Below are 55,870 nucleotides of genomic sequence, written 5' to 3'. Positions count from 1 at the left end.
AGGTGGCGAACTACCCGGGTGTGACCGTCGAACGCAAGACCGGCCTGTTCACCACGCCAAGCGGTCGCGGCGTCAGTCTGGTCGATCTGCCCGGAACCTATTCGTTGCGTGGCCGCAGCCCCGACGAGGAGATCACCCGCGACGTCGTGCTCGGCCGCAAGTCGGGCGAGCCGGTGCCGGATCTGGTGCTGTGCGTCGCCGACTCCACCAATCTGCGGCTGACCTTCCGGCTGATGCTGGAATTGAAGGCCACCGGCCGGCCGCTGATGCTCGTGCTCAATATGTACGACATTGCGATGCGCCGCGGCGTCACCGTCGATGTCGAGAAACTGTCGGCGCAGCTCGGGATTCCGGTGGTCACGTCGATCGCGGTCCGCAAGGGCGGCACCGCGGAGCTGTTGAGGCGGACCGATGAATTCGCTGCCCAGGCGCCAGCGCCCTCCACCGGAGACAATTGGCGTCCGCTGAGCACCAGCGAGCTGCGCGCGCTACAGCGCGAGGCCGACCGCATTATCGCCGATTGCGTCAGCCTGCCGGCGCGGCCCCACACCCTGACCGCACAGGTCGACCGGGTGGTGCTGCATCCCGTGGCCGGCCTGCTGATCCTGGTCCTGATCCTGTTCGTGATGTTCCAGGCGGTGTTCTCCTGGGCGCAGCCGATCATGGAGCTGATCGCCGGCGGCTTCGAAGCGCTCGGCGAGTTCGTGCGCGCCAGCCTGCCGGACGGTCTGCTGCAGAGCTTCCTTCAGAACGGCGTGATCTCCGGCGTCGGCAGCGTCATCGTGTTCCTGCCGCAGATCATGATCATCTTCCTTTTCATCCTGCTGCTGGAAGATTTCGGCTACATGGCCCGTGCCGCGTTCCTGATGGACCGCATCATGGGCGGCGCCGGGCTGCATGGCCGCGCCTTTATTCCCCTGCTGTCGAGTTTCGCCTGCGCCATCCCCGGCATCATGGCGACACGGGTGATCGACAACCGCCGAGACCGCCTCACCACGATCCTGATCGCGCCGCTGATGACCTGCTCGGCGCGAATCCCGGTCTATACGCTGATCATCTCGGCCTTCGTGCCGGCCAAGGAGGTGTTCGGCTGGATCAATCTGCAGGGGCTGGTGATGTTCGGCCTCTACACCGCGGGAATCGTCAGCGCGCTGACGGTTTCGGCGCTGGTCAAGTTCTTCATGTGGCGCGACTACGAGCCGGCGCCGTTCATGCTCGAGCTGCCCGACTACAAGCTGCCGCGGCTGAAGAGCGTCGCCATTGGCGTCTACATCCGCGCCAAGATGTTCCTGCAGCGCGCCGGCACCACGATCTTTTCGATGATGGTGCTGATCTGGTTCCTGGCCTCGTTCCCGCGACCGCCGGCCGGGGCGACCGAACCGGCGATCGATTTCAGTCTGGCGTCGATCATCGGTCACGCGATCGAGCCGGTGCTGGCGCCGCTCGGCTTCAACTGGCAGATCGCGGTAGCGCTGATCCCCGGCATGGCGGCGCGCGAAGTCGCGGTCGCGGCGCTCGGCACCGTCTATGCGATCGAAGGCGGCAAGGAAGCGGCAGAGCAGATCGGCCAGGTGCTGGCCTCGAAATGGAGCCTGGCGACCGCGCTGTCGCTGCTGGCCTGGTTCGTGTTCGCGCCGCAATGCGCCTCGACGCTCGCGGTGATCAAGCGCGAGACCGGAGGCTGGCGCTGGATGGGCGTCACCTTCATCTACATGTTCGTGCTCGCCTATATCGCCAGCCTGCTCACCTACAACGTCGCCGTGGCGTTCGGCGCCGGCTAAGGCCGGCAGAGATCAACGAAGTTCAGTCATTCGTTCTGGATCGCTCACCACAGGCAGAGCCTATGGCGACGAGGCGCGTAGCGCCGTCTCGAGCCATGCGTGTCAATGCATGGCTCGCGAGACTTGCATCTCTCATTCTTCGAGACGCCCGGCTTCGTCGGGCTCTTCAAGGAGGATTCTTCAATCCATGTGCGAAAAGGCCACCTTTGCGATGGCCAGCGCCCGGTCGTCGCCGGTTCAGAACGCAGCGAGCGGCTGGATCGCGTAGCTGGGGCGGATCTCCGCCTGCGGCTGCACCGCCCGCAGCACTGCCTTGGCAATGCCGCGGCCGCGATCGTCGATCCCGGTCCATTGCGCATGCCGACCGCGGGAGTCGACTTCCATCAGCTTGACGCCTTGCGGAACGTCCTGGCCGTCTCGGACCACACCGCGCAGGATGCCGTCGCACGGCGCGCGCACCGGAACGCCGCCGAGGTGGCCGACCGGAAAGCCGCTGAACACCCGGCTGCCGATCTCGACCGCGGTCCGCCATCGTCCGCTAGCCTGCGAATACTTAAAGCGTTCGGCGCCGACGCCTCCAAGCGGGCTGGCAACTCCGTCGGCCGCGTCGGTCCAGCCGTCGCCGACGATCAGACCGCTGCGGCCGGGACGGGTTTCGATCGCGACATCGCAATTCGCCGACGTTGAAAAGCCCGGGCCGAGCCCGACGCTGACGCGCGCCAGCCGCCGCAGGTCCGGGGTGACGCGATGCTTCTGCATCCGGGCGTCGACTAGAATGTCGATCGTGCCGATCGGCAGCAGGTCGGGCAGCGCGAGCCATGTCACCAGCACGCTGCCGGACCGCCTCAACGCCTTGAAAATCTCGGTGCCTTCGTCGACGCGGGTGCCGCGCACACCCTCGACCATCACTTCGTCGCCGTACAGCGCATCGTGAAATGACATCTTACGGCGGATCACCGGCGGGAACGGATCGTGGGACATCACCACACAGCAGCCGGCGCCATGCAGATGAACGGCAACGGCCGAAGCGATCTCATTGGTCCCGAGCACGACCGCGAAGCCGCCGGGGCTGAGTTGGTGAGGCTGAGTCATTATCACCACGCTGTGTTCAGTGTCTGACTCAGCCTTAAGCAAGAGCCGGACCAGACCCGCAGGTGATTGTTGGTGGTATTTTGATATCGATTTTGATGTCGGAAAGCGGACGTTGTGTCGTCTGCGACGCCGGGCTGGTGTCGCTCTGATGACATCCTTTGGCAACAACGGCCGGTTTGGCGGCCTGAATCCGACGAAAGTCGCTTGGCCCGGTTCGTGCAAGTTCGCAGGCAATGAAAACCGATGGAGACCGTGCCGTGCATTCTGAACCCCTGCACGCCGAGCGGCTCGACCCCGCACCGACATCGACACCGCAGCAAACCCGTCCGGCCGAAATGCCACCCGGCATACCGGCAGGGATGCCGTCGGCCGCTGGGGGCGCCTGTCCGTTTCACAATGACCAGCGCGAGGCGCGCACCGGCAAGCAGAAGACGTTGGTGCTGACCGGCGCGTCGCGTGGCATCGGGCATGCTACAGGCAAGCTGTTCTCGGATGCCGGTTGGCGGATCATTACCTGCTCCCGGCAGCCGTTCGCCGACGACCGCTGCCCGTGGGCGACCGGCCTCGAGAACCATGTCGCTGTCGAGCTCGCCGATCATCGCGCGGTGCCGCGGGCGATCGACGAGCTCAAGGAAAAGCTCGGCGGCGGGCCGCTGCATGCGCTGATCAACAACGCGGCGATTTCGCCCAAGAGCGCAGAAGGCGAGCGGTTGACGTCGCTGAACACGCCGGTCGCGACTTGGATGAGCGTGTTCCACGTCAATCTGCTCGCGCCGGTGATGATGGCACAGGGATTGTTCGACGAACTGCGTGCGGGGCAAGGCTCGATCGTCAACGTCACCTCGATCGTCGGTTCGCGGGTCCATCCGTTCGCGGGCAGTGCCTACGCCACCTCGAAGGCGGCGCTGACCTGTCTGACCCGGGAGATGGCACACGACTATGCGCCCTACGGTATCCGGGTGAACGCAATCGCGCCCGGCGAGATCAAGACTGATATCCTGTCGCCGGAGACTGAGGCGATGCTGGCGCCGACGATTCCGATGCGACGTATCGGGACACCGGACGAAGTCGCCAAAGTGATGTTCTTCTTGTGCTCCGAGGCGGCCAGTTATGTCACTGGCGAAGAAATACACATCAATGGCGGTCAGCACGTCTGACCGGAGGTTCGGTAAATAATTCGAACTTAGTTCGCGACTGATTGGCAGTCACACCGGTCGCCTGCTTGTTGCTGATCTTTTGGTCGATCAGTTTTGCGCTGCATCAATGCGATTCTGGTGTCAGGCTGGTGGTAGAGTAGTAATCGGTTGATTATCAGCAGTTTTGCTCGTGGTAACGAACTAAGCAGGGCTAGCCATAACTTCCGCAGCGATGCAGCCAAGATGAGCACGACATCTGGTTGGAATTCATCCACAATCTCGCAACGCTCCGGATCTGACGGGGGAAGGCTCGGGGGCGATGGAGACCAGCTATGGCTCAGCGCGAAATCCGCCTTGTCGAAAACGAGTACCCGTCGCCGTCGATGACCCATCCCCCGATACCGCTGAGTGACATCGCGCTCACCGGCATTTTTGAGATCTCGAAAATCCTCACCTCACCGGCGAGGCTGGAGATCACCCTCGCCAATGTGGTCAACCTGTTGCAATCGTTCCTGCAGATGCGGAACGGTGTGGTGTCGCTGCTGGCCGATGACAGTGTGCCGGACATTACCGTCGGCGTCGGCTGGAACGAGGGCAGCGATAACCGCTATCGCGCCCGCCTGCCGCAGAAGGCGATCGACCAGATCGTCGCCACCGCGGTTCCGCTGGTCGCCGACAACGTCTCCAGCCATCCGATGTTCACCGCCGCCGACGCGGTGGCGCTCGGCGCCACGGACGAAGTCCGGGTGTCGTTCATCGGCGTGCCGATCCGAATCGACTCGCGGGTCGTGGGCACGCTGAGCATCGACCGCGTTCGCGACGGTCGCTCGCATTTCCGGATGGACGCCGATGTGCGCTTCCTCACCATGGTGGCCAACCTGATCGGCCAGACCGTGAAGCTGCACCGCGTGGTCGCCCGTGACCGCGAACGGCTGATGGCGGAGAGCCATCGGCTGCAGAAGGAACTGTCCGAGCTGAAGCCGGAACGCGAGCGCAAGCGGGTCAAGGTCGACGGCATCGTCGGCGAGAGCCCGGCGATCCGTAAGCTGCTGGCCAAGGTCAGCATCATCGCCAAATCCCAGTCGCCAGTGCTGCTGCGCGGCGAATCCGGCACCGGCAAGGAGCTGATCGCCAAGGCGATCCACGAATTGTCGTCCCGCGCCAACGGCCCGTTCATCAAGATCAACTGTGCGGCGTTGCCGGAATCGGTGCTGGAATCCGAACTGTTCGGCCACGAGAAAGGTGCGTTCACCGGCGCGATCGCGTCGCGCAAGGGCCGCTTCGAGCTGGCCGACAAGGGAACGCTGTTCCTCGACGAGATCGGCGAGATTTCCGCCTCGTTCCAGGCCAAGCTGCTGCGCGTGTTGCAGGAGCAGGAGTTCGAGCGGGTCGGCGGCAACCAGACGATCAAGGTCAACGTCCGGATCGTCGCCGCGACCAACCGCAACCTGGAAGAGGCCGTGGCGCGCAAGGAGTTCCGTGCCGACCTGTATTATCGCATCAACGTGGTGCCGATGATCCTGCCGCCGCTACGCGACCGGCCGTCCGACATTCCGCTGCTGGCGACCGAGTTCTTGAAGAACTTCAACAAGGAGAACGGTCGCGAGCTGGCGTTCGAGCCGCACGCGCTAGATCTGCTGAAGGCCTGCTCGTTCCCCGGCAACGTCCGCGAGCTGGAGAACTGCGTGCGCCGGACCGCCACCTTGGCGATGGGGCCGGAAATTCGCGACAGCGATTTCGCCTGTCACCAGGACGAGTGCCTGTCGGCGATTCTATGGAAGGGCCACGCCGAGCCGGCGCCGGAGCGCCCCCGACCGGAGATCCCGCTGCAGGTGCTGCCGCGCAAGGCGCCGGTCGAGATCGTGCATCCGCGCGAGCCCGCTTCGTCGGCGCTCGATGTCGCACCGACTCCGATCCGTCCCGATCTGCCGACGGACGAGTCGCAGATGTCGGAACGCGAGCGGCTGATCAACGCGATGGAGCGTTCCGGCTGGGTGCAGGCGAAGGCCGCTCGGATCCTCGGCCTGACGCCGCGCCAGATCGGCTATGCGCTGAAGAAGCACAACATCGAACTCAAGCACTTCTGATCTGCCGACGAGCTATCGGCGCGGCGCGCGACGCAATTGAGCGGTCGCGCGCCGCGCCGTTTTTGCTTGCGCCATCGCCAAGATGCGAGCCGTCGGCCACGACCTACGCGCCCTCACCGGCCTGTCAGACTTGCGACAAGTGTCGGGCCCCTTACACCTGCGACGTCCTGTGCGGCGTCAAATAACCGTTGAAAATCAAGCATCAGGCAACTGGCACGCGGCTTGAAAGACAAGTGGTCAGCAGCACTCTGCGAACCAGGAGCCGACCATGGCCTACAAGATTGTTACCTCCCAGTGCACCGTCTGCGGTGCGTGTGAATTCGAATGCCCGAACGCCGCGATCAGCATGAAGCGCGGCACCTATGTGATCGACGCGACCAAGTGCACCGAGTGCGAAGGTCAGTTCGACAAACCGCAGTGCGTCTCGGTCTGCCCGGTCGACAACACCTGCGTGCCGGCCTGACGTGTGATCTTGCAAGACGGCCGACGCCTTGACCGTCGGACGCCGTCTTCAACGGATCGCCGCGCCCGCGGATCGCCTTCGATCGTCGCCGGCTCGGTTGCAGCACCATCACCCACCGACAAGCCGCCTGTCGTGCGGCGATCGAACGAGGCCCGGATATGAGCAAGCTGCTGCAACTGCATGATTTCAGCGCCCTGGGAACGACGTCGTTCGAACAGATGCGCAACAGCGCGGCGCAATCGGGATGCAGCAGCAAGGGCGGCGCCGGCAAGACCGGTTGCGGCTCGGCCGCAGGCCCCAGCGATCTGCCGCCGGAAATCTGGGAGAAGGTGAAGAACCATCCCTGCTACAGCGAGCAGGCACATCATCACTTCGCTCGCATGCACGTCGCGGTCGCGCCCGCGTGCAACATCCAGTGCAATTACTGCAATCGCAAATACGATTGCGCCAACGAGTCCCGTCCGGGTGTGGTCAGCGAGAAGCTGACCCCGGAGCAGGCCGCGCGAAAAGTCGTCGCGGTCGCCTCGACCATCCCGCAGATGACGGTGCTCGGCATCGCCGGCCCTGGCGACGCGCTCGCCAATCCGGCCAAGACCTTCAAGACCTTCGAACTGGTCACCGAGACGGCGCCAGACATCAAGCTGTGCCTGTCAACCAACGGCCTGATGCTGCCCGACTACGTCGATCAGATCGCCGCCATGAAAGTCGATCACGTCACCATCACCATCAACATGGTCGATCCCGAGGTCGGTGCGAAGATCTATCCTTGGATTTTCTACAATCACCGCCGCTACACCGGTGTCGAAGCTTCGAAGATCCTCGGTGGGCGGCAGTTGCTCGGCCTGGAAATGCTGGTCGCGCGCGGCATCCTGGTGAAGGTCAACTCGGTGATGATCCCGGGCATCAACGATCAGCACCTGATCGAGGTCAACAAGGCGGTGAAGTCGCGCGGCGCCTTCCTGCACAACATCATGCCGCTGATCTCCGAGGCCGAGCACGGCACCGCGTTCGGTCTGTCGGGCCAGCGCGGCCCGACCGCGCAGGAGCTGAAGGCGCTGCAGGATGCCTGCGAAGGCGAAATGAACATGATGCGGCACTGCCGGCAGTGCCGCGCCGACGCGGTCGGGCTGCTCGGCGAGGACCGCAGCGCCGAGTTCACCACCGAAAAGGTGATGGCGATGGATGTCGAATACGACCTCGCCGCGCGGCAGGCCTATCAGGCGAAGGTCGAGGCCGAGCGTGACGCGATCGCGGTCGCCAAGCAGCGCGAACTGGACAAGCTCGAAGGCGAGACGGCGACCATCAAGATCCAGGTCGCGATCGCCACCAAGGGGGGCGGCGTCATCAACGAGCATTTCGGCCACGCCCATGAGTTCCAGATCTACGAGGTCTCGACTGCCGGGGCGAAATTCGTCGGCCACCGTCGCGTCGATCTGTACTGCGAGGGCGGCTACGCCAGCGAGACCGGCATCGAGCCGATCCTGAAAGCGCTGAACGACTGCACCGCGGTCCTGGTCGCCAAGATCGGGATGTGTCCGAAGGACTCGCTCTCCGGCGCCGGAATCGAAGCGGTCGAAACCTATGCGTTCGAATACATCGAGCAGTCGGTGATTGCGTACTTCAAGGAGTACCTGGAGCGCGTCGGCAAGTCGGAGATCCGTCACGTCGCCCGTGGCGATGCCACGATCCGGCAGGGTGCGTTCACCGAGGCTTAGGGTTCAGCGGAAAGGCGACTCGCCATGGCCTACAAGATCGTCGCATCGCAATGCACCGGATGTTCGGCCTGCGAGCCGCAGTGTCCGAACGTCGCGATCTTCGAGAAGGCCGGCACTTTCGCGATCGACCCGTCGAAATGCTCCGAGTGCATTGGTCATTACGACGAACCGCAATGCGTCGCAGTGTGCCCGGTCGACGGCACCTGCGTGATCGATCCGACCGTCCCGCGCTACCAGGCAGCTTGAGGCGACTCCGATGGACATGAGCTTCACCCCTTCGGCCGAAAAATTCATCCGCCGCATGCTGCGGTTCAGCGGCGGCACAGGCGGCTTCCGCCTGGTGGTCAGCGCCGGCGGCTGCTCCGGCCTGTCGGCCCAGTTCGACATCGCCGGCGCGCCGCACACCGGCGACGCGGTGATCGATCGCGGTGACTACAAGCTGTTCGTGCCGGAGCCGAGCATGAAGCTGCTCGAAGGCGTGGTGATCGATTTCATGGAGACGCCGACCTCGAGCGGATTTCTGTTCCACGATCCGAAAGCGTCGAATTGCCAGTGCGCGAGCGACGGCGCTCCCAAGGCGGCCGGCGGTCTGCACCAGTTGCGGGAGCTGTGAGCCATGCCCAAGCTGATGCACAGCGAATTGACGATGTCGGGCCCCGAACAATCGCTGTTGGCCGGAGCGCTGCTCGGCGCCGGCCTGCCGACGGAGGCGCATCGGCATCTCGAACTGGCGGGCCGCGACTATCAGAGCGAGGCGATCGCCGAACAGCATTTGCGGGAGGCTCATCTCCTGGCGCCCGACCATGCGGCTGTCCTGATCGGGTTGTATCGCTTCTATTTCTACAAGGGCCGGCTCGGTGAGGCACTGGAGGTGGCGCAGGCCTGCCTGCACAAGGCCGCGCGCGACAACGGCCTCGCTTCCGACTGGCGCAAGGTGCGGCGCGGCGACGCCGAGTTCTCCAGCTATTCGGCGGTGCTGCCGCGGTTCTATCTGTTCACGCTGAAGGCCTACGCCTATTTGCGGATGCGGCTCGGCGATCTCGACGAGGGCCATGCCGCGACCCAGAAGCTGCTGCAGCTCGATCCCACCGACAAGGTTGGTGCTGCCGTGCTGCTCGATGTGTGGCGGCGGATAGGGCAGGACGATGACGACTGACATTGACGAAGCCCGCGATTGGCAGGGCAACGAGGTCGATTGCGCGTCGTGCCCGCATCACGAGCTGCTGTCGGCCGGGCTGTGCGAATTGAAGAAGGCGTGTGTCCAGGATCGCTATGCGCGCCGGCTGGAGCGATTTTTCCAGCAGAACCGTGCACTCGCCGATTCTTATCTCGACCATCCGTATTTCGAGACACGCGCGGTGGCCGCCGGCTACGCCACGGTGTTCCTGCTGCCGAGGCTGCTGCAGGATCCCGACGAGACGGTGCGCTGGAGCGCGGCGCGGCGGCTGCCGAAGCGTTATCTGCTCGGCTTGCGCAGTGACCCGCATCGCGAGGTGCGGATCCGCGTCGCCTCGGTGCTCAGCGACGACGAGCTGCGCCCGATGGCGAGCGACGAAGACTATTACGTTCGTCAGATCGTGGCGCGGCGGGCTTCGCCCGGCTTGCTGCCGCTCTTGGTGCTCGATCCCGATCCCGGCGTGCGCCGCGAAGTGGCGCGGCGGATCGGCCCCGAATGGCTGGCGCAGATCGCGATGGATAAGGACGGCGAGGTGAGGCTCGAAGCGGCCAGGCGGATGACGCCGGGGCGGCTGCTGGCGATGCTCGGCGATGCCGATTGGCGGGTTCGCTACGAAGTCGCCAGCCGGGTCGACGCCTACGAGCTGGCGCCGCTGCTCGACGATCCCGATCCACTGGTGCGCGAACTTACGCGCAGCCGCAGCGGCTTCACCGAACCTGCCCAGCTCAAACCCGCAACGGAGCCCTCGCCATGAACATTGCGCGTGACAGCGACATCGTCGAGCTCGACGGCCCGCCGGAATTCGAATACGGCCAGAAAGTCCGGTCGCGGCTCAACATTCGCAACGACGGTACCTTTCCCGGCAGGGAAATCGGCGAGGTGCTGGTGAAGAAGGGCGACGAGGGTTACGTCGTCTCGATCGGCACCTTCCTGCAGCAGTTCTACATCTACGGCGTCGACTTCGTGGCGCAGGGCCGCATCGTCGGCATGAAGCGCCGTGAGTTGGTCGCGGTCGAAGCCTTTCAGACAGAAGCGCAGGAGGCGATGTGATGACGCCGGAACCGCGATACCAATGGGGCCAGCGCGTCCGCGCCGAGATCGACCTGTTCAACGACGGCAGCTTTCCGGATCAGCCGGAGGAGGCGTTGCTGGTCAAGAGCGGCGATGCCGGCGAGATCGTCCGCGTCGGCCTGCACACCGAAACCAACCGGCCGGTCTATCTGGTCGAATTCGCCGAACACCGGGTGATCGGCTGCCTCGAAGACGAAATCTCCGCACTCTGACCCGTCGCCGCGGCGGCCAAGCAAAGGACCACCCTCGATGAAAGTGATGATCCGCAAGACGGCCGCCGGACACTCGGCCTACGTCGCCAAGAAAGATCTCGAAGAGCCGATCGTCGAGATGGAGAACCCGGAGCTGTGGGGCGGCAAAGTCACCCTCGCCAATGGCTGGCAGCTCGAATTGCCGGTGATGGCTGCGGACACGCCGCTGCCGATCACTGTCGAAGCCCGCAAGCTCTGATCGTGGCGCTGTCGCCCGACGATATCGCCCGGCTCGACGCGCTGCTCGGAGGCGACGCAGCCGAGACCGGTGCGCTGAAGACGGTGCGGCAGGAGCTTCCCGGTCTGTCGCTGACGCAATGTGATGCGTCCGACATTTATGCGGAGCAGCCGTTCCGCGACTATCCGCGATTCAGCGTCTATCTGGTCGACGGATCGAATCACTGCTGGACCATCACCACCGATGCGGCGCGCGCCACCGGTCTGGTGGTCGTGCATCACAAGGTTGCAAGAGCGATCTGACAGGGGAACATCGATTATGCCGGCACGAGCACTCGACGACATCGCCGCAGGCTTGGTGCGCGGACGGATCATTCCTTATCTGGGAGAGGCTTCGGTCGCGCTCGGCGAAACCAGCAGCGTACCGACCACGCCAGCCGAATTGGTGGCGCGGCTGACCGCGAAGACCACGGTGCCGCACAAGGCCCGCAACAACCTCACCGCTGCCGCGCAGTACATCGAGAACTTCAAACATCGCAAGACGCTGACCACGATGATGGCCGAGGCGTTCCGGTCATCGCCGCAGCCGAACGAGCTGCATCGGATGCTCGCCGCGTTGCCCGAGCTGCCGCTGCTGGTCCATGCCTGGTACGACGACCTGCCGCAGAAGGCGTTCGCCGGTCGCCAGAACTGGGGGATGGCGCAGGGCGTCAGCCAGAGCGAGCATCACGGCCATTGGGTGAATTACTATCGCCCCGACGGCAGCGAAATCGCCGGGCCGGCGCCCGGCATCGTCGCCGAGGGTGACATGCCGCTGTATGCACCGGTTCCCGATGAAGCGCTGGATTGGGCGACCCTGCTGTATCAGCCGATCGGCTCGGTCTCGCCCGCCGCGAACTTCCTGGTGTCGGACAGTGACTTTGTCGAAGTCTTCACCGAGATCGACATCCAGACGCCGATCCCGCTCACGGTGCAGGAGCTGCGCAAGGATCGCAACTTCCTGTTCCTCGGCTGCCGGTTCGACACTCAGCTCGACCGCGTGTTCGCACGTCAGATCATGAAGCGGTCGTCGGACCGGCATTGGGCAGTGCTGCCGGACACGCCAACTCGCAACGAGCAGCGTTTCCTCGACGAACAGGCCATTACTCGGATCGATTGGCCGCTGGACAAGTTCGTCGCCGAACTGGCCGTTGCGCTACAGGGCCAGCCGCTGACGGCGTAGTCGTTTCCTCGTCTCTCCCACACTCAAAGATCATCATGGCCGGGCTCGTCCCGCCTGCGCGGCCGAAGCCGCCTCGGGGCGGCGAAGGCCCGGCCATCCACGTTCTTGCTCCAGGCCCTGCCGCAGTCGTGGGTGCCCGGCACAGGGCCGGGCATGACGATGCGTGCGCTTGCTATTCTTGTCATGGCATGAAGCCCAACGCAGCAGTCCCATGCACCGGGCTTGGATTGCTTCGCGTCGTTCGCAATGCCGCGCTGAAGGTTATCGCGAGTTGCGACAGAGTCTCGCTTAGCTCGTTGGCCGGTATCAGTTTGTTTTGTTTCTAACAGCGGTCCCGCTCGATGTCGTCCGCTGACCGGCGATGTCGGATTCTAAACATCTACGTACATTCTCCCCGGACATTCTACATCTCCGCGAAATCACACGACTTTTCGTCTCCGTCGAGTCTTGGCACGGTCGTTGCAAAACAGGGATCAGCAAGGCGAGGGATGGTTGGCCGAGCAGTCATTGCGAAGGGCAACGTCCGCATCTGAGCCGTGCGACGGTTCTGAACGAAATGAGGCTGCGCTTCGGCGCAAATCGATCAAGCGGCATTAGGTCAACGGAGAGAAAACATGGCACTTCGGCAAATCGCATTCTACGGCAAGGGCGGCATCGGCAAGTCCACCACCTCGCAGAACACCCTCGCGGCGCTGGTCGAGATGGGTCAGAAGATCCTGATCGTCGGCTGCGACCCCAAGGCGGACTCCACCCGTCTGATCCTCAACACCAAGATGCAGGACACGGTGCTGAGCCTCGCCGCGGAAGCGGGTTCAGTGGAAGACCTCGAACTCGAAGACGTGATGAAGGTCGGCTACAAGGGCATCAAGTGCACCGAAGCCGGTGGTCCCGAGCCGGGCGTCGGTTGCGCCGGCCGCGGCGTCATCACCGCGATCAACTTCCTCGAAGAGAACGGTGCCTATGAGGACGTCGACTACGTCTCCTATGACGTGCTCGGCGACGTGGTGTGCGGCGGCTTCGCGATGCCGATCCGCGAGAACAAGGCCCAGGAAATCTACATCGTCATGTCCGGCGAGATGATGGCGCTGTATGCCGCCAACAACATCGCCAAGGGTATTCTGAAGTACGCCTCGTCGGGCGGCGTCCGCCTCGGCGGCCTGGTCTGCAACGAGCGCCAGACCGACCGCGAGCTCGATCTCGCCGAAGCGCTGGCCAAGCGGTTGAACTCGCAGCTGATCCACTTCGTGCCGCGCGACAATATCGTGCAACACGCCGAGCTGCGCCGCCAGACCGTGATCCAGTACGCGCCCGACAGCCAGCAGGCCAAGGAGTATCGGACGCTCGCCGAGAAGGTCCACGCCAACGGTGGCAAGGGCACCATCCCGACCCCGATCACCATGGAAGAGCTCGAACAGATGCTGCTCGACTTCGGCATCATGAAGACCGACGAGCAGGCACTCGCCGAACTGCAGGCCAAGGAAGCCGCTAAGGCGGCCGCCGCGTCCGCCTGATCCCATCAGCCAGGCCGGTCGCCTAGCGCGACCGGCCGCCATCCCGGCGGCCCCAGATACGAGGAACAACGATGAGCACCGCAGTCGCAGAATCCCCCGCGGACATCAAGGAACGTAACAAGAAGCTGATCGGCGAAGTCCTGGAGGCCTATCCGGACAAGTCGGCCAAGCGTCGCGCCAAGCACCTCAATACGTACGACGCCGAAAAGGCGGAGTGCTCGGTCAAGTCCAACATCAAGTCGATCCCGGGCGTGATGACGATCCGCGGTTGCGCCTACGCCGGCTCGAAGGGCGTGGTGTGGGGCCCGATCAAGGACATGGTCCACATCAGCCACGGCCCGGTCGGCTGCGGCCAGTATTCGTGGGGCTCGCGCCGTAACTATTACAAGGGCACCACCGGCGTCGATACGTTCGGCACGATGCAGTTCACCTCCGACTTCCAGGAGAAGGACATCGTTTTCGGCGGTGACAAGAAGCTCGGCAAGATCATCGACGAGATCCAGGAGCTGTTCCCGCTCAGCAAGGGCATCTCGGTTCAGTCGGAGTGCCCAATCGGTCTGATCGGCGACGACATCGAGGCGGTCTCCAAGGCCAAGTCGAAGCAGTACGACGGCAAGCCGATCATCCCGGTGCGCTGCGAAGGCTTCCGCGGCGTGTCGCAGTCACTCGGCCACCACATCGCCAACGACGTGATCCGCGACTGGGTGTTCGACAAGGCCGGCGAGAAGAACGCGGCGTTCGAATCGACGCCCTACGACGTCGCGATCATTGGCGACTACAATATCGGCGGCGACGCCTGGGCCTCGCGCATCCTGCTCGAAGAGATGGGCCTCCGAGTCATCGCGCAGTGGTCTGGTGACGGCACCATCGCCGAGCTGGAGAACACCCCGAAGGCGAAGCTGAACATCCTGCATTGCTACCGCTCGATGAACTACATCACGCGGCACATGGAAGAGAAGTTCGGGATTCCGTGGGTGGAATACAACTTCTTCGGCCCGACCAAGATCGAGGCGTCCTTGCGCGAGATCGCGTCGAAGTTCGACGACAAGATCAAGGAGGGTGCCGAGCGCGCCATCGCCAAGTACAAGCCGCAGATGGAAGCGGTGATCGCCAAGTATCGTCCGCGCCTCGAAGGCAAGAAGGTGATGCTGTATGTCGGCGGTCTGCGTCCGCGTCACGTTATCGGCGCTTACGAAGATCTCGGTATGGAAGTGGTCGGAACCGGCTACGAATTCGCCCACAACGACGACTATCAGCGCACCACCCATTACGTGAAGGACGGCACGCTGATCTACGACGACGTCACCGGTTACGAATTCGAGAAGTTCGTCGAGAAGGTGCGGCCCGACCTGGTCGGCTCCGGCGTCAAGGAAAAGTACATCTTCCAGAAGATGGGCGTTCCGTTCCGCCAGATGCACTCGTGGGACTATTCCGGCCCGTATCACGGCTATGACGGGTTCGGCATCTTCGCCCGCGACATGGACATCGCGATTAATGCCCCGGTCTGGAAGCTGACCAAGGCACCCTGGAGCTGAAACTTCACATCCGGGCTTCCGGCGCATGCCGCCGGAAGCGCCGCGTCAACAAATTCTTGGGAAAGACACCATCATGACCGAGACCGCAGAGAAGATCCGCGATCACTTCGAACTCTTCCGTGAGCCCCAATACGAAGAGTTGATGGAGAACAAGCGGAAGAATTTCGAGAACTACGTTGGCGATGCCGAGGTCGCGCGTGTCGCGGATTGGACCAAGACCAAGGAATATCAGGACAAGAACTTCGCCCGCGAAGCGCTCGTCATCAACCCGGCCAAGGCGTGCCAGCCGCTCGGCGCGGTGTTCGCTGCGGTCGGGTTCGAGAAGACGCTGCCGTTCGTGCACGGTTCGCAGGGCTGCGTCGCCTATTATCGCAGCCACTTCACGCGCCACTTCAAGGAGCCGACCTCGTGCGTCTCCTCGTCGATGACCGAAGATGCGGCGGTGTTCGGCGGTCTCAACAACATGATCGACGGCCTGGCCAACGCTTATGCGCTGTACAAGCCGAAGATGATCGCGGTCTCGACCACCTGCATGGCCGAGGTCATCGGTGACGACCTCAATGCGTTCATCAAGAATGCCAAGGAAAAGGGCTCGGTCCCGCAGGAATTCGACGTCACCTACGCCCACACCCCGGCGTTCGTCGGCAGCCACATCACCGGCTACGACAACACCATGAAGGGCATCGTCGAGCACTTCTGGGACGGCAAGTCCGGCACCGCGGAGAAGCTCGAGCGCAAGCCGAACGAATCGATCAACTTCTTCGGTGGGTTCGACGGTTACACCGTCGGCAACCTGCGCGAAATCAAGCGGATCTTCGAGCTGATGGGTGTCGACTACACCATCTTCGGCGACAACAGCGACGTCTGGGACACCCCGGCCGACGGCGAATTCCGGATGTACGACGGCGGCACCACGCTGGAGCAGGCCGCCAACGCCATCCACGCCAAGGCGACGATCTCGATGCAGGAATTCTGCACCGAAAAGACCCTTGCGACGATCGCCGATCACGGCCAGGAAGTCGTTGCGCTCAATCACCCGGTCGGCATCGCGGGCACCGACCGCTTCCTGCAGGCGGTGTCGCGAATCACCGGCAAGGCGATCCCGGAAGCGCTGACCAAGGAGCGTGGCCGACTGGTCGACGCCATCGGCGACTCCTCGGCGCACATCCATGGCAAGAAGTTCGCGATCTACGGCGATCCGGACATGTGCTATGGGCTCGCGGAGTTCATCCTCGAACTCGGCGGCGAACCGGTCCACATCCTGGCGACCAACGGCAACAAGACCTGGGAAGCCAAGGTTCAGGCGCTGCTCGACTCGTCGCCGTTCGGCGCCGGCTGCAAGGTCTACGCCGGCAAGGATTTGTGGCACCTGCGCTCGCTGCTGTTCACCCAGCCGGTCGACTTCATGATCGGCAACACCTACGGCAAGTATCTCGAGCGCGATACCGGCACTCCGCTGATCCGCCTCGGCTTCCCGGTGTTCGATCGCCACCACCACCATCGTTCGCCGGTGTGGGGCTATCAGGGGTCGATGAACGTCCTGGTCAAGATCCTCGACAAGATCTTCGACGAAATGGACAAGTCGACCAACGTCTCCGGCAAGACCGACATCAGTTTCGACATCATCCGCTGATGCCGAGACTTCGGACCACCTGACTGTCAGGAGAGCCGCATGACCAGACTCGCAGACAAGATCCAAGACGTCTTCAACGAGCCTGGTTGTGCGGCCAATCAGGCCAAGTCCGACAAACAACGCAAGAAGGGCTGCAGCAAGCCGCTGCAGCCGGGAGGCGCAGCAGGCGGCTGCGCCTTCGACGGCGCCAAGATCGCGCTGCAGCCGATCGTCGACGTCGCCCACCTGGTGCACGGTCCGATCGCCTGCGAAGGCTCGTCCTGGGACAATCGCGGTACCAAGTCGTCCGGCTCGAAGCTGTACCGCACCGGCTTCACCACCGACATGGGCGAGAACGATGTGATCTTCGGCGGCGAGAAGCGGCTGTTCCGATCGATCAAGGAAATTATCGAGAAGTACGATCCGCCGGCGGTGTTCGTCTATCAGACCTGCGTGCCGGCGATGATGGGCGACGACATCGTCGCCGTGTGCAAGGTCGCGGCCGAGAAATTCGGTAAGCCGTGCATCCCGATCATTTCGCCCGGTTTTGTGGGCCCGAAGAACCTCGGCAACAAGCTCGCCGGCGAGGCGATGCTCGATTACGTGATCGGCACGCAGGAGCCGGAATTCACGACCCCCTACGACATCAACATCATTGGTGAGTACAACGTCGCGGGCGAGCTGTGGCAGGTCAAGCCACTGCTCGACGAGCTCGGCATCCGCATCCTGTCGTGCCTGTCGGGCGACGCGCGCTACCACGAAGTCGCGCAGTCGCATCGCGCCCGCGCCGCCATGATGGTGTGCTCGACCGCGATGATCAATGTGGCGCGCAAGATGGAAGAGCGCTACGGCATCCCGTATTTCGAAGGCTCGTTCTACGGCATCAGTGACACCTCCGAATCGTTGCGCCAGATCGCCCGGCTGCTGATCGCCCGCGGCGCGCCCGACGAGCTGATGGCCCGTACCGAGGCTCTGATCGCACGCGAAGAGGCCAAAGCCTGGGCGGCGATCAAGGCTTACACCCCGCGGCTTGAAGGAAAGAAGGTGCTGCTGATCACCGGCGGCGTGAAGTCGTGGTCGGTGGTGGCGGCGCTGCAGGAGGCCGGGCTGACCATCGTCGGCACCAGCGTCAAGAAGTCGACCAAGGAAGACAAGGCGCGGCTCAAAGAGATGAGCCCTGACGTCCACCAAATCGACGATCTGCGCCCGCGCGAAATGTACAAGATGCTGAAAGAGGCGCAGGCCGACATCATGCTGTCGGGCGGTCGTTCGCAATTCGTCGCGCTGAAGGCGCGGATGCCCTGGATGGATATCAACCAGGAGCGCACCTACGCATATTGCGGCTATGTCGGCATCGTCGAGATGGTCCGACAGATCGACAAGTCGCTGTCCAATCCGATCTGGGCCCAGGTGCGCAGCGCGCCGCCGTGGGACGAAGTGACCTGGGAACAGCGCGCCGACGCCGCGAATGCCGCCGACGATCGCCAGCGCGCGATCTTCGGGCGCTCGGCGCGGGTGGCGTAAGGAGGCTGCGATGGCACAGATCGTCACCTCGACCAAATCCTGCACCGTCAATCCGCTGCGGATGAGTCAACCGCTCGGCTCGGCGCTCGCCTTCATGGGGCTGCGTAACTGCATGCCGTTGCTGCACGGCTCGCAAGGGTGCACCTCATTCGGCTTGGTGCTGTTCGTGCGGCACTTCCGCGAACAGATTCCGCTTCAGACCACCGCGATGAGCGAGGTCGCCACCGTGCTCGGCGGTCTCGAAAACGTCGAACAGGCAATCGTCAACATCGTCGGCCGCACCAAGCCCGATGTGATCGGGATCTGCACCACCGGCGTCACCGAGATCAAAGGCGACGACCTCGACGGCTACATCAAGATGGTGCGGGCCAATCATCCGGAACTGGCGAACGTCGCGCTGGTGCCGGTATCGACGCCGGATTTCAAAGGCGCGTTCGAAGACGGTTTCGCCGCCACGGTGACGCGGATCGTCGAGACCTTGGTCGAGCCGCCGGCGGAAGGCAGCGCGCCGGATGTCGCGAAGCTCAATGTGCTGGCCGGCAGCCATCTGACGCCGGGTGACATCGACGAGCTGCGCGACATCATCGAGGCGTTCGGTCTGGTGCCGACATTCCTGCCGGATATCTCCGGCTCGCTCGATGGCCATATGCCGGACGACTTCACCCCGACGACGCATGGTGGTGTTTCGGTGGCGGAAGTCGCGGCGATGGGCAGCGCCGCGCATACCCTCGCAATCGGCGCTCAGATGCGCAAAGCCGCTCTGGCGCTCGAAGCCAAGGCCGGCGTGCCGTTCACGTTGCTGTCGCGGGTCACTGGGCTCGCCGCCGCCGATGAGCTGATGGCGACGCTGGCCAAGATCAGCGGTCGTCCGGTCCCGCCGAAATATCGTCGCCAGCGCAGCCAGCTCGTCGATGCCATGCTCGATGGCCACTTCTACTTCGGCGGCAAGAGCGTCGCGATCGGTGCCGAGCCCGACATGCTGCTGAATATCGGCGGCTGGCTCGCCGACCTGGGCTGCACCGTCAGCGCCGCAGTCACCACCACCACCTCGCCGATCCTGGCGCAGGTGCCGAGCGACGAGGTGCTGATCGGCGACCTCGAAGATCTCGAACGCCGCGCCGAAGATTGCGATCTCTTGGTGACGCATTCGCACGGCCGCCAAGCCGCGGAGCGCTTGGGTGTGCCGTTGTTCCGAATGGGCCTGCCGATGTTCGACCGGCTCGGCGCCGCGCATCAGGTTGCCGTCGGCTACCGTGGCACCCGCGATCTGATCTTCGCAATCGGCAACCTGTTCATTGCCAACATCAAGGAGCCGGACGTGAACAGCTGGCGGAGTGCCTCTGTTCGTCCGGACGAGACCCATGCGCCGGCTACGGCTCATTAGCAACGACGGCAGTCGAGCGGAGCACAGCGCCGATGCACAACTCAGGAGAACCGGCATGAAAGTCGCTTTCGCCACCCAGGATCTTGCGCGCGTCGATGCGCATTTCGGCTGGGCCCGGAACATCGCGATCTACGAAGTCACCGCCGACGATTATCGCTTCGTCGAAGCGGTGCAGTTCGCCGAGGAAAAGGAAGACGGCAACGAGGACAAGCTGGTCGCCAAGATCGACGCGATCCGCGACTGCGCCATCATGTACTGCACGGCGATCGGTGGCTCCGGCGCGGCGCGCGTCGTCGCCGCCCAGGTCCATCCGCTGAAGCTGGCGCAGCCGGAGCTGATCACCGACCTGATCACCAAGCTGCAGGGCGTGCTGCGCGGCGTGCCGCCGCCGTGGCTGCGCAAGGCGCTGATGAAGGGTGAAGAGCGCACGTTCGATTTTGCCGACGAGGCCTGACATGACCGACGCAACCACTGCTCCCGACGCCGCGCTCGACTCGCTGTTCGTCAAGGAACTGGTCAAGCAGCTCCGTGCTCAGGACACCCATGGTGTCTGGGAGGGCAAGTCCGATCTGAAGTTGCTGGAGCCGTTCATCGTCGACAAGGCCAAGCGCCGCGAGATCCCGATCATGGGCGATCCGGATCCGGAGACGCTGTGGCGGCTGGAGCTGTTCTACAATGCGGTCGCCCTGTCGATCGAACGCGAGACCAGGATCATGGTCTCGCCGATGATGAAGATGCACCACGAAGGCTTCGGCCGTCTGATCCTCAGCGCCGGGCGGCTGATCGTCATCAACAAGCACATGCGCGACGTTCATCGCTTCGGCTTCGACAGCCTCGGCAAGCTGGCCGAGGAGGGCGACAAGCTGGTCGCAGCCGGCGTGCAGATGATCCTGAAATATCCCGACGTCGCCAACCTCTGACGTGAGAGCGAGACCCGCATGTCCGACATCGACACGCTGAAGGCCGAGATCAAGAAGCTGTCCGCTCGCGCGACGACGATGAAGATGAACCTGCACGACCTGTCGGAAGAGCTGCCGATCAACTGGCAGACCATCATGACGGTGGCGCAGGAAACCCAGGATGCCTACGCGGCCCTTGAAGCCGCGCGGAAGGCTTTGAAGGAGCTGGAAGCTAAGGCCGCCTGATCGCGGCCGGACGCCTCAGCCCGAACTGCGCGACCTCATGGCCGCGCGAGGAGCGACGACATGGCGATCTTTTCCACCCGCGACGGCCAGCCGTGGGAACCGACTTATCTCACCGCGATCGACGACAAGAAGTGCATCGGCTGCGGTCGTTGTCACAAGGTCTGCTCGCGCGATGTGATGCATCTGATGGGCGTCAACGAGGACGGCGAGCTGGTGTCCTGTTCGCTCGACGACGATGACGACGATGAGGAATTCGTCCGCAAGGTGATGGTGCTCGACGCGGCCGGCAATTGCATCGGCTGCTCGGCCTGCGTTCGGGTCTGCCCGAAGGCGTGTCAGACCCACGTCAAGGCCAGCGAACTCGGACTCTGACCAGGGAGCTAAGGTCATGCTCGGCGCTGCGGGAATTCAGGCGGGAAGCGCGACAGCGGCGACGCTGCCGCTGCGCGTGACGGCGTCGAGCTTTGCTTCCTCGCCGGCAGTCGTGTATCGGGCGCTGACCGGATCCACGCCAGCCGATGCGCAGATCGACGACGACCGCGCGTTCGATCGTCATGTTCTGGCCTCGATCCTGTCGGTCGCACTCACAGAGTCCGGCTCGATCACCGAGTCCAGCGGTTTGACGGCTGACGATTTTGCGGCGCTGATCGTCGGCTGGTTTCCACACGTCTCGGTCCTGCTGTCGGTGCTGGCGGTCGGCGAGCACGAGGAGGACGAAGAAGCCGCGATGGTCCGCGACCTGCTGCTCAAGCATCGTTCTACCGGCGGCGACGTCGGGCGCTGGCTTGCCGCGATGGTGGCGCGCCGGGCGATGCAGCCGGCGCATTTGTGGGAGGATCTCGGCCTGCGCAATCGCGCCGAGCTGAGCCGGCTCTTGATGCGGCATTTCGAGCCGCTGGCCCGCGACAACACCCGCAACATGCGCTGGAAGCGATTCTTCTACCGCAAGCTCTGCGAAGACGACGGTATGGTGATGTGCAGCACCCCGGTCTGCTCGCAATGCGGAGACTTCGCCGAGTGCTTCGGTGAGGAAAGCGGCGAAAGCCGGATGGCGATCCGCCGCCGCGACGTCGATCTGCGGGCGGCGGGCGTAGCTTAAGTCAGATTCAGGAAGCATCGCCATATGCACAGCGGGCTCCTTCTCCCCGCGCGCGGGAAGAAGGAGGATGAAGGGGCATCACCACACGGCCGAATGCTAATAGTGACGTTGGTAGTCCGGCGAGCACAGCTCGCATGCTCAGGCTCGTGGAAGCGCCCCTCACCCGGGCCGGCTTTGCCGGGCCGACATCTCCCCGCACGCGGCGAGAGGTTAGTGCTGCGCAGCGGGGAATCTCGATTCTAACCTGCGAGTGATTGTCGGAAACCGTCGGCTTCGCGACGATGTCGGACCTCCGACATTGTCGCCTGCTCATAATTTCGCACGAAATCAGTAGTTTGCCGCTGCGCCCGCGCTGGCACAGTGGTTGCACTTGTTCATGTCGGACCCAACACACGGAGGCCGATCATGATCATTCTCACCGAACAAGCCGGGAGCGCTGTGAAGGCAGCCATGTCGCGCGCGGGCAAGCTCGACGCCGGGCTTCGCGTCATGGTCGAGGCCGGTGGCTGCGCCGGCTACAAGTACCTGATCGGGCTCGACGCCGAACCGCGGGTCGACGACGCCGTGGTCGAAGCCAGCGGCGTGAAGGTGTTCATCGATCCGGATTCGCAGCCGCTTCTGTCCGGCATGACGATCGACTTCGTCGAGAGCCTCGAGGGCTCGGGCTTCACCTTCGACAACCCCAATGCCGGCACCAAATGCGGCTGCGGCAAGTCGTTCGGTTAGGGCGCAATTCGACCCACGGAGGCGCGTCATGCTCGGTTTCGGCAAATTCGACCACCACTTCTCCACCTCCGCCAATGCCGGCCCGCTGCCGCAGGCCAATGCGGTTGGGCGGTTCGGCAGCATCGGCTGGGGCGATGCCGTCAAGCTGATGCTGAAGGTCGAGCCCGAAGACGGGCGGATCGCCGAGGCCCGGTTTCAGGCGTTCGGCTGTAGCTCGGCAATTGCCGCCTCGGCGGCGGTCACCGATATGATCACCGGCAAGACGATCGACGAAGCCAGCGGCATCGGTGCCGCGGCGATCGCCGATTACCTCGGCGGTCTGCCGCGCGAACGGATGTACTGCGCGGTGATGAACTTCGAAGCCTTGCAGCAGGCGATCGGATCGTATCGCGGCAAGGCAGCGGTGGCCGAGGCGGATGCGCCGCCGGCCTGCAAGTGCCTCGGCGTCGGCCAGATGATGATCGAGCGCACCATCCGCTTCAACCGGCTGACCAGCCTCGACGACGTCACCGCCTATACCAAGGCCGCCGGCAGTTGCAGCACCTGCTTCAAGCAGATCGAATCCTTGCTGGCCCGGGTCAACGCCGAGATGGTCGAGGACGGACTGATCCCGGCTGACGACGCCTACCGGATCGGCTCGGCGACGTCGCGCGCCACAGAGCTGAAGCCGCACGGCGCGCCGCCGCCGGCCGCCAATATCTTCGCCGCCAAGGCTACGCCTGCGCATCTCCGCCCCGTCGCGAAGGCCGCGCCGCCGCGTCCGGCGACGCCGCCGACCGGTGGCGTGGTCGATGCGCCGCCGCAGGAGGCGCTGATCGCGGAAGCGATCGAGGAGTTGCGCCCGCATCTGCAGCGCGACGGCGGCGATTGTGAATTCGTCAGCCTCGACGGCAACATCGTCTATGTCCGGCTGAACGGCAATTGCGTCGGATGCCAGCTCTCGTCGGTGACGTTGTCCGGCGTCCAGGCCAGGCTCGCCGAGAAGTTCGGCCGGCCGCTCCGCGTGGTGCCAGTGTCATGAACGAGCCGGCAGACATCGTCTATCTCGACGCCAACGCAACGACGCGGACCGATCCGCGGGTCGTCGAGGCGATGCTGCCGTATTTCTCGCTGTATTACGGCAACCCGTCTTCGAAATACGCGCTCGGCGGTCACGCCGCGCTCGCCGTCAAGCGCGCCCGGGAGCGGGTGCAGGCGCTGGTCGGTGCCGCGCAGCCGCACGAACTGATCTTCACCTCGGGCGGCACCGAGAGCAACAACGCCGCGATCCTGTCTGCGCTCGAAGCGGCGCCGCGCCGGCGCGAAGTGATCATCTCGGCGGTGGAACATCCGGCGGTGCTGTCGCTGTGCGCCTGGCTGGAAAAGAACAAGGGCATTCGCGTCCACCTGATCCCGGTCGACCGTCAGGGCCGGCTCGATATTCTGGCCTATCGCGAAGCGATGTCCGACCGTGTCGCAATCGCGTCGATCATGTGGGCCAACAATGAGACCGGCGTGATCCAGCCGGTGGCCGATCTCGCCGAGCTTGCCAAGGAAGTCGGCGCGCTGTTTCACACCGACGCGGTGCAGGCCGTCGGCAAGTGCCCGATCGATCTGCAGTCGACTATGATCGACATGCTGTCGCTGTCGGGCCACAAGCTGCATGGTCCCAAGGGCATCGGCGCGCTGTACGTTCGAAACGGCATCCGCTTCAAGCCGCAGATCAAGGGCGGTCAGCAGGAGCGCGGCCGTCGGGCCGGCACCGAGAACGTGCCAGGCATCGTCGGCCTCGGCATCGCGGCCGAACTCGCCGCCGCCGCAATGGCTGACGAGGACATTCGGGTGCGCGGTCTTCGCGACCGGCTGGAGCGCGAGATTCTGGCGCGGGTCGATCACTGCGTCGCCGTCGGCGCTCGCGCCGAGCGGCTACCGAATACGTCGAACATCGCGTTCTCCTTCATCGACAGCGAGGCGATCATCACGCTGCTCGACCGCGCCGGCGTTGCGGCGTCGATGGGCTCGGCTTGCGCGACCGGGTCGTTCGAACCGTCACACGTCCTGATGGCGATGAAGGTCGCCGAAGACGCGATCCGCGGCGGCGTCCGGTTCTCGCTGTCGCGCGACAACAGCGAGGCCGACATCGATCGTGCGCTCGAAGTGATTCCCCCCGTGATCGCCAAGTTGCGGGCGATCTCTCCGTTCGGAACCGACGAGGGGGCGCCGCAAGTTGTCGCGCGTTCGTCAGGCGGTGCGCAAGGAACAAGTCATGTCTGAGATCAAGTCTGAGACCGTTCGACCGGATCAATCTCGCGGCAGCTTTCAGATCGCGCCGATCGTGCTCAACGACACCACTTTGCGCGATGGCGAGCAGGCACCGGGGGTGGCTTTCTCCACCGCCGAGAAAGTGGCGATTGCTCGCGCGCTGGCCTGGGCCGGAGTGCCGGAGATCGAAGCCGGGACCCCGGCGATGGGCGCCGACGAGATTGCCGCGATCCGTGCCATTGTCGAGGCCGGGCTGCCGCTGACCACCATCGCCTGGTGCCGGATGCGCACCGAGGACGTCGATGCCGCACTCGAAGCCGGGGTTTCGATGGTCAACGTTTCGGTGCCGGTGTCCGACGTGCAAATCGCCGCCAAGCTCGGCGGGCAGCGCTCGAACGCGATCGAAACCGTCAAGCGGGTGGTCGGTTATGCCCGCGACCGCGGCCTTGATGTCGCCGTAGGTGGCGAGGATTCGTCGCGCGCCGATCCGGAATTTCTCGCCGAAGTGATCGCGATCGCAAAGGCGTCCGGCGCACGCCGGTTTCGGATCGCGGATACCTTGAGCGTGCTCGACCCGTTCTCCAGCCACGCGCTGCTGTCCGGCTTGCGCGCCTCGACCGACCTCGAGCTCGAATTCCACGGCCACGACGACCTCGGCCTCGCCACCGCCAATACGCTGGCGGCGCTCCGGGCCGGCGCTACTCATGCCTCGGTCACGGTGATCGGCCTCGGCGAGCGCGCCGGCAACGCGCCGCTCGAAGAAGTCGCGGTGGCGCTGAAGCAACTCTATGGCCGCGACACCGGGATCGTGCTGTCGGAGCTCGGCAACGTCGCCGATCTGGTCGCCACTGCGGCGGCCCGCACCATTCCGCTCAACAAGGCGATCGTCGGCGAACACGTCTTCACCCATGAATCGGGCATTCACGTCGACGGCCTGCTGAAGGACCAGCGCACCTACCAGTCGCTCGATCCGAACCTGTTCGGCCGCTCCAACCGCATCGTCATCGGCAAGCATTCCGGACTGTCGGCGATCACCTCGTCGCTCGCCAAGCTGGATCTGCCGGCAACGGCCGACGAAGCGCAGGGAATCCTCGCCAAGGTTCGCCGCTATGCGGTCACCCACAAGGGCCCGGTCGGCAACGAGACGCTGATCGCGATCTGGCGCGAAGTCCGCGAGCGGACGCTCGCCACCTGCGCCTGAGCGGCGTCAACAGACCAAGGAGATCGAGATGAGCGCATCCCCCGCCGTGACCGAACCCGCCGAGATCATCGTCCGGCTGCAGCGCGCCGGCTCGGCCGAGGAGTTCTTCGAGCTGCTCGGTGTGGCCTACGATCCCAAGCTGCTCAACGTCGCGCGGCTCCACATCCTCCGGCGCATGGGCCAGTATCTCGCCGGCGAAGATCTCGAGCACCTGCCGGGCGACGAAGCCGCGGCGCGCTGCAAGGCGGTGCTGGAACGTGCCTATGCCGACTTCGTCGCGTCCACGCCGCTCGATCAGCGGGTGTTCAAGGTGCTCAAGGATGCGGTGGAGCCGAAGACGCCGAGGCGTCCGGCGTTCGTCCCGCTCGATGCGCTGAAGTAACCACGCGGCCGTTCCAGCCGGCCTTTCAATCGACAGCTCGGCCCGTCGCATGCGCGGCGGGCCGCTTTGTTTGGGGCCGCATTACTGCAGGCCTGCGGCGCTTTCTCACATCCATGTTGTGTTTGTCGCGTGATTTCACGCCGCCGTGAAATGTCTGGTCGGTCACGCCGCTGTCGCCTTCCCGACAAGTGTCGCAGTTGTCGGATTGCAACCTTCGGAAGTGCCGGTAACAATCCCGGCTCGACGCCGCAAGTGATTGGTTTGCCGCGATATTCTCTGTGCCTGCAAAGTTGGTACGAGGCTTGCTCATAGGTCTTCGTCGTCAAGCTTCTGTCAGCAAGCGCGGAGCCACTCCATGCATATCGTCGTCTGTATCAAGCAGGTTCCGGACTCGGCCCAGATCCGTGTGCATCCGGTCACCAATACGATCATGCGCCAGGGCGTGCCGACGATCATCAATCCCTATGATCTGTTCGCGCTCGAAGAGGCGCTGCAGCTCCGCGACAAGATCGGCGGCGAAGTCACCGTGCTGACGATGGGGCCGCCGACCGCGGAAGATTCCCTGCGCAAGGCGCTGACCATCGGCGCCAACCGCGCGGTGCTGCTGACCGACCGCTTCTTTGCCGGCTCCGACACGCTGGCGACCAGCTACGCGCTCGCTGCGGCGATCCGCAAGATCGACTCAACCTTCGGTGCTGTCGACGTGGTGTTCACCGGCAAGCAGACCATCGACGGCGACACCGCCCAGGTCGGCCCCGGCATCTGCAAGCGGCTCGACTTCCTGCAGCTCACCTACGTCTCGAAAGTCTCTTCGCTCGACCTCGAGGCTCGCACCATCGAAGTCGAGCGCCGTTCCGAAGGCGGCGTGCAGGTGCTGCGCAGCAATCTGCCCTGCCTGATCACGATGCTGGAAGGCACCAACCAGGTGCGTCGCGGCTCGATGATCAACGCGCTGAACGCAGCCCGCGCCGAGGTGGTGAAGTGGAGCGCGCAGGATGCCGGCGTCGAGGATATCCAGAAGTGCGGCCTGCGCGGTTCGCCGACGGTGGTGAAACGCGTGTTCGCGCCGACCCCGCGGGCCGAGAAGGCCAAAGTCGTCGAGTCCGCCGGCCAGCCGCCGGCGGAGGCGCTGATCGACGAGATCTTCAAGCTCCGGCCCAAGCTCGAGAACGAGATGTTCGAGCTGGCGCGCGGATTCTAACAACCCGAACAGAGAGCCGCTTCGATGAGCCAGCCCGCCAAGCCTGCCCCGCAGCCCGCCGGTCGTGCCGCCGCCAAGAAGGAGCTGCCCGAGCATTTCAAAGCCTACAAACACGTCTGGGTGTTCATCGAGCAGGAGCGCGGTCACGTCCACCCCGTCTCCTGGGAACTGATGGGCTCCGGCCGCCGGCTTGCCGACAAGCTCGGCGTCGAGCTCGCCGCGGTGGTGATCGGCCCGACCGGCGATGCCACCAAGGCCGCGGTGGCGGAATCGTTCTGCTACGGCGCTGATCTTGCCTACGTCGTCGCCGACGACGTGCTGACGGACTACCGCAACGAGTCCTACACCAAGGCGCTGACCGATCTGGTCAACACCCACAAGCCGGAGATCCTGTTGCTCGGCGCCACGACGCTCGGCCGCGACCTCGCCGGCGCAGTGGCAACCACGCTGCTCACCGGCCTGACCGCGGACTGCACCGAGCTCGAGGTCGACTCCGACAATTCTCTCGCCGCGACCCGTCCGACCTTCGGCGGTTCGCTGCTGTGCACGATCTACACGCTCAACTTCCGGCCGCAGATGGCGACCGTGCGGCCGCGCGTGATGTCGATGCCCGAGCGGGTCGAGAAGCCGGTCGGCCGGGTGATCGAATTCCCGCTCGGCCTGGTCGAAGCCGATATCGTCACCAAGATCCTGGCTTTCGTGCCGGATCGCGACAAGGCGACCTCGAACCTCGCTTATGCCGACATCGTGGTGGCCGGGGGCCTCGGGCTCGCTTCGCCGGAGAACTTCCAGCTGGTGCGCCAGCTCGCCGGCGTGCTCGGCGCCGAATATGGCTGTTCGCGGCCGCTGGTGCAGAAGGGCTGGGTGTCGGCCGACCGCCAGATCGGCCAGACCGGCAAGACCATTCGGCCGAAGCTGTACATCGCCGCCGGCATCTCGGGTGCGATTCAGCACCGCGTCGGCGTCGACGGCTCCGACCTGATCGTCGCGATCAACACCGACAAGAACGCGCCGATCTTCGATTTCGCCCATCTCGCCCTCGTCACCGATGCGATCCGCCTGCTGCCGGCGCTCACTGAAGCGTTCCGCAAGCGGCTGTCGCCGCACACCCGCGACCGGATCGCGAGCTAAAGGAGGCTGCCATGATCGAAGAACGTTTCGACGCCATCGTCGTCGGGGCCGGCATGGCCGGCAATGCCGCAGCGCTGACCATGGCCAAGCGAGGCCTGAAGGTGCTGCAGATCGAGCGCGGCGAATATCCGGGCTCGAAGAACGTGCAGGGCGCGATTCTCTACGCCGACATGCTCGAAAAGCTGGTTCCCGATTTCCGCGAGGATGCGCCGCTGGAGCGGCACCTAGTCGAGCAGCGGTTCTGGATGATGGACGCCAAGTCGCACACCGGCCTGCATCATCGTTCGGACGACTTCAACGAGGAAAAGCCGAACCGCTACACCATCATCCGTGCGCAGTTCGACAAATGGCTGTCGAGCAAGGCGCAGGAAGCCGGCGCGATCGTGCTGTGCGAGACCACCGTCAAGGAACTGGTGCAGGACGCCTACGGCAAGGTGATCGGTGTGATCACGGATCGCGACGGCGGCCAGGTTCACGCCGACGTCGTGGTGCTGGCCGAAGGCGTCAACGGCCTGCTCGGCACCAAGGCCGAGCTGCGCGAACGGCCGACGCCGGACAACGTCGCGCTGGCGGTGAAGGAAATGCACTTCCTGCCGCGCGAGACCATCGAGGCGCGTTTCAACCTCAAGGGTGACGAGGGCGTGGTGATCGAGGCCGCCGGCACGATCTCGGCCGGCATGACCGGGATGGGCTTCATCTACACCAACAAGGAGTCGATCTCGCTCGGTATCGGCTGCCTGGTGGCCGATTTCCAGAAGACCGGCGAGACGCCCTACGGCCTGCTCGAGCGCTTCAAGAAGCATCCTTCGGTCGCGCCGTTGATCGAAGGCTCCGAGGTCAAGGAATACGCCGGCCATCTGATCCCGGAAGGCGGCTACAACGCGATCCCGCAGCTCTACGGCGACGGTTGGGTCGTGGTTGGCGATGCCGCGCAGCTCAACAACGCAATGCATCGCGAAGGCTCGAACCTGGCGATGACCTCGGGCCGGATCGCTGGCGAAGCGATCTTCCAGGTGAAGTCGCGCCGGGATCCGATGACCAAGGAGAACCTCGCGCTCTACAAGAAGATGCTCGATGACTCCTTCGTCATCAAGGACCTCAAGAAATACAAGGATATGCCGGGTCTGTTGCACATCCAGTCGCAGAACTTCTTCCTGACCTATCCGCAGCTCGTCAACAAGGCACTGCAGAACTTCGTGCGGGTCGACGGTACGCCGAAGCTCGAGAAGGAAAAGACCACGATCAAGTCGTTCGTGTCGGCGCGGTCGTGGGGCGGGTTGTTCGGCGATGCGTTCCGCTTCGCGCGGGCGTGGCGCTAATCAGTAGGATTCGAGAAAGCGGAGAACGGACGATGACAACGGAAGCACCGGTTCGCGTCGAAGACAAGCTGTATCAGAACCGCTATTTGGTCGATGTCGGTAACGCCCACATCAAGGTCAAGCCGCACACCAAGCCGTCGCCACAATTGCTCGCGCTGCTGAACATCTGTCCGGCGCATTGCTACGAGCTCAACAGCAACGGTCAGGTAGAGGTGACGCCGGACGGCTGCGTCGAATGCGGCACCTGCCGGGTTCTCGCCGAAGGCGGCGGCGACATCGAGTGGAGCTACCCGCGCGGCGGCTACGGCGTGCTGTTCAAGTTCGGCTGAGCTTCATCTGTCGGAACAGGACAGCGCGCGCGGCCCATCGCAGCCGGTGCCGCGAAGCTGATCACTTCGGACATTGCTGCCTCATGGCAGACTGCGTAATGCCCGGGCCGGTCCCGGGCATTGGCGTGCCAAGAGCAGAGGCGCCAGAAAGACGTGGACGGATCAGACGTGCGCCGATCACATCGGCGGCGGACCTCGCAGCCGCTGGCGGCTTAACCCGTTCTCGTCTCAAGCTGCGGAGTTGAGAATGTGCTGCGAGCCGACCGGGCTGCGGCGGCTGCCGAAACCCCGTCGCGCCAGCCATTGTTGGACGCGAGGTGAGTCCAGCGATGCCTCCTCGGCAAGGCCGCTGGTGAAGCAGCGCCAGCTCGGCAGATGCCGCTCCGGAACGCCGACGATCACTGGAATTCCCTGATCCACGGCGTCGCTGATGACGTCGCTGAGACCGCCGCCGTCGGCTTCCAGTCTGCCGAATTTGTTGACGATCAGCAGCTCCGGCGCGTTGCGGAACGAGGCCGCGATCAACGCCGCAGCTTCCTGGATCGCTTCCGGATCGACGCGGCAGCCTTGGGGCTGCTTGCTGCGGTCTTCGGCGAGCTGCAGGATGAAACGGGACGAAAGTTCCTCGACTTCCATGTCGCAGCGCGGCGTGCTGCCGTCGGTTGCGGCCTGATACGGCACCAGACCCGCCACCATCACGCCGCCGTCGCGTAGACGACGGCCGAGATCCGACATCAGTCGGCAAGCAGCGGCGCTATCGGTGTACACGATCGCGAGAATCGAAGGTCGTCCCGACCTGCCGTGAGAACAATCCATCGCGTCTGCTTTGCCCCAAATGCGACTTTCGCCTTAGGACATGCCAGAACCTGCAGATTGCTTCTTTGCGTCAAATCAATCCGACTTCAGTAGGGCTGGCCGAACGAAAACGGCGGACCGCCGCGCGATCCGCCGAGCCACTTGCGCGGCCGTTCGCCGCGGCGAGGGTGATCGGCTCAGTTGGCGCCGAGCAGCGACTGGGCCGGGCGGTTCGCCGAAGGCAGCAGTAGCGAGCGCAGTTTCGCGAATGCGCGCACGGCCAGCCCGACCAACCGCGGCTGGGTGCGGCGGCAGAACGCGATCTTGCGGATGTGGCCTTCGACGTGCCAGCGCGCGCTGGCGCCGTCCTTGAAGAAGATCACGTCGCCCGGACCATAACGCTTGGCCGGCATGCCGGCGCTTTCGATCACGACCGAGCCTTCCAGAATGCAGATCGTCTCGTCGATGTCGTAGTGCCACTCGAACTTGCCTTCGGTGCACTGCCAGATGATCGTCGAGGCCATGCCGTCGGCGCTGCGCGACAGCGTGCAGTTGGTGGCGACCGGATTGCCCTCGATGATCCACGACGGCTCGATCGGTGCCGGCTTGAGTTCGACATCGGTGCGGGAGGTGAGGATGAGGTCGTTGTGCATCGGGTGTCTCCTGCGGATCGTTTGTTCGATTTTCTGGTGCTGATCTTCGCTGTTCGAAATACTCGATGTCGCCGGACTAAGCGGCGTGCGCGTGCTGGTGACGCAGAACCAGGCGCGCGACGGTCTCCACCGAGGTGAAGTTCTCCGGAGTGATTTCGGACTGCGGCAGCGTCATGTCGAATTCCGCTTCGACCGCCAGCATCAGGTTGACCATCTCCATCGACGTCAGTCCCGCATCGCCGAACGTCGTGTCGCGCTGGATGCCGCCTGCGAGACCATTCTGCGCCAGGATCGACTCCACCAGCGTGAGGATCTTGCTTTCCACCGCGGTTGACGAGGTTGCCTGCATGACGCGATCTCCATGGCTTCGAAGTCTTCGGTGCGCTCGCGGACGTGCGAAGTCCACGAGCGCAACTTGCTATCGTTGCGGCGATGTAATCGCAATGAGCGGTTGGAAACAATGCGCAACCGATCGCAGACAGTTTCGTTCGAATTTTAACACTAACGAGGATTCCGAAAATTGTCGGGATCGGCGCAAAGTCCGATTAACCGTCAATTCGAATACAAATTGATTCACTTTGAATTCGCCTCGACCTGTTCCACACCAATCCCATAGCTTGCGATCAGCAGCGATCGACCTTATCGGCGCAGCCGTGCCGATCGCGATACAGCGCAACGTCCGCAGCAGGGAGCTCTCGACGCCATGGCGATCATCACCGATAACGCGGTTCGTGACTTCACTGCTCATCCGGCAAACGACAAGTTCGGCACGGAAGCGATGCCCTTGATGCAGCGCGTGGCGCAGGTCGCCGCCATTGCCGCCGCTCACGCCGAAGCGGTTGATCGCGAGGTCCGGTTTCCAACGGCCGCGATCGATGCGGCGCGTGCCCATGGTCTGCTCGGCGCGCAGATCCCGATCGAGTTCGGCGGCGAAAGCGCCTCGATCCACGACATCGCCGAGATGTGCTACGCGCTCGGACGAGCATGCGCGTCGACCGCAATGATCGTTGCGATGCACCAGACCAAAGTGGCCTGCCTGGTACGGCACGGCCGGGGCAGCGTCTGGCACGAACAGTTGATGCGCCGGATCGCCAACGAGCAGATGCTACTGGCCTCCTCGACCACCGAAGGCAACAACGGCGGCAACATTCGCTCCAGCGCCGCGGCGATCGAGCGGACCGCGACCGGGATTTCGCTGCTGCGCGACGCCACCGTGATCTCCTACGGTGCCGAGGCCGACGGGGTGATGACTATCGCCCGCCGTGCGGACGACGCGGCCGCGTCCGATCAGGTGCTGGTTGTGTTCACCAAGGACGACTACACGCTGAAGCGGACGCTCGGCTGGGAGACCCTCGGCATGCGCGGTACCTGCAGCACCGGGTTCGAGCTGCGGGCCAGCGGATGCGCCGATCAGGTGTTCGCTGAGCCCTACGATCGCATTCATGCGCAGACCATGACGCCGGTGGCACATTTGAGCTGGTCGTCGGCCTGGGCCGGCATCGCCGCCGCAGCGGTGGAGCGGGCGCAGGCGTTCGTGCGCAAGGCGGCGCGTGGTGCCGGCGGGCAGATGCCGCCGGGCGCGGCGCATTTCACCAGCGCGAAGCGATCGCTGACCAAGCTGCGGGCGATGATCGCGGCGCATCTCGACGCCTACACGGCCCGCGAGTTCGACGAGCGCGCGCTGACCTCGCTGGACTTCCAGTCCTCGATCAACCTACTGAAGGTCGAAGCCTCCGAGCTCGCGGTCGAAACCGTGATGAGCGCGATGCGCGCCTGCGGTTTGTCGGGCTATCGCAACGACGGCGACTTCACGCTCGGCCGGCACTTGCGCGATGTGCTGTCGGCACCCCTGATGATCAACAACGACCGGATCCTCGCCAATATCGGCACGGCCAATCTGATGAGCCCGGTGCCGGCGAGTTTGCGTGACTAGATCGATCGTCAACCGTCAACGAGGAGGCCGTCTATGAACATGGCGATCCGTGATGCCGCATCGACCGCAGGCGTGCAGCCGGTCGATCCGCTCGATCATCTGGCCGAACACCTGTTCCATAAGCTCGGAGCCGACGGCGTCTATGCCCGCACCGCGCTGTATGAAGGTGTGGTCGAAAAGCTGGCGGCGCTGATCTCGCGGCATCGCGAGGACGGCACCGAGGTGATGCGGTTCCCGCCGGTGATGAGCCGCAGCCAGCTCGAAAAGTCCGGCTATCTGAAGAGCTTCCCTAATCTGCTCGGCTGTGTCTGTGGTCTGCACGGCACCGAGCAGGAGATCAATGCGGCGGTCGGCCGGTTCGATGCCGGCGGCGACTGGACCTCGTCGCTGTCCCCCGCGGATCTCGTGCTGTCGCCGGCCGCCTGCTACCCAGTTTATCCCATCGCGGCCAGCCGCGGCCGGCTGCCTGCTGGCGGCGTACGCTTCGACGTCGCCGCCGATTGCTTCCGCCGCGAACCGTCCAAGCATCTCGACCGGCTACAGTCGTTCCGGATGCGCGAGTATGTCTGCATCGGCGCGCCGCAAGACGTCGCGGATTTCCGCGAGCGCTGGATGGTGAAGGCGCAAGCGATCGCGCGTGATCTTGGCCTGAAGTTTCGCGTCGAGACTGCGTCGGATCCGTTCTTCGGCCGCGTCGGCCAGATGAAGGCGATCAGCCAGCAGCAGCAGGCGCTGAAGTTCGAACTTCTGGTGCCGTTACGCTCGGAGGAAGCTCCGACCGCCTGCATGAGCTTCAACTATCACCGCGAACATTTCGGCGTCACCTGGGGTATCCAGGATGCGGACGCCAACCCGGCTCATACGGGCTGCGTCGCCTTCGGCATGGACCGCCTGGCGGTGGCGCTGTTCGCGACCCACGGCATCGACACCAGCGCGTGGCCGGCAAGCGTGCGTCAGGTGCTGTCGCTCGACTGAAGGGCTCTCTATTCCCTTGAGCGCGTGTAGCGCGCGCCCCGGAATGATGAGAGGTTGGCAATTCCGGCGACCTACGCCGTGTTGCCGGCGTCGATGGTCTGCACAGTGCCGGTGATGTTGCGGCCGCCGTCGCCGAGCAGGAACTCGACCATCCGGGCGACGTCGTCGGCTTCGGCCAGGCGCCGAAGTGCGCTGCGGCCGGCGATCTTCTGCCGACCTTCGCCGGCCAAACCGGCGGTGAGCTCAGTATCGATGAATCCCGGGGCGATCGCGTTGACGGTGATGCCGAGCCGGCCGACCTCGCGCGCCAGCGAGCGCGTGAAGCCGATCGCCGCCGCCTTGGTGGCGCCGTACACCGACAGTCCGTTGTAGCCGGTCGAGCCGATGATCGACGACATGTTGATCACGCGCCCGGCGCCGTCGGCCATCATTTGCCGCACGATGTACTTGGTCAGCACGATCGGCGAATTGACGTTTATGCGCAGCAGCGTCTCGATCTGGCTGTTGTGCATGGTGGCAAGCACCCCCTCGGTGCCGATGCCGGCGTTGTTGATCAGGCCGTAGATCTTGCCGAATTCCTGGCGCAGCGACTTGGCGAACGCGGCCAGTCCGTCGATGTCGCCAAGGTCATAGGCCCTGAAGCTGATCGATCCGGGCCCTTGCGAAGCCTCGTCGATTGCCGCGGTCAGTTCCTCGCTCTCGCGCCGCGCGACCGCGATCACGCCGTAGCCGCCCGCTGCGAGGCGGCGCGCGACCGCCAGGCCGATGCCGCGGCTGCCGCCGGTCACCACCACTTTATGCATGACGGGCCAGCTTTCCCGAGGCGGTGACCTCGAGTTGTTGCACGAAACGGATCGCCGCCGGAACCTTGTGCGGTGGCAGCGCCGCGCGGCAGTTGGCGAGGATTGCCTCGCGGATCGCGCCGGTGCGCCCGGCATCGGCGACGCTGGCCAGCACCGCTTCGGCAACCACCAGAGCGCCGGTGATCGGGCTGCGGCGTGCCCGCACCCGCGACATCCGCACCGAGGGATGCTGATTGATCACCGCTTCGACCTCTTCGGGGTGCACCTTCAGGCCACCGACATTGATCACGCCATCGCGCCGGCCAACGAAATAATAGCGATCGCCGCGCAGCTCGACCATGTCGCCGGTGTCGACGAAGCCGTCGGCATCGGTCAGCGCCGGTGCGCTGCGGCCGACATAGGTGTGCGCCGCGCGGGTCGATTTGATCCGCAGCGAGCCGTCGACCACCTTCATGGTGACGCCCGAGGCGTTGCCGATCAGCGATTCTGGAAAGCCTTCACGGCCGTCATTGACCGCAAAGCCGACGCCGGCCTCCGTCGAGGCATAGGCGTGCCCGATCGAGGCGTGCGGGAAGGCGTTACGCAAGCCGTCGAGCACCGCCTGATCGGCGATCTCGCCGGACAGCCGAACATAGTTGGGGTGAAAGCTGCCGATCGCGGGATTCATCAGCGCCTTGCGCCAGTGCGACGGCGTGCCGGAAATATGCGTTACGCCCCGCGCAGCGAGCCGGGCCAGATGATCGCCGATCGGCTCGCCCGGAGCCGACAACACCATGGCTCCACCGCCGAGCACGGCGCGGAGGAAAATCTGTAGGCCGCCGTAGCGGCGAATATCGTAGAACGTCGCCCAGGTCGGCAGCGCATCTTTTGCGACGGTGTCGCCGACGATCGCGCCGGTCAGCGCGGCCAGTGTGTGCGCGACGATCTTCGGCCGGCCGGTGGTGCCGGACGTCAGCATCAGCCACGACGTTGCGTGCGTGGTCGCAGCCGCAGCCGCAGGATGCAGCGGCAGACTTGCGGTGACGATGGTGTCGATGCCGAAGCCACGCCAGTGCTCGGGCGCATCGGTCACGATCGCGTCGATCTCCGCGTCTGCGATCAGATCGGCCGCGTAGTTCATGTCGACGTCGGGCGGGCACAGCAGCATCCGCCGCGCCACGCCGTCGAGTTCGATCATCGCGATGCCTGTGACGAGCTGCGTCGATAGCGACATCAGCACCGAGCGGCCGACGAGTTCGGACGGCTCGACACCGAGGCAGCTTGCATGCGCGATGTCGGCGAACGCAACCTCGCAAGTTGCGTCCGACAGCGTGCGAGAGTCTGGTCCGTTGGTGAGATAGTGGCTTAGCGCGACGATCTCACGCGGGGACATTCTCATAGGCTCCAATGAAGTCGCCTAGCGTCTCCGGGAAGAAGGCGTCGTCGGCTGTGCTGAACGGGTCGAACCCGAGTTCATCCTCGAGGCGGGCCACCAGAACGGCAAAGCCGAGCGAGTCGAAGCCGGACTGATGCAACAGCAGATCGTCAGTGAGGTCGGGGGTCTTGAAGCCCTGTTCCTCAGCGACTTGTTGCATGGCCGAGACGATTGTTAACCGTACAGACATCGATACTTCGCCTTTCTGTTCGTTCCGTGAGACAAAGAGCATATGGCGCAAATTCGAAACAAATCCATGCGCCTCACTTGCAATTCGGGCCGATTGGTAAATGGCTTTGGAAGCCCGCAAGGTGCGTTGCCGCGAGATCGGCGCCGCCGACATTGATGCCGTCTCCGATCTGTTGGCGCGCGGCTTTCCCGGCCGACGTCGCGACTATTGGTTGCGCGGTTTGCATCGTCACGGTGCGCGCGACATTCCCGATGGTTGTCCGCGCTACGGCTACCTGCTGGAGTCGTCCGGACGCATGGTCGGCGTTCTGCTGCTGTTGTATGCGGCCCGCCGGCCAGGGCACGAACAGATCCTGCGTTGCAACGTATCGAGCTGGTACGTCGAGCCCGATTTCCGCAATTACGCGACGCTGCTGACGTCGATGGCGCAGAAGAACAAGCAGGTCACCTACGTCAACATTTCGCCGGCGGTGAACACCTGGCCGATCATCGAAGCGCTCGGCTTCAAGCGCTATTGCAACGGCATGTTCTTCACTGTGCCGCTGTTGTCGCGCGCCGAGAAGGGCGCGCGTGTCGAGGTGGTTACGGAAACGACCAGCTCGGTCGCAGGATTGAGCGAAGACGAGTGCGAATTGTTGCGTAGCCATGCAGCGTATGGATGCCTGGCGCTTGCTGTTCATCTGGCCGATTGCACGATGCCGTTCTTGTTCGTGCCGAAGCGAGTGAAGCACGGCCGCTTCCCGTTTCCGGCGATGCAATTGGTGTATTGCCGCGACGTCGCCGAATTCGTGCGCTGCGTCGGCGCGCTCGGCCGGAAACTGATCTGGCGCGGCCGGCCGCTGGTGATTGTCGATGCGCTCGGGCCGATCGAAGGGTTGTCTGGCTTCTATCTCGATTCGCGTGGCCGCAAATACTACAGGGGGCCGAATCCACCGCGGCTCGCCGATCTCACCGAAACCGAGCTGGTGCTGTTCGGTCCGTGATCCGTCGACGGCAGCGATAGGCACGCCTCTCAACGGTGCGCGAACTCCCAGTACAATTTTCGCGCGCGAGCGAAGAGCGGCCCCGGCTGCAGCGCGCGGTCGTCAATGCGGATAATGGGCTGGACCTTGGCGAAGTTGCCGCTGGCGAAAATCTCGTCGGCGGCGACGAAGTCCTCGTAGCGCAGCGTCGTCTCGACCACCTCGATGCCGGCGCCACGCAGCAGCGCGATCACGCGCTGGCGGGTGACGCCGTTGAGGAAGGTGCCGTTCGGTGACGGCGTGTAGACCACGCCGTCCTTCGCCATGAAGATGTTGGAATTGCCGAGCTCGGCGATGTTGCCCAGCATGTCCCGCATCAGGCAGTTGGCGAAGCCGCGGCTCTGGGCTTCGATCATCGCGCGCGAGTTGTTCGGGTAGAGGCAGCCGGCTTTGGCGTCGACCACCGCGCAGTCGCCGCTCGGCTTGCGGAACGGCGACAGCGTGATCGACAGGCCGGTCGGCTTCGGCATCGGCGCTTCGTAGATGCACAGGCACCAATTGGTGGTGTCGGGATCGAACAGCACGCCGCCGCCTGCGCCGTTCTGCGCCCAGTACATCGGCCGGATGTAGAGTTCTGCCGCGGCGTCGAAGCGCTTCAGCCCGTCCTGCACCAAGTCGTGCCAGGTCGCCTCGTCGACCATCGGCTTGAGCTTGAAATTCGTCGCGGACCAGTTCACGCGCGCGATGTGCCTGTCGAGGTCGGGGGTGACGCCTTCGAACGCGCGAGCGCCGTCGAACACCATCGAGCCGAGCCACGCCGCATGGGTGCGCGGCCCCATGATCGGCACGTTGCCGTCGTGCCAGTCACCTTCGAAGAAAGTCCAGGTTCGAGAATAGCTGATTGGTGCCGGTGCGATCGTCATTGTTACACTCATCACAGTCTGATTGCGCCGCGGGCGATGCGGCCAAAGAGGTCGTCGTCGAGCGTTACGTAGCGGCCCCCAGCGGCATCGGCGACATAGAGTGGATCGATCACCATGCTCGGGTCGAAGCCGTCGTCGATCAGCGTCCGTTTGGCCTGCTTGAAGGTGCCGGTGAGATCGAGCGCCGGTCGCAGCCGCAGGAACAGCGGCCGGGCATAGACCGGCAGCCGCTCGGCAAGATGCCGATGCAGCGTGGTGAGATCGAATCCGCCATTCGTCACCAGCGCCGCCATCCCGGCGCGGCCGTCGCAATGCGGGACGCTGACGCCGTAGACGCAGGCGTCGATCACGCCCGGGCAGGCGGCCAGCGTGTCGGCGACCTCGCTCGCCGCGACATTCTCGCCCTTCCAGCGGAAGGTGTCGCCGATCCGGTCGACGAAGCGGAAGAAACCCTTGGCGTCCTGCAGTATCAGGTCGCCGGTGCGGAACCAGGCATCGCCCGGTGTGAACACGTCGCGCAGGATCTTTCGCTCGCTGTCGCCGTCGTTGGTGTAGCCCTCGAACCGTCCGCCTCCGCGCTCGGCTTCGCCGATCCGGCCGATCGCTTCGCCGGCCTCGCCCCGTGCGCAGCGGATGCAGCGCCCTTGTTCGTCGCGCAGTGGCAGACCGGTATCGAAATCGAACTTCACCAGCGCGGCAGGAAAGCGATGTGCCAGAAACGACGGCAGCCGCCCGATTGCGCCCGGCTCGCCCTCGACATTGTAGAGCGAGAAGTTGCCTTCAGTAGAGGCGTAGAATTCGAGGATATGCGGGATTGCGAACCGCGCCTGGAACGCCTCCCAGACGTCGCCGCGCAGTCCGTTGCCGCAGGCGAGGCGCAAACGATGTCGCGCTTCGTTCGGCGAATGCGGCGTTTGAATGAGGTAACGGCACAGCTCGCCGATGTACTGAAACAGCGTGCAATCGTAGCGGACGATATCGTCCCAGAACCGCTGCGCGGAAAATTTCTCGGCGATCACCACCGAACCGCCGGCCATCAGCAGGCTGCCCGTCGCGACCACGCCGCCGACGCTGTGATAGATCGGCAGGCAATCGTAGATGCGATCATCGGGCGTTACACCGGTGAGGCCGGCGAACCACCCGGCCCAGCTCATCACCCGGCGATGGCTGACCCGTGCTGCCTTCGGCAGTCCGGTGGTGCCGGAGGTGTAGATCAGCAGCGCAGGATCGTCGATGGTGACGGTGGGACGTTCCTCCGCAGTCAGCGGACCGTGTTTCATCATCCCGAGCGCGGTGGAGAAGTCGTGTTCTGCGTCGCCGCCGTCGTGCAGCCATGGCCGCGGCATTGGTGCCAGATATGACTGTGCGCTTTCGTAAGCAGCGCTCAGCTCGTTCGCGACGATGATGTGATGGGGCTTGGCGACATCGATGCAATGCGCCAGCGAGTTGCCGGTGAGCTGGGTGTTGAGCAATGCCACGACGCCGCCGACCTTGGTGATGCCGAGCCAGATCGCCAGATAATCGGCGCGGTTAGGCATCAGCAGCGCAACGGTGACGCCTTTGCCGACGCCGTTGGCGAGCGCCCAGCGGGCGATGCGATCGATTCGGGTAGCTAGTTCTGCGTAGCTGAACTGCTCGTGGTCCGACAGCAGCGCAGGGGCATCCGGCGTGCGCGCCGCCCAATCAGTAACGGCGTCGCACAGCAGGCGCCGAGGCTCGCGCTCGATCCGTGCGGTGATCTCGATCGCGTTCAGCCAGCTCTTGGCGACCGATGGTCGCGCGCGCGTCTTATCGGGAGGCGGGATCGCTGCGGCAGCATCCACGGTCATCGACATCAATTCCGAAAGTTCGTGGCGAGTTTGAGCGCAATTGTAGGCGAATGCGGTTGGCGATTTGTTGCGAGGGACTTGGAGAAGCGCGTTTAGGGTAAACAGATTCAATTCGCCTAAAATTGTAGTCAAATGCGCAAGTGAAATTAGGGTTAGTTTGTCATCGTCTTTGAAATGTGTTGTCCGCTAATGCGGTGCGTTCTAGCAAAGAGGAGACGCGGAGTTCTGTGTAGGACGCGCAGCCGCGGCGAAGGGAGGACAGCTCATGCGCAACGAGACGCTTGCCATCCACGCCGGCTACGAGCCCGATCCGACCACCAAGGCGGTCTCCGTACCGATCTATCAGACCGCGTCTTACGCGTTCGACAGCGCCGACCACGGCGCGGCTCTGTTCAATCTCGAGACCGAAGGCTATCGCTACTCGCGGATCTCCAATCCGACCACCAGTGTGCTGGAAAAGCGTGTGGCCGAGCTGGAAGGCGGTGTCGGTGCGCTGGCGGTGGCGAGCGGGCAGGCGGCGCTGCATTTCGCCTTCGTCAATCTCGCCGATCACGGCGGCAACATCGTCTCAGTTCCTCAATTGTACGGCACCACGCACACGCTGTTGTCGCACATCCTGCCGCGCCAGGGCATCACCGGGCGGTTCGCTGCCAGTGACAAGCCCGATGACATCGCCAAGCTGATCGACCGCGATACGCGAGCTGTGTTCTGCGAAACCATCGGCAACCCCGCCGGCAACGTCTGCGATATCGAAGCGATCGCTCGAGTGGCGCATCGCAATGGCGTGCCGCTGATCGTCGACAACACCGTGGCAACGCCGATCCTGCTCAAGCCGATCGACTACGGCGCCGACGTCGTGGTGCATTCGCTCACCAAGTTTCTCGGCGGCCACGGCACCACGCTCGGCGGCGCCATCGTCGACAGCGGCCGGTTCGATTGGGCCAAGCAGCCGGAGCGGTTTCCCGCATTCAATCAGCCCGATCACTCCTATCACGGTATGATTTACGCCGAGCGGTTCGGGCCGACCGCCTATGTCGAGCGCGCGCGTTCGATCTATCAGCGCACCATGGGGTCGGTGCTGTCGCCGTTCAACGCCTTCCTGCTGCTGCAGGGGATCGAGACGGTGGCGCTGCGGATGGAGCGCCATGTCGAGAACGCCCGCAAGGTCGCCGAATTCCTGCGGGACGACCCGCGCGTGGCCTGGGTCAATTACACCGGCTTTCCGGACAGCCCGTATTATCCGCTGGTGCAGAGATATCTCGATGGTCGCGCCTCGTCGCTGTTCACGTTCGGGATCAAGGGCGGGATGGAGGCCGGCAAGGCATTCTACGATGCGTTGAAGCTGATCACCCGGCTGGTGAACATCGGTGACGCTAAGTCGCTCGCCTGCCATCCGGCTTCGACCACGCACCGCCAGATGTCGGCCGAGCAGCAGCGTCAGGCCGGTGTGCTGCCGGAGACGATCCGGTTGTCGGTCGGGATCGAGCACATCGCCGATATCATCGAGGATCTCGATCAGGCGTTGGCGCAGGCCAGCAGTTCACTGCCGCGTCAGGCGGCGGCGGAATAGGCGGCACTGCGCGCATGACCTTGCTGTTCGACAGCGCCGATCCAATCGCCAGCCCGGCGCTGGCGCCGGTCGACGGGGAGCGGCTCGAAAGGCCGGACCGCCGTAGACCGATCGAGATCGGACTGGTCAATAACATGGGCGATGCGGCGCTACGTGCGACCGAACGGCAGTTCGCCCGGCTGCTGCGCGATGGTGCCGGTGCGCAGCGGGTAAGGTTGCATTGCTTCGCGCTGCGCTCGGTGCCGCGGTCGGCGGCTGCCCGCCATCGTATCGATAGTCTGTATTCCGACATCGGCGATCTCGGTCGCGTGCAGCTCGACGGTCTGATCGTCACTGGCGCCGAGCCGCGCACGCTGGCACTGCATGACGAGCCGTATTGGGACGAGTTTCGCCATCTGGTCGATTGGGCCGAGGCGCATACGCGCTCGACGATCTGGTCGTGCCTTGGGGCTCATGCCGCCGTCCTGCACCTCGACGGCATCGAACGACGCCGGTTGCCGCTGAAGTGCTCCGGTGTCTACGCGACCGAAGCCGTGCGCGCCGATCCGTTGCTGGCCGAGCTGCCAGTGACGGCACGGGTATCGCATTCGCGGCTGAACGATCTCGATGCGGACGAATTATCGCGCGCCGGCTACGACGTGCTGACGCGTGTGGACGAGGCCGGTGTCGACGTGTTCGGTCGCAACGCCCGCAGTCGGATGGTGTTCTTTCAGGGACACCCGGAATACGACGCGGTCATGCTGCAGCGCGAATTCCTACGCGATGTCGGGCGCTACCTCGCTGGCGAGCGCGACGACTATCCGGCCGTTCCGGAGAACTATTTTTGTCCCGAGACCGAAGCGCGGCTTGCATCGTTTCGGCTTCGCGCGCGCGCGGATCGCCGGCCGGACGTGATTGCCGAACTGCCGCAGTTGGCGCTGCGACCTGGCCTGACCGAAGCGCTCGAGGCCACGGCGGCATCCTTGTTCCGCAACTGGCTGTCGTTGCTGGCAACCGAAGTCTGATTTCTGCGTTCACCGATCTGCGAATGATCGAGCCAGAGGCGCAATCGCCCGGCGCTGCGAGCCCGGCCTCGGTGCCCGTTATTCCGCCGGCTGAGACAGCCGGCGCCGCCGCCATCCCGTCAGCAGCCGCAGCACTGAGCCGTCGATTCCCGCGAGCTGGATCGACGCGCTGCGCATCAGCAGCGCCAGCGTGATGAACGATATCGCGGTCGCCGCGACCGCGCCGTCGATCCCGAACAGCGGGATCAGGACGAAGAAGCCGACCGCGCGCATCAACACGGTGCCGCCGATGATCGCCAGATAACGCCCCTCGTGGCCGGTCAGCATCAGGATCGAGCCGCACGGTCCTGATGCCGCGACAGCGGCGGTGCCCGCGGTCAGGATCGCAAGCGCGCCATAGTACGGCACATAATCGGCGTTGAAGAAATACAGGATCCAATGGCCGCCGCCGAGTACCACCATCAGTCCACCGGCGACGACTGCCAAGGTCACGAGCGCAACCGAGTCGAGCAGGCCATCGAGTTCGCGATGCTGGCGGCTGTAATACAGATGCGGGAAATGCCGGGTCGAGGAGATGTATACCGCGGCTGTCGCCATTGCGAAAGCGTTGGCGATCCGGGTGGTGACGAAATACGCGCCGGCCACGGTTGGGCTCATCAGATAGCCGATAATGACGACGTCAGCGTATTGATTGGCGGCCTCAAGGCTGCTGGAGACCCACAGCTTGGCGGAGCGTGCGCTCCAGGTGCGCAGCTCGAACGCCGAGCTCGATCGTGCGAAATGCGGGAACTGGGCGTGTACCCGGCGGCGCAGCAGCGTCATCTGCACGATCATGGTGACGCAGGAGGCTGCAGCGATGGTCAGGAAGATGATGTGGATTTCGATCGTGGCCCCGGTTACGACGCAACCGAGGAGGTAGATCGCCGGACAGGCCGCGACCATCAGGTAAGTCAGGCCGTCGCTGACACCGACGCCGACAGCACTGCGCGTAACGTGTGCGGAGATCAGCAACAGCGAGAAACACACCAGGTACAGGGTCGTCGATGTCGCCAAGAGGGTGTCGTGCTCCAAAGACACCCAGAAGAAGAAGGGGAGGCTAACCAAAATGGCGCCGGCAAGACTCGCCAGCGTGGTGAAGATCATCGCGCCCTTCAGCTTCGGTTCGTCTCCGGCGCTAGTGTATTCACTCCACGACCGCATGACGAAGATCTGCTGGCCGAAGGTCGCCACCACGCTGAGCAGCCCGGCGGCACTGAACAGCATCGAATAGGTGCCGAAATCGTGACCGCTGAGAGTCCGAGCGGCCAGCGTCACCAGCCCGAGATTGACGATGGTGATCACCACGCGCAGCGCGAACGCGCCAGTCATGGCGCGAATTCCGACGTTGTTGCGCAGGTCGAGCAGTCTTGCGAGCGAAGGGCCGAATTTCAAAGTCATCAACCTCGCCCGACCGACGGGCTTGCGGATTTCAAGAAGGAGCGCGAAGGCGGGAACCATCGACCGCCGATCAGGTTCGCCACGTCGACATTCCTGCCGCTACCATCCTGGCGCACTGTGGCAACTTATCGTATTTGAACGGCCTGCGAGACAATACCGGGCGACAATCGTCGAGGACGGTAAAGATGCTCGCGGACTCGACCGAAGCGGGGGCGCTTTGGGATTAACCATCGGCTCACCAGCGCGGATATCGAATCTATGAACCATCGTGTCGTCAACCTCGAAACGCTTCTTCGAATGGCAGCCTGGTTGTGTCTGGCGGGAATCGCCTTCGCGACCCTCAGCCCAATCGGCCTCAGGCCGACCACCGGGCTGTCGCCGTCGATCGAGCGGTTCGTGGCTTTCGCCCTGGTCGGAGCGTTGTTCGCGGCAGCCTACCCCCGCTATATTCTGTTCGCTGTGCTGATCGTGCTCGGTGCCGCGGTGTTGTTCGAGTTGTTGCAGGTGCTCGAGCCGTCGCGCCACGGACGGCTGTTCGACGCCAGCGTCAAATTGGCTGGCGGAACCTTTGGTCTTGCCGCAGGATCGATCGTCGGTCGGTGGCTGCGCGACCGCTGAGGGAGCCGGGCCCAAAGCGTCAGCGGGCCGCGACAGCGATCGGATCGTTGGCCCGCGCCATCGAGCGAAGCGGCTGCAGCTTGGGCTGAATCACGCTGCCGTCGATCAGCTCGAGCCGGCCGCATCGATTCAGTGTGTGCAGTTTGCGGCCCGGCCAACGCGGTCCCGGCTCGACGATGTGGCGCACGGTCTGGGCGAAGGTCTCGGGCGACAATGCGGTGATCTCGGCAAGGCCCAGCGCGCTGCCATAGCCACGGGTGCAATCCTGCACCGGCCGCCATAGCCGCCCGTTGCGCCGGACGAAGTGCCCAGCGGGACGGGCGCTGGCGCGATCGACCAGCGCTGGCCGGTTCGCATGCGGCCGCCACGGTCCGAACAGATCGTCCGCGACGTAGATCGACAGCGTGTCGGAATAGCCGCCGTCGCCGTCGTCGTCGCGGGTGGCGCCGAACAGATAGTGCAGGCCGTCGTGCTTCAGGATAGTGGCATCGGCGAGTTCGATGCCGGACAGAAGCGTGGTGTGCCGCTCCCAACGACCGGGAAACTCGACACAGCGATAGATCGAGACTTCCTTTCGCGCACTACTCTCCGGAATCATCCAGAGTTCGCCGCCATGCTTGATCAGGAAGGGGTAGGATAGGTGCCACGGCTCCTCGAGCACCGGCACGACTTCGCCGATCGGACCGTTTTCGCCGAATTCGACCGCCGAGATCGTGCCGACGCCGACGCGATGGTCGAGGTCCTCGAAGAACACGAAGGTGCGGCCCTTCCAGGTCATCGCGAACGGATCAGCGTAAAACCGGTTCGAAGGACTCGGAAGTGCCTGCCAGCCGGGCCCGGATAAGTCGTGAGAACTCCAGATCCCGGCATCATCGGTATAGCGCCAGCCGATCCGCCAATGCGGCGCGTAGCAGCACAGCCGGTAGATCGATTTGGCGACTGACATTGCAAGGTTGCGGGCGACGAAGCCGGGAGCCGAGCGGGCATGGCCCAGATTGGCGCCGTCGCGGCCGATGCTCGGCTTTCGGGGGCCACTTTCCAGCACACCCTTCAGCAGCGTTCCTGTGCGTGCCATGGTGGCGCCGAGCGCGCCGCCGAGACCGCGGGCGTTTTCGCCGGACGGCTGTCCGGACCACATCACCGCGCCGCTGACTTCGTCGCAGATCTCGATCACTGGCAGGTCGCCCGCGAGAATCGCCGCCAACGCGGCGTCTTCGCCGGCATGGCCGTCGAACAGCGGGCGTAGATACAGCCGGGCGTCGCAATCCGTTTTGCGCGGTGCTGCGGTGAAGTCGATTACGACCTCCGGCTCGCCGTGCGAAAGGGGGAAATCCTGGAGCAGCGCCGGCTCGGCGTCGCCGCCGCAGCGACGGCCACGCCGCAACAGCATCCGTTCGAGATCGAGCAGCGCTTCGAGCCCAGCCGGACGCTCGGTGGACGTCGAGACCCAGATTGCCTGCAGCGTTCGCTCCCCTCCCGACAGCAACCCGAGCAGGTGCCGCATCCACGCTCTGGGCCGTTGCTGGTCGAAACGCAGCTCAACAATCATCAGAAATCCGTCGCACCTAGGTCGTTTGTTCGAGAATTCGGACGTACTCGTCCACCATGGCGTCGACAGAGTATCTGCTCTTCAAGCCTTCGCCACTGCACTGAAGTCGCACCCTGAGCTCCGGATCGTCGAGAACTGCCGAAATTGCACTGCCGAATGCGGCCGGATCGGCTGCATCGACCAGCACCGCAGCCGGCTCACCCTGATAGGCCAGTACCTCGCGCAGCACCGGCAGGTCGTTGGCGACCACCGGCACGCCGGCATGCGCGGCCTCCACCGCGGCCAGTCCGAAGGTCTCGGCGAGCGAGGGAAACACGAAAACGTCGAGGCATGCGAGGAAATCGGCGACCTGCTCCGGAGTGAGCTCACCGAGAAAGAACACACGATCAGCGATGCCGAGTTGATCCGCCAGCGCGCGTAGCCGTGCTTCGTCCGGTCCGTGACCCGCCAGTGCCAGCCGCCAAGCAGGATGGGCCGGCAACACGCGGATGGCGGCGTCGAGCTGCTTCAGCGGATGCAGCCGTGCTGCGGTGCCCAGTATGACGCCATCGGTCGGCAGATCGAAGCGTTGGCGCGCCGCGGCCTTGGTCAGCACCGAGTGCTTCTGATCGAAGCCGTGCGGCACATGAACCAGACGCTTGCGATAGGAGTCTGGATATCGCGAATAGTCGCGCAGCATATCGTCGGAATTCACCGTGATGGTGCGGAAGATGCCGAAACGCCCCATCATCAGGTCGAGTCTTTGCAGCCAGCCCGGCATCGTCAGACGCGCCGAAACTTGGTTGGCGATCACCGGCGCCGGACTCACCAGCCGTGCGATCACACCGCCGATTGCGTTGCCGTAGTGTTGGAACGTCAGGATCGCATCAGGACGCGTTGCACGAATCTGCCGACCTAGCGATATTATAAAGCGAAGGAACGACAGCGGGGCGCCGGGGCGGCGAGGCGCGCAATAGGCCGTGTTGGCCGGTTCGTCGAAAGCGCGCGATTGCCTGAAGAAGAACAGGCTGTGCACATCGTAGCCGCGTGCTGCCAACCCGGCGCCGACGAGGCGAGAGATTTCCTGGGCGCCGGCGTTTTCGGCCTGAGTCTGGATCAGCAGGACGCGACGTCCGTGCGCCGAACTCCTACGGGATTCACCGTCGCTGCGGTGAGCGGCAGCATGCGGTGAAGCGCAGCCCGTCACGAATGCGTGGTCGGATCGGCTGATCGGATCGGTCACGCGCTTCGTCTCCTCGCCTCGTGCGTTCCGCAAGTCGATGTTGCAGCAGTTGGTCGGTTAACAAAAGGTGCACATGCTGGCATGGGAGAAGTTGTACACGCTTGAGGCTGCGGGTGCCCAACTTCATCGCAGCTCGGTTAATCGGTCCAAAAGTGTACATTCGACATTGTGCGGCTTTGCACGGGCGTGGCGGACCGGAACATCGATTTACCATTTGGCAATCAATGCCTTCTGCGACCCAGAAGTAACTCGTGCTTAACCGTAGATATTTACTTTGTTGCAGTGGTGAGCCGGGGCAGGGCGGTTGGTGTGGAGTATGCGTATGTCGGGTAGCCTACCAGGCCGAGATGCGGCGAAGCCCGTCGTGCGCCCGACCTTGGACGTTTGGGAAAGTCCCGATCGGCTGCCGGTCGGTCAGACCGAACTGATCAAAGGCAAGCTGACGCCGGCCGTGGTGACCGCGTTTTTGCGTGGCAATTTGCGGCGGATCGCGGCGCTTGCAGGCGCGCTATTCGTGCTTGGTCTGATCGTCCTGTGGCTGATTCCGGTGCGCTATGCGGCGACGGCCCTTGTGATTGTGGACCCGCGTGAGCAGCGCGTGACGACCGATCAGGAGGTGCTGACCGGAATCGGGCAGGACGCCGCCGCGCTGCAGAGTCTGATCGAGATCGCCAAGTCGGACGGGTTCCTCGGGCCGCTGGTCGAGAAGCTGAAAGTCGCCGAAGACCGCGAAATCGCCGGCAACGAGACCGATCCGGCGCGGGTGCTGGACCGATTTCGCAAGCATCTCGAAATCGCGCGGCGCGGGTTGACCTATGTGATCGAAATGACCTTCGTGGCGAAGGACCCGCAGCGCGCAGCGTATTACGCCAATGCCGTGGCTGAAGCCTTTGTCGCCAGCCAGACCAGGGTCCGCACCATCGCGGCCGACGAAGCGGCGGCGTGGCTGAACAGCCGGTTGAAGACGCTGAACCAGACCCTCCGAGCGTCCGAAGATGCCGTGGCGGCATTCAAGACGCAGTATCGCATCGTCGACGCCGGCCGCGAGAGCACGACACGTCAGCTCCGCGTCACCGAACTGACGCAGCAGGTTTCCGCCGCGAGGTTGCGCACTGAGGAAGCGAAGAACCGCTACGAACAGGCGCAACGCGATCTGAAATCAGACGTCGACGGATCGACCGGCTCGAAATCTGATCTTGTCAGCGTGCTGCGAACTCAGCGAACACAGCTCAACGACCAGATCGCGCAGAAGCGTGCGGTGCTCGGTGATCGCCATCCCGATCTGGTGATTGCGTATAACCAGCTCGCCGAGCTCAATCGCCAGATCGAGGCCGAGCGTAAACGCAACCTCGCCAGCGCCAAGTCTGATTATCAAGCCTCGCTTGATCAGCAGAAGGCGCTGGAGCAGCAGTTGAAGTCGCTCGAGAGCGAGATGCTCGGCGACGATCAGGCTTCGGTGAAGCTCAAGGAGCTGCAACGCGAAGCTAACGCCAATCGCGCCATCTACGAGCAGTTTCTGGAACGCTACAACGCAACCAATCAACAGCGTCTGCTGCAGGCGACCCAGACCAAGGTGGCGTCGTTCGCGACCCCGCCGACCCGGCCTACGCGACCGTCATTGCTGGTGCTGATCGCCGCGATCGCGATGGCGTCCCTCCTGGTGTCGATCGCCATCATCGCGATTATCGCTTCTATGTCGGACCGAGCCGAGGCGGTCGACGATTCTGGTCCGCCCGACGATGCAACGGCGGCTGTGCCCGTCGAGGCCGTGGCTGCACCGACACCCGCCACGATACCTGTGCCCGCACCTGAGTCGGCAGAGGCTGAGGCGGAGCTCAAGCCAAAGGCAGGGGCAGAGCCAAAGATAGAGGCCAGAGAATCGACTGCGGACAATGCCAATCTTCCGATCATGGCGCGCATTCCCGATCTGGCCGGGGTGCGCACCCTCGGCGGCAAGCTGGCCATGCTCAATGGTGAGCGCCGACTGACTCACTATGTGGTCGGGCTGCTCGATGCGATCGGCGTCAAGCCGTCGCAACGCGGCAAAGTCGTGCTGGTGACATCGGTCGTTGCTGGGGCTGGCAAGAGCTCGGTGGCCCGTGCATTGAATGCGATCGCGATCGATCGTGGTCTGCTCAGCGTGGTGATCGAAGTCGCTGGACAATCGCGAACTGTCCCTTCGGCATCGGCCACAGATGCCGAGCCGGGCACGGGAGCGCAGGTCCGGGCGCTGAAGACCACGGTCCCGTCGGTGATCCGTCTCATTTCACCGACGTCCGACACCTCCTCTCTGAGCGACGTGCGCAGCGAGTTCGATCTGATCCTGATCGACGCGCCCGCCTTGGCCGAGCAGCCGGATGTCGTCGAGATTGCCGTGCACACCGATCTCAGCTTGCTGGTGGTCGATCCCACCGTCACCGAACGCGGTGCCGCGGTGGAGGCGCAGGCGCAGTTGTCTCGTCGCAGCCCGATGCCTGTCGGCGTGGTGGTCAACAAGGCAGGCGCCCATCCGGCTTCGGTCACGGCGACGATCGCCGCCCGGCTGGCGAGTTGATAGGCGTCCGGCGCTTGGCTGCCGTAGGTGCGATCACTCGCATCTTCGTCGGGATGGTGATGCTCGTCTGGGCCACGCAAGCCGATGCGCAAGGCCGTTGCACCGGACCGACATCCGGCGTTCCTGCGCAGACGATCGCGGCGCTCGCTCGCGGCGTCAACGTCTCGAACTGGACCGAGAATGCACGCCTGCAGGGACCTAGCCTTGAGCTGCTGCGCGCAGTGCGCAGCGCCGGCTTCACCCACATCCGTCTTCCGGTCGCCGGCGATCTGGTGATGCGTGCATTCAGCCCGCAAGCCGCCGTGGAGCGGCAGCTCGCCGGCGTCGATGCGGCGCTTACAGAGCTGATCGGGTTGGGTTTTCATGTTTCGGTCGATTTGCACTCCGGGGAGAGCTTCGGCCGACTGCACCGCGACGATCCGAAAGCCTCGATGGCGGCGATGACCGATGCGTGGGGAAGCCTTGCCTCCGTTATTCGCAAGCATCCGGCCGAGCGAGTGTTCGCCGAATTGCTCAACGAGCCGGATATCGAGCCGGGCCGTTGGCAGCGCGAGGTCGAACAACTCGCCGCCTTCGTGCGCGGACAGTTGCCGCAGACCACGCTGATCGTCGGGCCGACCTATTGGCAGCGTGCCGACTCGCTGCCGCAGTTCCGCCCGCTCGCCGATCGCAACGTTGTCTATGCGCTGCATTTCTACGACCCGATGGTGTTCACCCATCAGGGCCATTGGGATCCGGCCAATCCGCTCAGCCGGATTCACGATCTCCCGTTTCCACTCGTGGCGGACGATCCGGCCGTGCGACGGCTGCGCAGCGAGCTGACCGCGCGCGGCGACAGCGAGGCGCTGCAGGAGCTCGAAAAGGCGATCACGCAAGCCGGGGCGCCGAACTATGTGGCGCGCCAACTCGTTCCCGCAGTGGCGTGGCAGGAGCGCTATGCGCGGCCGTTGATCATCAACGAGTTCGGCGTGTTCAAACAGGCGGCGCCGCGCGGCAGCCGACTGCGTTGGCTGGGATCGGTGGTGGATTCGGCGGAAGCCAATTGTTGGGGTTGGACCTATTGGGAGCTCGATCAGGGCTTCGGTCTGACCGATTCACGCACCGGTCGTCTCGATGCCGGGGTGGTCGAGGCGCTGATGCATCCGCGCTGAGCGGCTCGCCCGGTCTCAGCGCGACCGCGTCAGTAGCAGATACATCGCGTAAGGATTGGTTTTCAGATAGCGCACGCCGAGCCGCCGCGGCTCCAGCGCCATGCGCCACAGCCATTCCATGCCGAGTTTCTGCATCCATTGCGGTGCGCGCGGCTTCGAGCCCGACAGGAAGTCGAACAGACCGCCGGAGGTCTTGATCACCCCGACTGTGGTCAGGCGGTGGCGGTTGCGAACGACGAATGCCTGTTCGCGCGGCACGCCCATCGACACCCACATGATGTCCGGTGCCAGAGCCGCGATCTCGCGGCACACCGCGATCTCCTCGGCCTCATCGGCAAAATAGCCATGGCGATGCCCCACAAGCCGCAGCCCTGGATAGCGGCGCTGCATGCGCTCGGCCGCGAGCCGGTTGGAGTCTTCGCTGGCGCCGAGCATGTACATCGTTGCGCCGCGTTTGCTGGCTTCGCGCGCGACCTCGTGGAACAGATCCGTGGTGGCGACGCGTTCGGGCAGCGACTGTCCGCAGCGGTACCGCGACACGAACACCAGCGGCATGCCATCGGCGTGGATCGCGTCGGCCTGCATCACCAACTCGCGCTCGGCCGGATCGACCGCGCAGCGATACGTCACTTCGCCGTTCGCAGAGGTCATATAGGCCGGGTAACGCCACAATCCGCGCCGCTGCAGCGCTTCGTCGACCATCACGCGCGCGGTCTCGGCTTGGTCTGCGACCACGATCGGCAGACCGCCGAGTAACACGCGAGGCCATTGAGCGAACCGTTTTTGCCGGCGGTCGCCCGAGACGCGGCGTTCGCCGTGCGGCAGGTTCTGGTCGAACGGAATCCAGAACGCAGCCTTCCTGCGATCCGACTTGCGCCGATCGGTGCCCGTCGTTGCCGCCGGCTTGTCGCTTCCTTCTTCCGCGCTGGACATCAAACTTCCTCGCGCCCCCCAAAGGAGGCGATCGACTTTGTGGCAGAACAATCGATCATTCGATCAGTCGAAGCAACCTTCCGCGAACCTTCTCCGCTCAACAAGGTAAAGTGGTTAAAGTGGCATCGCTGCGGCCGCAGAAATCCGGTGGCATGTGTCCTGCAAAATGGCGGGCTTTCCTGAGAAAGGTGGCGTGCTTTCCTACGATAGGCCACCGCTGTGCCAATTTGGTGCGACGGGGCGGGCCGAGACCGTGCCGCGGAGACCGTCCCGCGGAGACCGTGTTGCGGAGCGTTGGATCAGCCGAGCCGGCGTTCCCATGCCAGCGCGTCACGCACGATGGTGTCGAGACTGTCGTGGCGCGGCGTCCAGCTCAACTGGTTGCGTGCCCGCTGATTGGCAGCGATCAGCGCTGCAGGATCGCCGGCGCGGCGGCCCTTGATCCGGACCTCGAAGTCGACGCCGGACATGCGCTTTACCACCTCGATCACCTCGAGCACCGAATAGCCGTTCGCGTACCCGATGTTGCAGGTGATGCTGGGCTTGCCAGCGCGCAGATAGTGAAGCGCATCGAGATGCGCCTGCGCCAGATCGGACACATGCACGTAGTCGCGGATGCAGGATCCGTCGGGGGTTGGATAGTCGGTGCCGTAAACGTCGAGCCCTGGCCGCTTGCCGAGTGCAGCCTGCACCGCCACCTTGATCAGGTGGGTCGCGTTCGGCGTCGATTGTCCGGTGCGGCCTTGCGGATCGGCGCCGGCGACGTTGAAGTAGCGCAGGGCGGCGTAGCTGAACGGATGGGCCTGAGCGACGTCGGCCAGCATCCATTCGACCATCAGCTTGGAGCGGCCGTAAGGGTTGATCGGCCGGGTCGGGTCGTCCTCTTCGACCGGTGTGCGGTCTGGTTCGCCGTACACCGCCGCCGTCGACGAGAACACGAAGTGCGGCACGCCGCGCTGGATGGCGCAGTCGAGCAGCGTGCGCGCATTGGCGGTGTTGTTGCCGTAATAGGCGAGCGGCTTGGCGACCGATTCCGGCACCACGATGCTGGCCGCGAAGTGGATAATCGCCTCGATCGGATGCGTGTCCATGATCCGGCCGACGAACTCGGCGTCGCCGACATTGCCCTCGAATAGCGGCACCTCGATCGGCACCATGGCGCGTGAGCCGGTGGAGAGGTTGTCGATCACCAGCGGCCGTTCCCCGGCCTCAAGCAACGCCAAAGTCATATGGCTGCCGATATAGCCGGCGCCGCCGGTGACGAGGATATGGCGTTTGTCCATGCGGCGTCCGTTCGATCTTGCGGGGCGGTGCGGTGATCAGCTCGGGGTGGGGGCGTCCGGCTGCCGATTGCGCAGCCGTGTGCTGGCGATTGCCAGGCTCCAGGTCAAGCCCAGCAGCATGAAATAATGCCGCCAGTGGTCGGTGTCGATGATGAAGCTCTCCAGCAGCGTCACCACCATGGCGGTGACCACCACGATCGTGATCCGCTGCCAGGGCGTTCGCAGGAACACGTTGCGCAGTCCGTAAGCTGCGGTGACGAACACCAGGGCCGGATACAGCGTGCCGCTGATCCAGCCGCCGGACATGAAGGCGTTCAGAAACGAGTTGTGGGTGTCTTCCGGGAAGAACCGGCGGAATTGCAGCGGCCCGATCCCGGTCGGATAATCCAGCGCCATCGCGGCGCCGAGCAGGTGCCGGCCGAACCGTCCGAACCGGCCGCTGTCGTAGGGCTGTGACAGGCTGGCGCGCTGCTTGAACAGCGTATCGATCTGGTCGAACGACAATAGCACCGCGATCGTCGCGCCGAGCACCCCGAGCGCGAGCGCGGCGAGAAGGACAATCCGCAGCCGCCGGTGCTGTGTCGGTGCGGTGATGAACATCAGCGCCACGGTGAGCAGCGAGGCGCCCGCCAGCATGCCCCAGGCGGCGCGCGAGAATGCCAGAAAGATCGCCAGCGAGATGATGCCGAACGCGACGCCGTTGCGCATCATCGTCCAGAACGAACCTTCGATCGCCCGCTGCAGGCTGTAGATCGCCGGAAAGATCAGGAACGCACCGAGCACGTTCGGGTCCTTGAAGGTGCCGCGGGCACGGCCGGCAAAGGTCAGCAGATCCTGGCCGCCCGGCAGCAGATTGAAGTAACCGGCGATACCGGCGAGCGATGCAATGATTCCGCCGATCAGGTAGCCGTGTGCGATCGCCTCGGCGCGTTGCTGCGTGTCCTCCAGGCACACCATGGCAAAGAACACGGCGGTCACTGCCATGTACCAGGATGTCAGGATCCAGTTCAGGACGATGGGATCGTCCATCAGTTCGACTGCGCCGATGCTGTAGCCGAGCTCGACTCCGAGCAGCAGGCCGATCGGTACGATCAGCGCTGGAGCCATCCGCAATCCGCCGGTGACGGCGAACACTGTCAGCGCCAGAACGATGGCTATTTCATATGGGCTCGGCTCGATGAACACGATCGCGCCGCTGGCGCCGACCAGCCACAAAAGGCCGAGCTGTAGCGCCTTGAGGCGCGGAGCATTGGCGGATCGGGAGGCGACGCGCGGCGCAAAGGCGAAATCGGTCATCAGGTTCAGCCTTGGGGCGCGCTCGGTCCCGAAAAGGTTTCGTTAACCTTTGCAAGCGGCGCGGCCCGCGGTGCCGGCGGGGCACGCATCGGGCGCAGTCGGTGCTCACCCGCGAGTATGAAGCGTCGCAATTAACGACAACTTATCGGACATGGCGACGGGGTGGGATCTTCGTTCGCGGGCCTTTACCACGATCGCGTGTCGGGCATGCGCCAACATGCCGCTGTGCGCTATCGAAGATCGCAACAGCACGGACGATGGAGCT

At 64.2% G+C, this 55,870-nt stretch carries 57 protein-coding genes (1 of these 57 cut by a window edge); 41 read left to right on the top strand and 16 right to left on the bottom strand.

What is annotated here, in order from left to right; translation table 11 throughout:
- Positions 1–1,781, top strand: partial view of a ferrous iron transporter B gene (feoB, locus tag M9H71_RS05680; RefSeq protein WP_455404097.1) — the 3' portion only. 100 nt of this gene lie to the left of the window's left edge; only the last 1,781 of its 1,881 coding nucleotides appear in the window; the start codon falls outside the window, past its left edge; it ends in the stop codon at positions 1,779–1,781.
- Between the two features lie 237 nt (positions 1,782–2,018).
- Here feoB and M9H71_RS05675 read toward each other — a convergent pair whose 3' ends face one another.
- Entirely contained in the window at positions 2,019–2,873 is an 855-nt protein-coding gene (locus M9H71_RS05675) for a xanthine dehydrogenase (protein WP_455404096.1), read from the bottom strand.
- Between the two features lie 335 nt (positions 2,874–3,208).
- On the opposite strand from M9H71_RS05675, the gene M9H71_RS05670 reads away from it, so the two are divergent.
- From M9H71_RS05670 to M9H71_RS05515, 32 genes are all read left to right on the top strand, one after another.
- Positions 3,209–4,030, top strand: a complete 822-nt coding sequence (locus M9H71_RS05670; protein WP_455404202.1) for an SDR family NAD(P)-dependent oxidoreductase — start codon at positions 3,209–3,211, stop codon at positions 4,028–4,030.
- Between the two features lie 311 nt (positions 4,031–4,341).
- A complete protein-coding gene (nifA, locus tag M9H71_RS05665; protein WP_455404095.1) occupies positions 4,342–6,096 on the top strand; it encodes a nif-specific transcriptional activator NifA in 1,755 nt (584 codons plus the stop codon).
- A gap of 268 nt (positions 6,097–6,364) precedes the next feature.
- Positions 6,365–6,559, top strand: coding sequence for a 4Fe-4S binding protein (locus M9H71_RS05660; protein WP_011160163.1), 195 nt, complete (start codon positions 6,365–6,367; stop codon positions 6,557–6,559).
- Positions 6,560–6,717: 158 nt separating this feature from the next.
- The gene (nifB, locus tag M9H71_RS05655) at positions 6,718–8,274 is read left to right on the top strand and encodes a nitrogenase cofactor biosynthesis protein NifB (RefSeq protein ID WP_455404094.1); all 1,557 of its coding nucleotides are present in this window, start codon (positions 6,718–6,720) and stop codon (positions 8,272–8,274) included.
- 24 nt (positions 8,275–8,298) lie between these two features.
- On the top strand, positions 8,299–8,520 hold the full coding sequence (locus M9H71_RS05650) for a 4Fe-4S binding protein (protein ID WP_230762526.1): 222 nt from the start codon (positions 8,299–8,301) through the stop codon (positions 8,518–8,520).
- A gap of 10 nt (positions 8,521–8,530) precedes the next feature.
- Entirely contained in the window at positions 8,531–8,887 is a 357-nt protein-coding gene (locus M9H71_RS05645; RefSeq protein WP_455404093.1) for a HesB/IscA family protein, read from the top strand.
- A 3-nt stretch (positions 8,888–8,890) separates the two neighbouring features.
- Positions 8,891–9,430, top strand: coding sequence for a tetratricopeptide repeat protein (locus M9H71_RS05640; RefSeq protein ID WP_164603228.1), 540 nt, complete (start codon positions 8,891–8,893; stop codon positions 9,428–9,430).
- Positions 9,420–10,205 (top strand): 4Fe4S-binding leucine-rich repeat protein, encoded by a 786-nt coding sequence (locus M9H71_RS05635; protein ID WP_455404092.1) that lies wholly within the window; start codon positions 9,420–9,422, stop codon positions 10,203–10,205. The genes M9H71_RS05640 and M9H71_RS05635 overlap by 11 nt, the downstream gene beginning before the upstream one ends.
- Positions 10,202–10,501: a nitrogen fixation protein NifZ gene (locus M9H71_RS05630; RefSeq protein WP_164603232.1), complete on the top strand. Its 300-nt coding sequence runs from the start codon at positions 10,202–10,204 to the stop codon at positions 10,499–10,501. The genes M9H71_RS05635 and M9H71_RS05630 overlap by 4 nt, the downstream gene beginning before the upstream one ends.
- Positions 10,501–10,734, top strand: a complete 234-nt coding sequence (locus M9H71_RS05625) for a nitrogen fixation protein NifZ (RefSeq protein WP_455404091.1) — start codon at positions 10,501–10,503, stop codon at positions 10,732–10,734. Before M9H71_RS05630 ends, M9H71_RS05625 begins: the two co-directional genes overlap by 1 nt.
- Before the next feature lie 37 nt (positions 10,735–10,771).
- Positions 10,772–10,972 carry a putative nitrogen fixation protein NifT gene (nifT, locus tag M9H71_RS05620; protein WP_455404090.1) on the top strand — a complete coding sequence of 67 codons (201 nt, stop codon included), beginning with the start codon at positions 10,772–10,774 and terminating at the stop codon, positions 10,970–10,972.
- 2 nt (positions 10,973–10,974) lie between these two features.
- Positions 10,975–11,253 (top strand): hypothetical protein, encoded by a 279-nt coding sequence (locus M9H71_RS05615; RefSeq protein ID WP_455404089.1) that lies wholly within the window; start codon positions 10,975–10,977, stop codon positions 11,251–11,253.
- A 16-nt stretch (positions 11,254–11,269) separates the two neighbouring features.
- A complete protein-coding gene (locus M9H71_RS05610) occupies positions 11,270–12,172 on the top strand; it encodes an SIR2 family protein (protein WP_455404088.1) in 903 nt (300 codons plus the stop codon).
- Between the two features lie 614 nt (positions 12,173–12,786).
- Entirely contained in the window at positions 12,787–13,683 is an 897-nt protein-coding gene (gene nifH, locus M9H71_RS05605; protein ID WP_011160152.1) for a nitrogenase iron protein, read from the top strand.
- Between the two features lie 71 nt (positions 13,684–13,754).
- Positions 13,755–15,218, top strand: a complete 1,464-nt coding sequence (gene nifD / locus M9H71_RS05600) for a nitrogenase molybdenum-iron protein alpha chain (RefSeq protein ID WP_455404087.1) — start codon at positions 13,755–13,757, stop codon at positions 15,216–15,218.
- 73 nt (positions 15,219–15,291) lie between these two features.
- Entirely contained in the window at positions 15,292–16,851 is a 1,560-nt protein-coding gene (gene nifK / locus M9H71_RS05595; protein ID WP_455404086.1) for a nitrogenase molybdenum-iron protein subunit beta, read from the top strand.
- 39 nt (positions 16,852–16,890) lie between these two features.
- A complete protein-coding gene (gene nifE, locus M9H71_RS05590) occupies positions 16,891–18,354 on the top strand; it encodes a nitrogenase iron-molybdenum cofactor biosynthesis protein NifE (protein WP_455404085.1) in 1,464 nt (487 codons plus the stop codon).
- Between the two features lie 10 nt (positions 18,355–18,364).
- Positions 18,365–19,738 carry a nitrogenase iron-molybdenum cofactor biosynthesis protein NifN gene (gene nifN, locus M9H71_RS05585; RefSeq protein WP_455404084.1) on the top strand — a complete coding sequence of 458 codons (1,374 nt, stop codon included), beginning with the start codon at positions 18,365–18,367 and terminating at the stop codon, positions 19,736–19,738.
- A gap of 55 nt (positions 19,739–19,793) precedes the next feature.
- Positions 19,794–20,192 carry a nitrogen fixation protein NifX gene (gene nifX, locus M9H71_RS05580; protein WP_013504431.1) on the top strand — a complete coding sequence of 133 codons (399 nt, stop codon included), beginning with the start codon at positions 19,794–19,796 and terminating at the stop codon, positions 20,190–20,192.
- 1 nt (position 20,193) lies between these two features.
- A complete protein-coding gene (locus M9H71_RS05575) occupies positions 20,194–20,658 on the top strand; it encodes a NifX-associated nitrogen fixation protein (protein WP_164603251.1) in 465 nt (154 codons plus the stop codon).
- Positions 20,659–20,676: 18 nt separating this feature from the next.
- Positions 20,677–20,883, top strand: coding sequence for a CCE_0567 family metalloprotein (locus tag M9H71_RS05570; protein ID WP_107357091.1), 207 nt, complete (start codon positions 20,677–20,679; stop codon positions 20,881–20,883).
- A 60-nt stretch (positions 20,884–20,943) separates the two neighbouring features.
- Positions 20,944–21,255, top strand: coding sequence for a ferredoxin III, nif-specific (gene fdxB / locus M9H71_RS05565; protein WP_110786517.1), 312 nt, complete (start codon positions 20,944–20,946; stop codon positions 21,253–21,255).
- Positions 21,256–21,271: 16 nt separating this feature from the next.
- Entirely contained in the window at positions 21,272–21,982 is a 711-nt protein-coding gene (locus tag M9H71_RS05560) for a nitrogen fixation protein NifQ (protein WP_455404083.1), read from the top strand.
- A 405-nt stretch (positions 21,983–22,387) separates the two neighbouring features.
- Complete coding sequence (locus M9H71_RS05555) at positions 22,388–22,708, top strand: HesB/IscA family protein (RefSeq protein WP_455404082.1); 321 nt, start codon at positions 22,388–22,390, stop codon at positions 22,706–22,708.
- Between the two features lie 28 nt (positions 22,709–22,736).
- Complete coding sequence (nifU, locus tag M9H71_RS05550; protein WP_455404081.1) at positions 22,737–23,729, top strand: Fe-S cluster assembly protein NifU; 993 nt, start codon at positions 22,737–22,739, stop codon at positions 23,727–23,729.
- Entirely contained in the window at positions 23,726–24,961 is a 1,236-nt protein-coding gene (gene nifS, locus M9H71_RS05545) for a cysteine desulfurase NifS (RefSeq protein WP_455404080.1), read from the top strand. Before nifU ends, nifS begins: the two co-directional genes overlap by 4 nt.
- Positions 24,954–26,150 carry a homocitrate synthase gene (gene nifV, locus M9H71_RS05540; protein WP_455404079.1) on the top strand — a complete coding sequence of 399 codons (1,197 nt, stop codon included), beginning with the start codon at positions 24,954–24,956 and terminating at the stop codon, positions 26,148–26,150. Before nifS ends, nifV begins: the two co-directional genes overlap by 8 nt.
- Positions 26,151–26,178: 28 nt before the next feature.
- Positions 26,179–26,532, top strand: coding sequence for a nitrogenase stabilizing/protective protein NifW (gene nifW / locus M9H71_RS05535; protein WP_455404078.1), 354 nt, complete (start codon positions 26,179–26,181; stop codon positions 26,530–26,532).
- A gap of 355 nt (positions 26,533–26,887) precedes the next feature.
- Positions 26,888–27,733 (top strand): electron transfer flavoprotein subunit beta/FixA family protein, encoded by an 846-nt coding sequence (locus tag M9H71_RS05530; RefSeq protein ID WP_455404077.1) that lies wholly within the window; start codon positions 26,888–26,890, stop codon positions 27,731–27,733.
- A 24-nt stretch (positions 27,734–27,757) separates the two neighbouring features.
- On the top strand, positions 27,758–28,864 hold the full coding sequence (locus M9H71_RS05525) for an electron transfer flavoprotein subunit alpha/FixB family protein (protein WP_107346148.1): 1,107 nt from the start codon (positions 27,758–27,760) through the stop codon (positions 28,862–28,864).
- An 11-nt stretch (positions 28,865–28,875) separates the two neighbouring features.
- On the top strand, positions 28,876–30,183 hold the full coding sequence (locus M9H71_RS05520) for an FAD-dependent monooxygenase (protein ID WP_455404076.1): 1,308 nt from the start codon (positions 28,876–28,878) through the stop codon (positions 30,181–30,183).
- A gap of 32 nt (positions 30,184–30,215) precedes the next feature.
- Positions 30,216–30,512, top strand: coding sequence for a ferredoxin family protein (locus M9H71_RS05515; RefSeq protein ID WP_164603273.1), 297 nt, complete (start codon positions 30,216–30,218; stop codon positions 30,510–30,512).
- Between the two features lie 228 nt (positions 30,513–30,740).
- Here the strand turns inward: M9H71_RS05515 and M9H71_RS05510 are convergent, their stop codons facing one another.
- The 3 genes from M9H71_RS05510 to M9H71_RS05500 form a co-directional block, all read right to left on the bottom strand.
- Positions 30,741–31,280, bottom strand: a complete 540-nt coding sequence (locus M9H71_RS05510) for a DUF2478 domain-containing protein (protein WP_455404075.1) — start codon at positions 31,278–31,280, stop codon at positions 30,741–30,743.
- 224 nt (positions 31,281–31,504) lie between these two features.
- Entirely contained in the window at positions 31,505–31,960 is a 456-nt protein-coding gene (locus M9H71_RS05505; protein ID WP_455404074.1) for a cupin domain-containing protein, read from the bottom strand.
- Positions 31,961–32,036: 76 nt separating this feature from the next.
- Positions 32,037–32,309, bottom strand: a complete 273-nt coding sequence (locus M9H71_RS05500) for a phosphopantetheine-binding protein (protein WP_455404073.1) — start codon at positions 32,307–32,309, stop codon at positions 32,037–32,039.
- Positions 32,310–32,663: 354 nt separating this feature from the next.
- Between M9H71_RS05500 and M9H71_RS05495 the strand changes: the two genes are divergently transcribed.
- Positions 32,664–33,893 carry an acyl-CoA dehydrogenase family protein gene (locus M9H71_RS05495; RefSeq protein WP_455404072.1) on the top strand — a complete coding sequence of 410 codons (1,230 nt, stop codon included), beginning with the start codon at positions 32,664–32,666 and terminating at the stop codon, positions 33,891–33,893.
- Positions 33,894–33,926: 33 nt separating this feature from the next.
- Positions 33,927–34,868 (top strand): amino acid--[acyl-carrier-protein] ligase, encoded by a 942-nt coding sequence (locus tag M9H71_RS05490; RefSeq protein WP_455404071.1) that lies wholly within the window; start codon positions 33,927–33,929, stop codon positions 34,866–34,868.
- A 71-nt stretch (positions 34,869–34,939) separates the two neighbouring features.
- Here the strand turns inward: M9H71_RS05490 and M9H71_RS05485 are convergent, their stop codons facing one another.
- Genes M9H71_RS05485 through M9H71_RS05475 form a run of 3 tightly spaced genes read right to left on the bottom strand, consistent with a single transcriptional unit; the run spans position 34,940 to position 37,275 of the window.
- Positions 34,940–35,671 (bottom strand): SDR family NAD(P)-dependent oxidoreductase, encoded by a 732-nt coding sequence (locus M9H71_RS05485; RefSeq protein ID WP_455404070.1) that lies wholly within the window; start codon positions 35,669–35,671, stop codon positions 34,940–34,942.
- Positions 35,664–37,043, bottom strand: a complete 1,380-nt coding sequence (locus tag M9H71_RS05480) for a class I adenylate-forming enzyme family protein (RefSeq protein ID WP_455404069.1) — start codon at positions 37,041–37,043, stop codon at positions 35,664–35,666. The genes M9H71_RS05485 and M9H71_RS05480 overlap by 8 nt, the downstream gene beginning before the upstream one ends.
- The gene (locus M9H71_RS05475) at positions 37,030–37,275 is read right to left on the bottom strand and encodes an acyl carrier protein (protein ID WP_455404068.1); all 246 of its coding nucleotides are present in this window, start codon (positions 37,273–37,275) and stop codon (positions 37,030–37,032) included. The genes M9H71_RS05480 and M9H71_RS05475 overlap by 14 nt, the downstream gene beginning before the upstream one ends.
- 100 nt (positions 37,276–37,375) lie before the next feature.
- Here M9H71_RS05475 and M9H71_RS05470 point away from each other — a divergent pair, with 100 nt between their 5' ends.
- On the top strand, positions 37,376–38,257 hold the full coding sequence (locus M9H71_RS05470) for an acyl-CoA acyltransferase (RefSeq protein WP_455404067.1): 882 nt from the start codon (positions 37,376–37,378) through the stop codon (positions 38,255–38,257).
- Positions 38,258–38,286: 29 nt separating this feature from the next.
- Here M9H71_RS05470 and M9H71_RS05465 read toward each other — a convergent pair whose 3' ends face one another.
- Both M9H71_RS05465 and M9H71_RS05460 read right to left on the bottom strand, forming a co-directional pair.
- The gene (locus M9H71_RS05465) at positions 38,287–39,159 is read right to left on the bottom strand and encodes a branched-chain amino acid aminotransferase (protein WP_455404066.1); all 873 of its coding nucleotides are present in this window, start codon (positions 39,157–39,159) and stop codon (positions 38,287–38,289) included.
- Between the two features lie 11 nt (positions 39,160–39,170).
- Positions 39,171–40,988, bottom strand: a complete 1,818-nt coding sequence (locus M9H71_RS05460) for a long-chain-acyl-CoA synthetase (RefSeq protein ID WP_455404065.1) — start codon at positions 40,986–40,988, stop codon at positions 39,171–39,173.
- A 265-nt stretch (positions 40,989–41,253) separates the two neighbouring features.
- Here M9H71_RS05460 and M9H71_RS05455 point away from each other — a divergent pair, with 265 nt between their 5' ends.
- Positions 41,254–42,558 carry an O-acetylhomoserine aminocarboxypropyltransferase/cysteine synthase family protein gene (locus M9H71_RS05455; protein WP_455404064.1) on the top strand — a complete coding sequence of 435 codons (1,305 nt, stop codon included), beginning with the start codon at positions 41,254–41,256 and terminating at the stop codon, positions 42,556–42,558.
- A gap of 14 nt (positions 42,559–42,572) precedes the next feature.
- Positions 42,573–43,562 carry a homoserine O-succinyltransferase MetA gene (gene metA / locus M9H71_RS05450; RefSeq protein WP_455404063.1) on the top strand — a complete coding sequence of 330 codons (990 nt, stop codon included), beginning with the start codon at positions 42,573–42,575 and terminating at the stop codon, positions 43,560–43,562.
- 78 nt (positions 43,563–43,640) lie between these two features.
- On the opposite strand, the gene M9H71_RS05445 is transcribed toward metA, so the two are convergent.
- A complete protein-coding gene (locus tag M9H71_RS05445) occupies positions 43,641–44,999 on the bottom strand; it encodes a lipopolysaccharide biosynthesis protein (RefSeq protein WP_455404062.1) in 1,359 nt (452 codons plus the stop codon).
- A gap of 258 nt (positions 45,000–45,257) precedes the next feature.
- Here M9H71_RS05445 and M9H71_RS05440 point away from each other — a divergent pair, with 258 nt between their 5' ends.
- Complete coding sequence (locus M9H71_RS05440; RefSeq protein ID WP_455404061.1) at positions 45,258–45,617, top strand: hypothetical protein; 360 nt, start codon at positions 45,258–45,260, stop codon at positions 45,615–45,617.
- Positions 45,618–45,636: 19 nt separating this feature from the next.
- Here the strand turns inward: M9H71_RS05440 and M9H71_RS05435 are convergent, their stop codons facing one another.
- The 3 genes from M9H71_RS05435 to M9H71_RS05425 form a co-directional block, all read right to left on the bottom strand.
- Complete coding sequence (locus M9H71_RS05435; RefSeq protein WP_455404060.1) at positions 45,637–47,166, bottom strand: glucosamine inositolphosphorylceramide transferase family protein; 1,530 nt, start codon at positions 47,164–47,166, stop codon at positions 45,637–45,639.
- A 16-nt stretch (positions 47,167–47,182) separates the two neighbouring features.
- On the bottom strand, positions 47,183–48,388 hold the full coding sequence (locus M9H71_RS05430) for a glycosyltransferase family 4 protein (RefSeq protein ID WP_455404059.1): 1,206 nt from the start codon (positions 48,386–48,388) through the stop codon (positions 47,183–47,185).
- 508 nt (positions 48,389–48,896) lie between these two features.
- Complete coding sequence (locus M9H71_RS05425) at positions 48,897–49,175, bottom strand: hypothetical protein (protein ID WP_455404058.1); 279 nt, start codon at positions 49,173–49,175, stop codon at positions 48,897–48,899.
- 30 nt (positions 49,176–49,205) lie between these two features.
- On the opposite strand from M9H71_RS05425, the gene M9H71_RS05420 reads away from it, so the two are divergent.
- Positions 49,206–50,942 (top strand): GumC family protein, encoded by a 1,737-nt coding sequence (locus M9H71_RS05420; RefSeq protein WP_455404201.1) that lies wholly within the window; start codon positions 49,206–49,208, stop codon positions 50,940–50,942.
- 14 nt (positions 50,943–50,956) lie between these two features.
- Positions 50,957–52,093, top strand: coding sequence for a glycoside hydrolase family 5 protein (locus tag M9H71_RS05415; protein ID WP_455404057.1), 1,137 nt, complete (start codon positions 50,957–50,959; stop codon positions 52,091–52,093).
- A gap of 15 nt (positions 52,094–52,108) precedes the next feature.
- On the opposite strand, the gene M9H71_RS05410 is transcribed toward M9H71_RS05415, so the two are convergent.
- The 3 genes from M9H71_RS05410 to M9H71_RS05400 form a co-directional block, all read right to left on the bottom strand.
- Entirely contained in the window at positions 52,109–53,026 is a 918-nt protein-coding gene (locus M9H71_RS05410) for a WecB/TagA/CpsF family glycosyltransferase (RefSeq protein ID WP_455404056.1), read from the bottom strand.
- Between the two features lie 299 nt (positions 53,027–53,325).
- The gene (galE, locus tag M9H71_RS05405; RefSeq protein ID WP_455404055.1) at positions 53,326–54,309 is read right to left on the bottom strand and encodes a UDP-glucose 4-epimerase GalE; all 984 of its coding nucleotides are present in this window, start codon (positions 54,307–54,309) and stop codon (positions 53,326–53,328) included.
- A 36-nt stretch (positions 54,310–54,345) separates the two neighbouring features.
- Positions 54,346–55,605 carry an O-antigen ligase family protein gene (locus tag M9H71_RS05400; protein WP_455404054.1) on the bottom strand — a complete coding sequence of 420 codons (1,260 nt, stop codon included), beginning with the start codon at positions 55,603–55,605 and terminating at the stop codon, positions 54,346–54,348.
- Positions 55,606–55,870: the final 265 nt, after the last annotated feature.

It is taken from the genome of Rhodopseudomonas parapalustris (genome assembly GCF_053772255.1).
This window is presented reverse-complemented; position numbering and strand designations above follow the sequence as displayed.

Coding starts and splice junctions, on each gene's coding strand:
- M9H71_RS05675 (WP_455404096.1), bottom strand. CDS start 2,873: ATGACTCAGCCTCACCAACTCAGCCCCGGCGGCTTCGCGGTCGTGCTC.
- M9H71_RS05670 (WP_455404202.1), top strand. CDS start 3,209: ATGCCACCCGGCATACCGGCAGGGATGCCGTCGGCCGCTGGGGGCGCC.
- nifA (WP_455404095.1), top strand. CDS start 4,342: ATGGCTCAGCGCGAAATCCGCCTTGTCGAAAACGAGTACCCGTCGCCG.
- M9H71_RS05660 (WP_011160163.1), top strand. CDS start 6,365: ATGGCCTACAAGATTGTTACCTCCCAGTGCACCGTCTGCGGTGCGTGT.
- nifB (WP_455404094.1), top strand. CDS start 6,718: ATGAGCAAGCTGCTGCAACTGCATGATTTCAGCGCCCTGGGAACGACG.
- M9H71_RS05650 (WP_230762526.1), top strand. CDS start 8,299: ATGGCCTACAAGATCGTCGCATCGCAATGCACCGGATGTTCGGCCTGC.
- M9H71_RS05645 (WP_455404093.1), top strand. CDS start 8,531: ATGGACATGAGCTTCACCCCTTCGGCCGAAAAATTCATCCGCCGCATG.
- M9H71_RS05640 (WP_164603228.1), top strand. CDS start 8,891: ATGCCCAAGCTGATGCACAGCGAATTGACGATGTCGGGCCCCGAACAA.
- M9H71_RS05635 (WP_455404092.1), top strand. CDS start 9,420: ATGACGACTGACATTGACGAAGCCCGCGATTGGCAGGGCAACGAGGTC.
- M9H71_RS05630 (WP_164603232.1), top strand. CDS start 10,202: ATGAACATTGCGCGTGACAGCGACATCGTCGAGCTCGACGGCCCGCCG.
- M9H71_RS05625 (WP_455404091.1), top strand. CDS start 10,501: ATGACGCCGGAACCGCGATACCAATGGGGCCAGCGCGTCCGCGCCGAG.
- nifT (WP_455404090.1), top strand. CDS start 10,772: ATGAAAGTGATGATCCGCAAGACGGCCGCCGGACACTCGGCCTACGTC.
- M9H71_RS05610 (WP_455404088.1), top strand. CDS start 11,270: ATGCCGGCACGAGCACTCGACGACATCGCCGCAGGCTTGGTGCGCGGA.
- nifH (WP_011160152.1), top strand. CDS start 12,787: ATGGCACTTCGGCAAATCGCATTCTACGGCAAGGGCGGCATCGGCAAG.
- nifD (WP_455404087.1), top strand. CDS start 13,755: ATGAGCACCGCAGTCGCAGAATCCCCCGCGGACATCAAGGAACGTAAC.
- nifK (WP_455404086.1), top strand. CDS start 15,292: ATGACCGAGACCGCAGAGAAGATCCGCGATCACTTCGAACTCTTCCGT.
- nifE (WP_455404085.1), top strand. CDS start 16,891: ATGACCAGACTCGCAGACAAGATCCAAGACGTCTTCAACGAGCCTGGT.
- nifN (WP_455404084.1), top strand. CDS start 18,365: ATGGCACAGATCGTCACCTCGACCAAATCCTGCACCGTCAATCCGCTG.
- nifX (WP_013504431.1), top strand. CDS start 19,794: ATGAAAGTCGCTTTCGCCACCCAGGATCTTGCGCGCGTCGATGCGCAT.
- M9H71_RS05575 (WP_164603251.1), top strand. CDS start 20,194: ATGACCGACGCAACCACTGCTCCCGACGCCGCGCTCGACTCGCTGTTC.
- M9H71_RS05570 (WP_107357091.1), top strand. CDS start 20,677: ATGTCCGACATCGACACGCTGAAGGCCGAGATCAAGAAGCTGTCCGCT.
- fdxB (WP_110786517.1), top strand. CDS start 20,944: ATGGCGATCTTTTCCACCCGCGACGGCCAGCCGTGGGAACCGACTTAT.
- M9H71_RS05560 (WP_455404083.1), top strand. CDS start 21,272: ATGCTCGGCGCTGCGGGAATTCAGGCGGGAAGCGCGACAGCGGCGACG.
- M9H71_RS05555 (WP_455404082.1), top strand. CDS start 22,388: ATGATCATTCTCACCGAACAAGCCGGGAGCGCTGTGAAGGCAGCCATG.
- nifU (WP_455404081.1), top strand. CDS start 22,737: ATGCTCGGTTTCGGCAAATTCGACCACCACTTCTCCACCTCCGCCAAT.
- nifS (WP_455404080.1), top strand. CDS start 23,726: ATGAACGAGCCGGCAGACATCGTCTATCTCGACGCCAACGCAACGACG.
- nifV (WP_455404079.1), top strand. CDS start 24,954: ATGTCTGAGATCAAGTCTGAGACCGTTCGACCGGATCAATCTCGCGGC.
- nifW (WP_455404078.1), top strand. CDS start 26,179: ATGAGCGCATCCCCCGCCGTGACCGAACCCGCCGAGATCATCGTCCGG.
- M9H71_RS05530 (WP_455404077.1), top strand. CDS start 26,888: ATGCATATCGTCGTCTGTATCAAGCAGGTTCCGGACTCGGCCCAGATC.
- M9H71_RS05525 (WP_107346148.1), top strand. CDS start 27,758: ATGAGCCAGCCCGCCAAGCCTGCCCCGCAGCCCGCCGGTCGTGCCGCC.
- M9H71_RS05520 (WP_455404076.1), top strand. CDS start 28,876: ATGATCGAAGAACGTTTCGACGCCATCGTCGTCGGGGCCGGCATGGCC.
- M9H71_RS05515 (WP_164603273.1), top strand. CDS start 30,216: ATGACAACGGAAGCACCGGTTCGCGTCGAAGACAAGCTGTATCAGAAC.
- M9H71_RS05505 (WP_455404074.1), bottom strand. CDS start 31,960: ATGCACAACGACCTCATCCTCACCTCCCGCACCGATGTCGAACTCAAG.
- M9H71_RS05500 (WP_455404073.1), bottom strand. CDS start 32,309: ATGCAGGCAACCTCGTCAACCGCGGTGGAAAGCAAGATCCTCACGCTG.
- M9H71_RS05495 (WP_455404072.1), top strand. CDS start 32,664: ATGGCGATCATCACCGATAACGCGGTTCGTGACTTCACTGCTCATCCG.
- M9H71_RS05490 (WP_455404071.1), top strand. CDS start 33,927: ATGAACATGGCGATCCGTGATGCCGCATCGACCGCAGGCGTGCAGCCG.
- M9H71_RS05485 (WP_455404070.1), bottom strand. CDS start 35,671: ATGCATAAAGTGGTGGTGACCGGCGGCAGCCGCGGCATCGGCCTGGCG.
- M9H71_RS05480 (WP_455404069.1), bottom strand. CDS start 37,043: ATGTCCCCGCGTGAGATCGTCGCGCTAAGCCACTATCTCACCAACGGA.
- M9H71_RS05475 (WP_455404068.1), bottom strand. CDS start 37,275: ATGTCTGTACGGTTAACAATCGTCTCGGCCATGCAACAAGTCGCTGAG.
- M9H71_RS05470 (WP_455404067.1), top strand. CDS start 37,376: ATGGCTTTGGAAGCCCGCAAGGTGCGTTGCCGCGAGATCGGCGCCGCC.
- M9H71_RS05465 (WP_455404066.1), bottom strand. CDS start 39,159: ATGACGATCGCACCGGCACCAATCAGCTATTCTCGAACCTGGACTTTC.
- M9H71_RS05460 (WP_455404065.1), bottom strand. CDS start 40,988: ATGACCGTGGATGCTGCCGCAGCGATCCCGCCTCCCGATAAGACGCGC.
- M9H71_RS05455 (WP_455404064.1), top strand. CDS start 41,254: ATGCGCAACGAGACGCTTGCCATCCACGCCGGCTACGAGCCCGATCCG.
- metA (WP_455404063.1), top strand. CDS start 42,573: ATGACCTTGCTGTTCGACAGCGCCGATCCAATCGCCAGCCCGGCGCTG.
- M9H71_RS05445 (WP_455404062.1), bottom strand. CDS start 44,999: ATGACTTTGAAATTCGGCCCTTCGCTCGCAAGACTGCTCGACCTGCGC.
- M9H71_RS05440 (WP_455404061.1), top strand. CDS start 45,258: ATGAACCATCGTGTCGTCAACCTCGAAACGCTTCTTCGAATGGCAGCC.
- M9H71_RS05435 (WP_455404060.1), bottom strand. CDS start 47,166: ATGATTGTTGAGCTGCGTTTCGACCAGCAACGGCCCAGAGCGTGGATG.
- M9H71_RS05425 (WP_455404058.1), bottom strand. CDS start 49,175: ATGCTTGCGAAATCGGTCCAGCACCCGCGCCGGATCGGTCTCGTTGCC.
- M9H71_RS05410 (WP_455404056.1), bottom strand. CDS start 53,026: ATGTCCAGCGCGGAAGAAGGAAGCGACAAGCCGGCGGCAACGACGGGC.
- galE (WP_455404055.1), bottom strand. CDS start 54,309: ATGGACAAACGCCATATCCTCGTCACCGGCGGCGCCGGCTATATCGGC.
- M9H71_RS05400 (WP_455404054.1), bottom strand. CDS start 55,605: ATGACCGATTTCGCCTTTGCGCCGCGCGTCGCCTCCCGATCCGCCAAT.